Consider the following 57,671-nt stretch of genomic DNA (forward strand, 5'->3'; position numbering starts at 1 on the left):
AACGCCGCACTATGTCCAGCACGAATAGCCGGGTGACAGGTATCTAGGGTAGCTTCAATTTCCTGGGGATAACGATTTCTTCCCCACAAAATCATCATGTCCTTGATCCGTCCCGTAATATACAATTCCCCGTCCTGTAAAAATCCTAAATCTCCCGTGCGTAAATAGGGCCCCCGTCCCTCGACATAAACCCGAAAGGTGGTTTCCGTGTCTTCGGGTTTATCCCAATATCCCAAACCCACACCTTTCCCCGATACCAAGATTTCACCCACTTGATCCGCGTCCCGGGGCGTTAACTCTTGCGGATCAACAATCATCACCTCATCTGCCAACCAGGGGAAGCCACAACTGACTAGCGATCGAGTTTTTCTGGACTGTGGGTTATTAGCCAGTGATGTTTCCTGTGTTTGGATGACTTGATTGTGTTCTAGGGCGACGGGATCAACCCAGAGAATATTAGGGGTTTGGTGTTTGTGTCCACCGGAAATAAATAGGGTAGTTTCGGCCATTCCGTAGCAGGGATAAAACGCCTCCGGTTTGAACCCACAGGGGCCAAAAATTTCTGCAAACCGTTTAAGGGTGTCCCAGCGTACAGGTTCAGCCCCGGAAAAGGCCACATCCCAGGAACTTAAATCTAACTGTTCTAACTTTTCAGGCGTCGCTGTCCTACAGACTAAATCATAGGCAAAATTTGGCCCGCCACTGGTGGTAGCCTGATATTCAGAAATCGCTTCTAACCAACGAAAGGGTTTTTGGACTAAAGCAACTGGGGACATCAAAGTAACCGGAAATGATCCATATAAAGGTTGAACAACTCCCCCAATTAATCCCATATCGTGAAATAGGGGAAGCCAAATTAACCCCTTACTATTATTGTGATGGCCAAAAGCCTTATAAATAATTGCCGAATTATGCAAAACATTTCCATGGGTAACAATTACCCCTTTTGGGGTTCCGGTGGAACCGGAAGTATATTGTAAAAAAGCGACGGTATCCCCGTTAATTGGCGGTTCTTGCCAGTCTATAGCGAGGTTTTGAGCCAAAAGGTCATCGGTCGCCACCCACCGTAGAGACGTGCCACGGCGCGTCTCCTCCTCTTTCTCCACAGAAAATTGTATTTTTAACTGTTCAATTAATGCTTTTGTGCTTAAAATTGCCCGACATTGAGAAGATTCTAAACGGGTTTGTAGCTTAACAATTGCTTGGGGGGAGACTGGAGGGTTATCGGTAACGGCGATCGCACCCGCATATAAACAGCCAAAAAACGCCGCAATAAATTCTAATCCCGCACTATAGGGATAAACGACTAAAACCCGATCACCTGGGGATAAAAATGATTGTAAATAAGATGCAATTTGGACAGCTTGTTGATGTAACTGTAGATAGGTCAGGGTTTGCTGACTCGTTTCTCCGTCGGCTAAAAACCGATAGGCGAGTTGATCTGGTTTATGTTCAGCGCGATCGCGCAATAAATCGACTAAATTAGAAAAACTGCTCATACCTTAATATAGAGTCCTAAAGGACTCACTACATAGAGTCCTAAAGGACTCACTACGATCAAGGTACAGTTTAGTATGAAAATTGCCATTATTTCCTCTGGTTTTTTCCCCGTGATTGATGGGGTTACGGTTAGTGCGATGATGCGACTCCAGAAGTTAAGTCAATGGGGACATGAGGTTTTATTTTTTTGTCCCGACTATAGCACCATTGAAAGTGTTTATCCCAATTGGCGAGAATATAGCGGCAATATTTTACCAGGTGTGCGAGTTTATAATTTACCTAGTACGCCATTTTTAGGATTAGATTTTGAACGTAACCCTTCTATTAAATCCTATTCTATTTTATTAAAAGAATTAGAAAAATTTCAGCCCGATTTAGTTCATGTTGATGAACCAGAAAGGCTATTTTTTGGATTTTTTAGACGGGCTGGAATAGACTATGCTAAAAAAGCAAATATTCCCTGTATTGCGTTTTTTAGAACTTGGTTTTTATCCTACGCTGAAGATTATATTCCCTTACCTAAATTTGCGGTAGAAATCATTAGAGAAATTTTTAGAAGGATTTTTGCTTGGATTTATAATGGCTATGATGTCACCTTATTTACCAGTAAAATCACCTATCAACTCGCCCCCCAAATGTCAATTCATAATGCGGTTTATGAGAATTTAGCCGGATTTGATGCCCAACGCTTTAACCCTAATTTAAAAGAAGAAGATTTTTTTAAAAAATATTATAATTTACCCGAATTAGATCGTTTAACTAAATTGATTTTTGTCGGTCGTCTAACCCCCGATAAAGGTTGGAATTTTACTTTAAAAACCATGGCAAAAGTTGCAGAAAAAATTGATTTAGAAAAAGTCGGTTTTATTATTATTGGGGATGGACAAATGCAGGACGAAATCATCGCAGGTTTAACAAAATTTACCCGTCATGTCTATTTCCTGGGTCGGGTAGCCTATGACCAAGTTCCGGCGGTTTATGCTAATAGTGATATTCATATTACCACCTCGGAACGGGAATCGAGAGGATTAACCGTATTAGAGGCTTTTGCGTCCGGTATTCCCGTATTAGCTCCCCGGGCGGGAGGGTTAGTTGAAAATGTTATAGATGGGGAAAATGGATTTTTATATACTCCTCAAGATCCAGAAGATTTTACACACAAATTAAAGCAATTAATCGAAGATCCTCTATTAAGAAAAACCCTCGGAAATCAAGGAATGAAATCCGTCGGTAATTATAGTTGGGATGTAGTAATTAAAAATTTAGTTGATATTTGGGAACAAAAAATTTCAGAATAGTTAACTGTTTGAATCCGAATCATTGGGGGAATTAAGAATTAAGAATTAAGAATTACTAGAGTCAATCAACAAACTGATATAGCAGGGAACAGGCTGCGTCGTGAGCTTGTCGAACGAGAACAGGGAACACCGGAACAGGGGGAAACACTTTACCGTCTGGGTTCCAAGATCCGTCTGGTGTCTTAACTGCCTTGGCGGTTGCTATAACTGATGACTGATGACTGATGACTGATGACTGTTAACTGATACTAGAGCGATCTGTTAAAATTTCATAGCCGGTTTCGGTGACTAAAACCGTATGTTCAAATTGAGCAGATAGGGCATTATCAATGGTTACGGCTGTCCATTTATCAGATAAAATTTTAGTAAATCGAGAACCTGCATTCAGAATCGGTTCAATGGCTAAAGTCATTCCCGCTTTCAATTTAACATTGGGTAAAGAATGGGTACGAGCATTAAAAACCGAGGGTTCTTCGTGTAGATTTCTTCCCACTCCATGACCTGTAAATTCTTCTACGATTTTATAACCATTGGCTTCTGTATAGTCTTGAACCGCCCCAGCAATATCGAGTAAATAAGCTCCCGCTTTGACCTGTTCAATGCCTTTATATAAGGCTTCTTCAGCCACTTTAATTAATTTTTTTGCCTCTGGAGAAACTTCACCCACCCCAATTGTAATACAAGAATCCCCATGAAATTCTTGATAATAAGCCCCGGTATCAACTTTTAAAACATCCCCGGTACGAATCACCTTGCGACGGTTAGGAATACCATGAACCACTTCATTATTAATCGAAGCACAAATAGAAGCCGGAAATCCATGATATCCTTTAAAACTTGGGGTTGCTCCCATTTCCCGAATCCGTTTTTCTGCATAAGCATCTAAATCCGCCGTAGTCATCCCTGGTTGAACCCGTTGGGAAATTTCTTTTAATACCGTAGCCACAATTTTTGCAGCTTGTCGCATAGTTTCTATTTCTTGAGGTGATTTAATATAGATTCCTCTGCCACTTTTTTTAACTTGAGGGGAATTAGTTTGAGTCGGTTTAGATAGAAAATCAGCAAGAATATTCATCGTGTTCGGAGTTAAGTGTGTTCAGAGAAAATACCTTTAATAAATTACCCTAAAATTTCAAGTTTTGGGTTACAGTTCCAGACTAAAACTCCAACCCTGCTGTTTAAACCCTAAAGACTTATAGAATTGATGGGCGTTAGTCCGTTTTAAATTAGACGAAAGCATGGCTTTATAGCATCCCGCCTCGCGGCTGAGTTTGAGGGCTTCGTGCATCATGGCTTTACCTATTCCTTGATTTCTATAACCACAAGTGACAATCACGGCATCAATAACCGCAGATTTGCTGTGATGCAAAATCATGGGAATAAATAATAAGCTGAATGTACCGACTGGTTCATTGTTTAGCCATGCAATATAAATATTGTAGTTGGGAACTTGCTGAATTTGCTCAAAAATTTGTTCAACCTCCAATAGAGACATAGGCAATTCTCCATCCATTTCTGTATATAATTGGTTTAATAAACCTAAATCGGTGGATTTTACCCGTTTAATTTCTAATAGTATTGACATGATTCCCCTCGATTTTGAAAGATATAAAAATAGAAAAAGAGACGCGCCTTTGCACGTCTCTAGGGGTGGGAATGATATTTAGTTGGTAAACCCGTCTAAATTGAAGACCTTTTCTTCAGAACTATTGCCTAAATCTGTACTTCCATCCTCATTCAAATTAGGATTTTCTTCTGTTAAATGAGTGGGAGTTTCGGGAAGCGACGATTCACTATTTAAAGCTGTCCAAGTTGTTTGATTAACTTGATTACTGCTTTCTAAGCCTTGAGCAATTTGAAATTCATGCAGCGCCGAAAGAGTGCGAGAACCCAAAACCCCGTCAATTCGGCCAGGATTATATCCTTTCGCCTCCAAACGTTCCTGTAATACACGAACGTCCGTTCCCCGGGAACCTCTGGATAAAACAGTATCCTCTTTAACTGTAACCGAACTAGCAACTTGAGGCTCCGCCGATAAAGCTTGCCAGGTGTCGCGGTCTACAACCCCGGTCACTTCTAATCCTTTAGCCTGCTGAAACGCCTGCACCGATGCCGTTGTCCGAGGGCCAAAAACACTATCAATTTTACCTGGGGTGAACCCATGGGCTTTTAAGCGTTGTTGTAACCCCGTGACTTGGGAGCCTTCAGTGCCTTGGGATAATACCCGTTCCCGATGGCGAGGGGGTTGAGTTTCAGGTTGATAAAAGGGTTGAGAAAACAGTTCCCGTCTGGCTGTTTCTGCGTCTGTAACGCTTGAGTTTACCCCGGAATTACCGTTTTCCTGCCAGGATTCTGTGATTCCTGAACCAGAATTCGATGTTGCGAAAGCAACGGGAACAAATACAGGAAGAACTAAAGAAAACAAGCCGGCAATAATAGCAGTTTTAATCCCCATGGCTTTTACCCTATTTTTATAAAGTTTAACTTTACTAAATTCAAGTTTCTGAATTGAATCTTAGCATCAGGAGGCGATGAAGAAAAGAGTAAGTTGTTAAATTTTTACATAAAATTAGCCCTCTCGATCATCAAGGGGGGTAATAATATAGAAAAATCCGATCAAACTCAGATTAATGAAATCCAATTATAGATGCTACAGATTATCCCTCTACCCACGGTGTAGAGACGTTGCATTCAACGTCTCTACGGGAGGAATCTGTAGCCAACATTTCATGATGGAATATTAGACTGTTGCTAACTCAGGAGTAGGGCGTTTACTATGGCGAATTCCTTCAATAGCTTTAGCATAATCAGGAGCATTGAACACCGCAGAACCCGCAACAATGGCGTTAGCCCCGGCTTCCAACACTTGCCAAGTATTATCCCCTTTCAGACCGCCATCAACTTCAATCCAAGGATTTAAACCCCGTTCGTCGCACATTTGACGTAAGGCGCGAATTTTCGGCACAATTCCGGGGATAAACTTCTGTCCGCCAAAACCAGGGTTAACACTCATAATTAACACCAAGTCACAAAGCTCTAAGACATATTCAATTAATTCTAAGGGAGTAGAAGGATTCAAAACCACACCCGCTTGTTTACCCAGTTCTCGAATTTGGCCAAGGGTTCGATGTAAGTGGGGAGAAGCATTGTGTTCGGCGTGAACCGAAATAATATCAGCGCCAGCTTTAGCAAAACCTTCGACATATTTTTCCGGTTCCACAATCATTAGGTGGACATCCAGAGGTTTTTTTGTTACCGGACGAATAGCTTCCACAATTAATGGCCCAATGGTAATATTGGGAACGAAGCGACCATCCATCACATCAACATGAATCCAATCGGCGCCAGCTTCATCCACCGCCCGAATTTCTTCACCAAGACGACTAAAATCTGCTGATAATATAGAGGGGGAAATAACAATCGGTTTCTGGGTTGCGGTCATGGGTTAATCTGTTCTCCTGCATCTCAAGTTGTCACCATTGTATCAGAATCCTGGTATTGGGTTTACTGGTTTTAGAGGTTGAGAAAATATTTTCTGTTTTCGGTGCTTACTTTATTTTTTTCCTATGAAAACCAATCACATCTATGAGAATCCTGAACATGAACGGTTGCAGTTGTTTGTTTATTTAATTCCGATATTGGGTTTCTTCCCGGCATTGTGGACGTTATATCGACGGTCAGGCACAAAACAACAACAAGCCGCCAGTCGATTAGTGATTGTGTTAGCGTTCAGTTGGTTAACAGCACTGATATTGTTAGAAACTGGAGCCAATAGTGCGGAATCGATCGCCTTGCCGATGTTATTAACCAGTAGTCTATTGACAACCAGTTATTTTATTGTCAGTTTAGGCTTAATGATTAAAGTCTGGAAACGTCAACCTATATGGCTTCCTGGAATTAGCCAAATTGCTGAACAAGGATTAGGCAAACATCTGCCATAATAGGTTGGTTCTAAAACAATCCCCGGTTTTACCATCAGTGTATTATCTCTAAAAATTATTTATTAAGTGTGTGAGGAAGTCCGTGTCAGCACCAAGATATCAGAGTCAAAAACCATTGCCAAACCCGTCCAAACCCAATCTCAGGAAATTAGCTCAATCTAGTCCCGGACGATGGTTAGGACTGGGTTTAGGTTTAGCTGGAGTCGCCATGATTTCGGCCACCGCCGGAGCTTTATTAGCCGTGTCTCTATCGACAACACCCCTATTACAGCAAAAATTAACCCCCGAAGAAGCGGCGGTTTTTTCTCAAGGTCAAATGGCTACTACCAACATGAGACTGCCAGAATTAACCCGCCCGGTGAATATTCTGGTGATGGGGGTGAAGGTTTTAACCTCAGATTTAGAAGATGATTCCCACCCGGAAGTCGGATACCATGCTTTGGTGGATTCCTTTAAAGGGTTATCGGATACAATGCTATTAATCCGCTTTGATCCGGCTAATAAACAGTTAAAAGTATTATCAATTCCCCGTGACACTCGAACCTATGTAGAAGGTCGGGGAATGACTAAAATTAATGATGCCAATTATTATGGCGGCCCGGCCTTAAGTGCAAAAGCCACCAGTGAATTATTAGGCGGTGTGGGAATAGACCGTTATGTGCGAGTGAATGTCCAAGGGGTAGAAAAATTAATTGATGCCATGGGAGGCGTTAATATTTACGTCCCCAAAGATATGAAATATCAAGATGATAGTCAGCATCTCTATATTAATTTAAAACAAGGGGAACAACACCTAAATGGAGCGAAAGCCTTACAATTTTTACGGTTCCGTTATGATGCTTTAGGCGATATCGGACGGGTACAACGTCAACAAATGCTGATTCGGGCGTTCATGGAACAAGCATTAAATGTGAGTACCATTTCTAAATTGCCTCAAATTATGTCAATTGTTCAATCTCATATTGATACTAATTTAAGTTTAGAAGAATTAGTTGCCTTGGTTGATTTTGCCACTAATATTAAACGGGAAAATGTACAAATGTTGATGGTGCCGGGGGAATTTAGTGACCCGAAAGAATACCGAGCCAGCTATTGGTTACCCGATGCAGCCCGCTTAGAAAATGTAGTAGCTCAACATTTTGATTTTGGTCAGGATGTTTGGAAATTTGAGAATATTGATCCCAAAGATTTAAGAATTGCTATTCAAGATAGTAATGATAGTTCTGAGGCTATTGATAAATTAGTTGGTACTTTAAATGATGGGGGTTTTTGGAACGTAAAAATTTCTAAACCTTGGACAGAACCCTTAGAAGAAACTAAAATTGTCGCTCAGGATGGGGATATTAAGAGCGCTGAATTGCTACAAAAATCCCTGGGTTTTGGTAAGGTTGTCGTCGAAAGTACGGGATTTTTAGAATCTGACTTAACAATTCAAGTGGGGAAAGATTGGTTAAAAAAATACAATCAACCTAGTCCTGCTGCCTCTCCAGGGCTTGAATTAACTCCTAATTCAACAAAAAAATGATTCTAGGGGTTGGGTCTGCAAACCCTCTTAAGGGTTTCAAAATTACGCTCAAGAAACCGGGTTTCTAATTAAGATTGATTGGATTAAATCAATATTTGTTAAGAAACCAGGTTTCTGAAAGCGATCGCAGTTAACCAAATCTGAGTATTATACTCGAAATAACCAGTATTTCACAATCAAAATTAATAACAATTTCATACATAAAATTAATATTTCCGTTTGAGTTTATCAACAGAAATCAATCGATCTTCTAAAACATCTTCCTTGCCTTTTTCAAAAGATTCTTTAAACCCAGAAATTTTAAGTAATTCTTCTGTTGCTTCTTGACTTTCTCGTTCTGCTAAATACGATAAAAAATCCGCAGCTACCCTGAGTTTTTCAGGAGATAGCTGATCAACATATTGTTTAACTTGATTGCGAATATCAGTAACGTTCATAAAGTGCTTTTGAATTAGCTTATTATCTATTATATAATTTTTTTCAAGAATGCGATCGCACTAATTTTCATTATTCACCCAATTTGTCATATCTACAGAATCATGTTCATCATATTTTTCAGGCGAATAAAATTTTTTACTAATTTCTTTCATCTCTTGATCACTGACATCAGGAATTAAAACTTGCATTAACGAGAGACGTTCTTCTCTAAGAACTTCTCGAATGCTTTCTTTCATGAGTTGTTTTAAGGTTTCCATTTCCATAAATGTAGAAAATAGATAAGTAAACTAGGTCTGATTTTATTTTATCATAGATTCGCTATTTTTTTGGAATTGTCTTAAATGAAGCGATCGCATCCCCAATTCAACCAATCATTTTCATAACGAATCAATTAATTTTGTTAATCACGGCGAACTTTAATATATTCTCGCACCACAGGAGATAAACTAAATAAAACTTGATGCTTAACAGCTTATTGCAACAAAAATTAAAACCCGGCGCTACAATATGATTGTGGGTGTTAATTGTTTTGGTGCGTGCGCGGGGATAGCCGCACCCTACGGAGGTGAAAGGTGCGAAAGTCGAAATTGCTTTCTCTGGTTCTGATTTTTTCTGTGTTGAGTTACACACCTGTTGGTTTGGGGCAGAGTGTGGAGGAATTATTAAAGCAAGGGGTGGATGCTTTTGGACAACAAAACTACACCCAAGCGGAATCCATTTATCGTCAAATTATTAAAAATAATCCCCGTCATGCCGAATCTTATTTATGGTTAGGTGTTACGCTTTATAGACAAGGGAAATTAGACGAAGCAATTACTAATTACCAAAAAGCCATTCAACTCGACCCCAAATCTGCCAATGCTTACTACAATCTGGGTGTTGCGCTTAAAAACCAAGGGAAATTAGATGAAGCGATTACTAATTACCAAAAAGCGATTCAACTCGACCCCAAATTTGCCCTTGGTTACATTGGTCTGGGCAATGCGCTTAGAAACCAAGGGAAATTAGAAGAAGCGATTACTAATTACCAAAAAGCGATTCAACTCGACCCCAAATATGCCTCTGCTTACATTGGTCTGGGCAATGCGCTTAGAAACCAAGGGAAACTAGAAGAAGCGATTACTAATCACCGGATAGCTTTAAGTTTACCTGATGAAAAAGCAACTCCTGCCAGCAACCATACCTTAGCCCATAATTCTTTAGGCTATGCTCTACAACAACAAGGGAAACTGCCAGAAGCCATTGCGGAGTATCAAAAATCTATTGCCCTTGACGGCAATTTTGTCGCCGCCCAGAATAACTTAAAGGAAGCCCAACGACTCCTGGCCCAACAGTCTCCCCAATATGTCCCGGCGCCTGCGAGTGATTTAGCCTTTGTTCCCACTTTGCAACAGGAACCCCTGCGGGATGAGTTACGCGCTACGGTATTGATTATTGCTAATGATATTCCGGGGACACAGGGGCAGACAAGGGGGACGGGTTGGGTGGTGAAACGGGAGGGAAATACTATTTGGGTGATGACTAACCGCCATGTTATTGCCGACAATAGGGGTAAACCCAGTCCCAAGATTGAAATTGAGTTTTTCAGCGATATTGAAGAAAACCGACGCACCCGTTTTGCAGCGACAGTTGAACAAATTAGTAATGACCCAAATCTGGATTTAGCGGTTTTGAAAATTACGGGAATTCCTGATGATATTCGACCGTTGAAAATGGGTACAGGTCGAATCAGTCGCAATACTAAAATTATTGTGATTGGTCATCCGATTAATGCTGACCCTTGGAATTCCTCTGGGGGAGAAGTGACGAATTATAGTATTAATAAAGTGACTGTTAGTGCGGTGGTTGCTACGGGTAATTCCGGTGGCCCTGTGATTAACGAAACCACAAAAGAGGTGATTGCGATTATGGTTCAGGTTGCAGGTGAGAATATTTCCACTAATCCTAACATCCCTACCCCGCCCCCTCCTGATCAAGTTTTCACCACCGGAGAGTTTGGTATTGCTTATCCGATTGATTTAGTCCAACAACAGTTAATTAAATGGGGGATAAATCCGTAGGAGGACGGCATTTTATGTGTTAAATTCAGTCTAAAATACCTGATTATATCCTAGATTAGATCCCCCTAAATCCCCCTTATTATGATCACCAGATTTGCCACTAAAAAAATTATGCGTAAAATTGCTTTTTTAACCTTAACTATTCTGAGTATAACGCCTTTGAGTGCGATCGCTTGTCAAAATAGCTTAAAAGAAGCGCAACGACTCATCATCGCCCAACAATCTCCCCAATATGTCCCCCCGCCAGCAAGTGATTTACCCTTTGTTCCCACTTTACAACAGGAACCCCTGCGGGACGAGTTACGCGCTACAGTATTGATTATTGCTAATGATATTCCGGGGACACTGGGGCAGACAAGGGGGACGGGTTGGGTGGTGAAACGGGAGGGGAATAGTATTTGGGTGGTGACTACCCGCCATGTCATTGCTAACCAAAGCGGTAAACCCAGTCCCAAGATTGAAATTGAGTTTTTCAGCAATATTGAAGCAACTCGACGCACCCGTTTTCCAGCGACGGTTGAACAAATTAGTAATGACACAAATCTGGATTTAGCGGTTTTGAAAATTACCGGAATTCCTGATGATATTCGACCGTTGAAAATGGGTACAGGTCGAGTCAGTCGCACTACTAAAGTTATTGTGATTGGTCATCCGATTAATGCTGGCCCTTGGACTTCTTCTGGGGGAGAAGTGACGAATTATAGTATTAATAAAGTGACTGTTAGTGCGGTGGTTGCTCCAGGTACTTCCGGCAGCCCTGTGATTAACGAAACCACAAAAGAGGTGATTGGGATTATGGTTGGGATTGCAGATCAGGATATTGCTACTGATCCTAACATTCCTATTCCTCCTGTTCCTGATCAAATTTTCACCACTGGCGGGTTTGGTATTGCTTATCCGATTGATTTAGTCCAACAACAGTTAATCAAATGGGGGATAAATCCGTAGGGGCGAGGCGCGCCTCGCCCCTACAGAAAGGACGGTAAAAGCGAGTAAAAACCTGTTATTATTATTCCAAATTGCCACTAAAAAAATTATGCGTAGAATTGCCTTTCTAACCTTAACTATTCTGAGTATAACTCCTTTGAGTGCGATCGCTTGCCAAAACGGACATCCTGACTCCCTCGCCTATATTCGCCGGGATAATAACCGTTGTGAAGGTCTAAAAGATGGTCAGGATGTTTCATTATCATTTCGACTGACCTCTTTAGTTTCTCGGAGTCTGAATAGTTATCCCAACAACTTAACAGTAAAAATTCCCGCTCCTAATAATAGCACTCCTAATCTGGTGATTCAATCCTATTTTAGAAATTATCGCTTAGATGAAATTAATTTAAAACCAAGTGCGTCTAACTTTATTTTTAATTTACCTACGGCTATTCTACAAAAGGCTAAAATTCCCCTGAATAAACTTAGGGCTTTAGCCTATATTACTCAAAAATCAGAAAGGGTTTATTATCCGGTGATTTTAGGAACTCCTTCCCCTCAATATGAATTTGTGATTTATTCCCCAGAAAGGGTTATATTTACTAACTTGGAAGTGCGACAAAATGGAAAGGTGATTCCAGGTAGCCAAAGTCCTCGCCCTAACCCAATTCAAGGGGAAGTTATTTATACTTGGAATCCGGCAAATGCCCCTGCAAATGGACGTTATGAGTTATACGTTCAGGCGAAAGGAGAAAATCAAACCCGGGCTTATAGTTATTATTTTGAACATCAGAATAATTGGTTAAAATAATGAGAAAATTGGCTAGTTTTGGTCGGAGATTTAAAAAATTCTTTAAAAAGATAGGATCAGATATTATTGATTTTTTAGGAAAAGCTGTTAAGATTTTAGGGGAAATTACTCTATTTGGTTTTACAGCTATTTCTCGAATGATTGGTTTTATTATTAAGATTTTAGGGAAAATATTATTAAGTCTATGGAAATTATCAAAAATATTATGGTCGAAATTTGATAAAAATATTCTCAGAAAACCGGATAAATTAGCGGCTTTGATTTTCCTATTGTTTGCTCTTGGGATTTTGGGTTCAATTTTTTATCCGTATGGGGAATATATCTTTGAAGGAAATTTTCTAGTTGAGGAATTGAGTTTTATTGTTAATTCCTCAGATAATCAACGATTAATTACCCCGATTTCAGGATTAAAAACCTTTGATTTAACCGGACAACAAACCCTAACCTTACGCGGTAAATTTACCAGCAAAACTGAACCTAAATTCAACCAAAAATCAGAAATTACGTTAAATTTAGATCGTCCCAATAGTCGGTTATTAATTTCTTCTGTTAACGAAAATCAACCGAGTGATATTGAATTAACTCAATTACAACTAATTCCTTTTAAAACCGAAAAAAATCAAAATATTCTTCCGGTAAAAGTCCAATCTTTGAAATATGATTCTCAAGTCAATCAACTCTCTTTTTGTTTAAAATTGGTTCCAAACACACCTGATGATCTTAAATATATTCTCAAAAATGATGCTTATAATAACAAAAAACCTTCTGATTCATTTAATCAGGGTAAGTTGTCGATAGATATTTGTCAAGATCCCGATGTATCAATAACCAATCAACCCTTAGCAAATCTGGGACTAAAATTAGGTGAAAATCCGATTAACATTAGTTTAGAACAAGTTAGTATTCCTGAGTTGGGAATCAAGTCTTCTCCTGATAATCCCAATTTCATTGATTTTACCTTAATTCCCGAATCTGATCAACGAGAATTAACCCTAAATTCTCCCTCACGTTTAACCATTAACCTTCCTCCTCCCGAAAATTTTTCTCGCTGGATACAAGGGAATTTAGACGTTAAACAGGTGAAATTTACCCAAAGTGAAACTATGGGAGATAATAAAGATCAGTTTCCCAGTTCCACGATAGTTTCTGGAGAAATTTTAATGACGGATAAATCCTTAGAAATTCAGCAGAATCAGTTTTTCTTGATTTCAGGACAACCCGGAATTGAACGCTTAAGATCTATTGAAATCCAACCCGAATCTCCTTCCGGGTTACAGGTGCGTTTTGTCGGAAAAACTAATCAAGTCGAAGTGGGTATAGATCCACAATTCCCCGTTAGGAAAATTAAACCGCTTTGGATTTCTAGCTTGGGTTTTTCCTCTGATTCTATTATAGCATTATTATCATTTTGTGCCACAATTATCGGGTTTTTATTGCCCTATTTATTTATTTCTGCTTCTTCCTCTAATTCTGATATAAGAGGGAATGGGGAATAGGGAATGAGCAATGGGCAATAATGGGGAATGGGGAATGGGGAATGGGGCAATTTGCAACCCCATATCAAAATTACGGGTGTCCCCACTACACATTGAGCCCAATAACGTTACATTAGATTGTAGTATCTCAATAAAAATTTACATCGGGACATAAAAACCTATCATCGTCCCCCCACCAGGGATGACAACTCCATAAAAATAAACGTCATAAGGGAGTGAGCAGAAAAAATGTTTGAATACTTCTCGGATAAGGCAATTAAGGCGGTGATGTTAGCTCAGGAAGAAGCTCGACGCCTGGGACATAACTTTGTAGGAACAGAACAAATTCTTGTGGGCTTGATGAGCGAGGGAACCAGTGTCGCCGCCAAAACCTTGAAGGCGCAAGGGTTGAGCCTGCGGGAAGTCCAAAAAGAAGTTGAGGCAATTATTGGCCGTGGGTCGGGTTTCCTCCCCGTGGAAATTCCCTTTACCCCCAGGGCCAAACGCATCTTTGAAACCGCGATGAAAGAAGCGCGTCAAATGGGCAATAACTATATCGGCCCCGAACATATCTTACTCGGATTACTCCAAGATAACGAAGGAGTAGCATCAAAAGTCCTAGAAAATCTGGGGGTTGATCGTTCTCAAGTGCGGACTGAAGTAATTAGAGCTTTAGGGGAAGAAGCCACCGTCGCCCCGGGAGGAGGAGGTCGCAGCAAGTCCACCAAAACCGCCACCCTGGACGAATTTGGCACAAACCTCACCCAACTGGCCGCCGAAGGCAAACTTGACCCGATGATCGGTCGCCAACGGGAAATTGAGCGGGTAATTCAAATTCTGGGACGACGCACGAAAAATAACCCCGTGTTGGTGGGTGAACCTGGCGTCGGAAAAACTGCCATTGCCGAAGGCTTGGCCCAACGCATTGTTAATAACGATGTTCCCGATGTCCTGGAAAACAAACAAGTGATCAGCTTGAGCATGGGAACTTTAATTGCTGGAACTCGTTTTCGGGGGGAATTTGAAGAACGCCTAAAAACCATTGTCGAAGAAATTCGTACCGCCGGAAATATCATTTTAGTGATTGATGAAATTCATACCATTGTGGGTGCGGGTTCCATTGAAGGGACTATGGACGCCTCCAATATGCTCAAACCCGCCCTCGCCCGGGGTGAGTTGCAATGCTTAGGGGCGACGACCCTGGATGAATACCGCAAATATATTGAACGGGATGCGGCCCTGGAACGGCGGTTCCAACCCGTGATGGTCGGTGAACCCACAGTGGAAGAAACCGTGGAAATTCTGTTCGGGCTGCGTCGAGCTTATGAACAACACCATCAATTAACGATTTCCGATCAGGCATTATACGCGGCGGCGACCCTATCCGATCGTTATATTAGCGATCGCTTTTTACCCGATAAAGCCATTGATTTAATTGATGAAGCAGGTTCCCGAGTTCGGGTAATGAATTCTAAAGTTCCCCCCGAATTACGCGAATTAAAACGGGAATTAACTAAAGTTATTGCCGAAAAAGAAACGGCGGTCAAACTTCAAGATTTCGATCAAGCTAGTGAACTGCGCGATCGCGAATTGGAAATCAAAGATAGACTGGAAACCCCCACTGAAAAAACCAATATAGCGGGTACGGGTTTAGTTGTAACTGAAGACGATATTGCCGAAATTTTAGCGGCTTGGACAGGTATTAATGTCAATAAATTAACCGAATCGGAATCGGTAAAATTATTGAAATTGGAAGATATCTTACATGAACGTTTAATTGGTCAAAATGAAGCGGTTGGGGCCGTTTCTCGTGCTATTCGTCGCGCCCGGGTGGGATTAAAAAATCCCGATCGCCCCATTGCCAGTTTCATTTTTTCTGGCCCCACGGGAGTCGGAAAAACCGAATTAACTAAAGCCCTAGCCACCTATTTCTTTGGGGCAGAAGAAGCGATGATTCGCTTAGATATGTCGGAATATATGGAACGACATACGGTGTCTAAATTAATCGGTTCTCCCCCAGGATTTGTTGGCTATGAAGAAGGAGGGCAATTAACTGAAGCCGTCCGTCGTCGTCCCTATACGGTGGTGCTATTTGACGAAATTGAAAAAGCCCATCCCGATGTCTTCAATTTGTTATTACAAATCTTAGAAGATGGTCGTTTAACCGATGCCAAAGGTCGCACGGTTAGTTTCAAAAATACCTTAATTATTATGACCTCAAACGTGGGTTCTAAGGTGATTGAAAAAGGCGGCGGCGGTTTAGGATTTGAATGGGGTGCTGCTTCTGAAGCAGATCAGCAATATAACCGGATTAAAAATTTAGTCCATGAGGAACTCAAGCAATATTTCCGGCCGGAATTTCTTAACCGTTTGGATGAAATTATTGTCTTCCGTCAATTGCTGAAATCTGAAGTTAAACAAATTGCCGAAATCTTACTCCGAGATCTGCTAGCCAGGTTAATGGAAAGGGATATTACTTTAACGGTGAGTGAAGGGTTTAAAGATCATTTAGTCAATGTGGGTTTTGATCCTAAATATGGGGCGAGACCGTTACGTCGGGCTTTAATGAATCTGTTAGAAGATGCCTTAGCTGAAGCCTTATTAGCTGGAACAATTAAGGATGGCGATCGGGCATTTATTGATGTGGATCAAGAGGGGAAAGTCACAATTTCACCCGGAGATCATGCCCCGAATTCTATTAATGAATACGCCGTTACCAATTCCTAATTCACTTTAATTCTCATCTAACCCGTCTTACTCCGGTAGGGCGGGTTTTGTATATCAAGTTCACTGTCTTAGTTGAAGATCAATAATTAAGCCCTGAAGGGCTCACTACGGTGTTAAGATACAATACAAATCAATTAACAAGAATTATTCAGGATACTGTTGTGACAGAAGCCAAATCCTATAAAGATAGCGTCAACTTGCCCCAAACCAAATTTGATATGCGGGCAAATGCCGTGAAGCGAGAACCGGAAATCCAAGCATTTTGGGCCGAACAGGAAATTTATCAACGCCTATCACAAAATAACCCCGGTGAACTGTTTATTTTACATGATGGCCCCCCCTATGCGAACGGGACGCTGCATATTGGTCATGCTCTGAATAAAATTCTTAAAGATATTATTAATCGCTATCAAATTTTGCAGGGTCGTAAAGTTCGTTATGTTCCGGGGTGGGACTGTCATGGTTTACCCATTGAATTGAAAGTATTACAAAACATGAAAGCCGGGGAAAGGGAACAATTAACCCCCTTAACTTTGCGTCACAAAGCCAGAGATTTCGCCTTACAAACCGTTGAACAACAAAAAATCAGTTTTCAACGCTATGGAGTTTGGGGCGACTGGGAACACCCCTATTTAACCCTAAAACCCGAATATGAAGCCGCCCAAATTGGCGTATTTGGAAAGATGTTTTTAGAGGGATATATTTACCGAGGACATAAACCTGTTCACTGGAGTCCGAGTTCTAAAACCGCCTTAGCTGAAGCGGAATTAGAATATCCTGAAGGTCATGTTTCTCGAAGTTTATTTGCCGCTTTTAAACTGTTAACGGTATCTGAACCTTTGCGGGAATTATTAACCCCATTTTTATCGGAATTAGGGGTAGCAATTTGGACTACAACCCCCTGGACAATTCCCGGTAATTTGGCGGTTGCAGTTAACCCCATGTTAAATTATTCCGTTGTGGAAGTCGGGGAAAGTGAGAAACCTGTGGGTTTTAAATATTTAATTGTGGCAGAAGATCTAGCTGAACAATTATCAGTAACTTTGGGTTATTCCTTAACCATTAAAGCCACATTTAAAGGTAAGGATTTAGAAAATTCTACCTATAAACATCCCCTATTTAATCGCAAAAGTCCGGTAGTTATTGGTGGAGACTATATTACCACAGAATCCGGTACGGGATTGGTTCATACTGCCCCCGGTCATGGTCAAGAAGACTATATTGTGGGTCAAAAATATGGCTTACCAATTTTATCCCCCGTGGATGATCAAGGAAACTTTACCGATGAAGCCGGAAAATTTGAAGGATTAAATGTTTTAGGTGAGGGAAATGGGGCAATTATTGATGCTTTAACAGAAGTTAATTCTTTGTTAAAAGAAGAACCTTATCAACATAAATATCCCTACGATTGGCGCACGAAAAAACCCACAATTTTTCGGGCTACAGAACAATGGTTTGCCTCCGTTGAAGGGTTCCGAGATGCGGCATTAAAAGCAATTTCTGAAGTAAAATGGATTCCAGCCCAAGGGGAAAATCGGATTACTTCCATGGTAGCCGATCGCAGTGATTGGTGTATTTCTCGACAACGGAGTTGGGGGGTTCCGATTCCGGTTTTTTATGATGAAGAAACCAACGAAGCCCTATTAAATGAAACCACAATTAATCACGTTCAAACTATTATTTCTGAAAAAGGTTCTGATGCGTGGTGGGAGTTATCAATTGAGGAATTATTACCCACAGAATATCATAATAATGGCAAGACGTATCGGAAGGGAACCGATACCATGGATGTGTGGTTTGATTCCGGTTCTTCTTGGGCGGCTGTTGCTAATCAACGACCCGAATTACGCTATCCTGCGGATATGTATTTAGAAGGTTCTGATCAGCATCGGGGATGGTTTCAATCGAGTTTATTAACCAGTGTTGCTAACTATGGTCACGCACCCTATAAAACCGTATTAACCCATGGATTTGTCCTCGATGAAAAGGGGATGAAAATGAGTAAATCCATAGGAAATGTGGTCGATCCTGCTATTGTAATTGAAGGGGGGAAAAACCCCCAACAAGAACCGCCCTATGGCGCTGATATTCTGCGGTTGTGGGTGTCCTCGGTGGATTATTCTTCCGATGTTCCTTTGGGTAAAAATATCCTGAAACAGATGGGGGATGTTTACCGTAAAATTAGAAATACCGCCCGATTTTTATTAGGAAATTTGCATGATTTTGATCCAGTTAAAGATACGGTGAAATACGAAGAATTACCGGAATTAGATCAATATATGTTACACCGGATTTCGGAGGTTTTTACTGAAGTAACAGAATCCTTTGAAAGTTATCAATTCTTCCGATTCTTCCAGGTAATTCAGAATTTCTGTGTGGTAGATTTGTCTAATTTCTATTTAGATATTGCCAAAGATCGGTTATATATTAGTCGAGTTGATGGGTCTCGGCGTCGCAGTTGTCAAACGGTGTTAGCGGTAGCGTTAGAGAATTTAGCGAAAGCGATCGCTCCCGTATTATGTCATACGGCTGAAGATATTTGGCAAAATATTCCCTATTCTCCGCCCCAGACTTCTGTATTTGAAGCGGGTTGGGTGACATTAGAAAAACAGTGGGAAAAGCCAGAATTAGGGACGTTATGGCAACAGTTACGACAAATTAGAAGTGATGTTAATGTTGTCATGGAAAAAGCCCGTCAGGACAAAATGATTGGTGCATCCTTAGAAGCCAAAGTCTTGTTATATATTGCGGATGAGGATTTGCGTCAACAGATGCAACAAATGAACCCCAAAACCACCGAATTAAAAGCAAATAATGGGGTTGATGAATTGCGTTATCTGTTAATTTGTTCCCAGGTTGAACTATTAGATACTCCTGAACCTTTAAACGGTTTACAATATAACCAACAGTTTGAAGATTTGGGAATTGGTGTTGTCAAAGCCGATGGGGAAAAATGCGATCGCTGTTGGAATTATTCCGTCCATATTGGGGAATCAAAAGAAGATCCTACAATTTGTGAACGGTGTATTGAGGCGTTAGCAGGAACCTTTTAAAACTATTTCTAAAAGTAGTAAGCCCTTTAGGGCTTTCTTCCCCAGAAGACTAAGCCCTAAAGGGCTTACTACAAAGCGGTTTATAAATCTTGTTTTCTGATAAAAGATGCGATTCTCAAAAATATTAATTGCCAATCGAGGGGAAATAGCTTTACGGATTCTTCGCACCTGCGAGGAGATGGGTATTGCGACGGTTGCTGTTCATTCAACGGTTGATCGCCACGCCCTTCATGTCCAACTGGCCGATGAAGCCGTTTGTATCGGGGAACCCAGCAGCAGTAAAAGCTATTTGAATATTCCCAATATTATCGCCGCCGCCCTGACCCGCAACGCCACGGCCATTCATCCGGGCTATGGATTTTTAGCCGAAAACGCCCGATTTGCCGAAATTTGTGCCGATCATGATATTGCCTTTATTGGCCCCACACCCCACGCCATGCGGTCAATGGGAGACAAATCAACGGCCAAGGAAACCATGCAACGGGTCGGAGTTCCCACCGTCCCGGGCAGTGATGGACTCCTGAGTGATGATAAAGAAGCCCTACAACTGGCCCGCAAAATCGGTTATCCGGTGATTATTAAGGCCACCGCAGGGGGGGGAGGTCGGGGAATGCGGTTAGTTAGGGAAGATTCGGAACTCCCCAAACTCTTTGCCGCCGCCCAAGGGGAAGCGGAAGCCGCCTTTGGTAACCCGGGGGTTTATTTGGAGAAGTTTATTGAACGTCCTCGCCATATTGAAATTCAGATTTTAGCTGATAATTATGGCAATGTAATTTACTTAGGAGAACGGGATTGTTCGATTCAAAGACGTCACCAAAAACTATTAGAAGAAGCACCCAGTCTGTTCCTAACTCCTAAACTGCGTCAAAAGATGGGAATGGCGGCGGTAAAAGCTGCTAAATCTATTAATTATACCGGGGCGGGAACAGTTGAATTTCTAGTTGATCAGTCGGGAAATTTCTATTTTATGGAAATGAATACCCGGATTCAAGTTGAACATCCGGTAACGGAAATGATCACCGGATTAGATTTAATTGCTGAACAAATTCGCATCGCCCAAGGGGAAAAGTTATTATTAACTCAAAATCAAGTAATTTTGCGCGGTCATTCCATCGAATGTCGGATTAATGCCGAAGATCCTGAACATAATTTCCGCCCCCACCCCGGACGAATTAGTGGTTATTTACCTCCTGGGGGAAATGGGGTGAGAATTGATTCCCATGTCTATACGGATTATGAAATTCCTCCCTATTATGATTCTTTAATTGGGAAATTAATTGTTTGGGGGCCAGATCGTCCGACGGCGATTTTAAGAATGAAACGGGCGTTACGAGAATTTGCAATTACGGGTGTTCCGACAACGATCGGATTTCATCAAAAAATATTAGAAAATCCCGAATTTCTCCGAGGGGAAATTTATACTAATTTTGTGGAAAAAATGATGAAAAAAGGGGAATAAAAAACCCGGCAATTATGGGATAATGGAAGCAAGGGCAACTCGCCCCCATAACCTAAAATCTAACTCAGACCCTAGGTATCGGGAGTAAGTGAGGTGAAAACAATCAATATCTAACCCTTATAATTATTCAACTTTTTGTAAAGATTTATGAATAAAGTTTAGATTTTGCAAAGGTTTCAGGTTCAAATTTAAAGATTGAGTGAAATTAAGACTGATCAGATGCTGAATTGATACTTCATGAGGGTGATTAGAGTATATTAGAGAATATTAAGGGTATTATAAGCACGTTCTCTGATGCGGAAGCGGGTTTTTAGCCAAGATTAGTCAGAAATCGGACTAACAATTAGCTCTGCATTCGAGGAGTAAACCAATACCCCACAAACCATAGGGGGTAGACTATGACAGGATTAGAATTAGCAATTTTTATTGTAGGGCCGTTAGTGTCATTTTTATTTGCGATCGCGCTAACACCCAACAAAGCTGAAATTATTTCCGATCAAGAACATTCTCATATTTAGTCAAGATTTACGGGACTTAGGGGGAAAGTCTCGTAGTCTATAGTCAGATTATCTTGACGCTTAAAATTAATGATAGGTTCCCGAAATATTAAACGGTTTTCACAGATTCTACTTGGTGGTATCAGTGGAATATTTATGGTGAGTTTTAATCACGGAGAAGTGGCTGTTTCCCTGCCTATTGTTGGACTGCAAGCTGAAAATTCGGTGATCACACAACCGATTTATTCTGCTGAAAATGGGATGGAAGATCCGATAATTCCCCCATTAGGAAAACCAGACTCTTTTATTCCTAGAAAACCTTTTCCACCACCAAATTTAAAGAAACCAGAAAAACCCTATTATTCTTTAATTCCAGAACGCTATAAAGGCAAAACTGTTCATAATGTTTCCCCTCGAAATCAAGAAAAAGTTATTGCCTTAACATTTGATGATGGCCCCTGGCCGGAAACACCCAAGGTCTTAACTATTTTAAGACAGTTTAATGTTAAAGCTACCTTCTTTATTTTAGGTCAAAACTTACTGTTATATCCTGACATTATCGAACAAGTAGTTCAAGAAGGTCATGGGGTTGGGAATCATACTTGGACGCATTCTTATCCAAAAATGGAACCGCAAAAAGCTAAAGCTGAAATTGAAAATACATCGGCAAAATTAGAGTTAATGACGGGGTTAAAAACCCGGTTATTTCGGCCTCCTGGGGGAATTTTAGATAATGGTGTTGCCGACTATGCCCGCAGTAAAAATTATGCGGTTATTATGTGGTCTATTGATACGAAAGACTTCCAAAAACCAACGGCGACCGTATTAGCAAATCGGGTTTTAAATCAAGCCCGTCCAGGGGATATTGTGTTAATGCACGATGGTGGCGGAAATCGTTCTGAAACCATAGCAGCGTTAAAAATTATAATTCCTGAATTACAAAAACGTGGCTATCGGTTTGTAACAGTTTCCGAATTATTATCATTATCAGAATAATCGTAGGGTGCTTGTACTACAACACATAATATTTATATTCTACAAACATCCAAGGGAACAATAATTTTATCTAAACTCATTTTCAATCATAAATTGTAGTGAAACCGTAGTAAGCCCTTTAGGGCTGAGTCCTAAAGGACTTACTACGAGGAGGGGAAAAAGCGATCGCTAAAATCCCAATAAAACATATAGTTTATAATATCAGGGTTTAATATATTAGAACAAGTTATAAAAATTTTGCTAGAATAAATGAGGGACTAAATTAGAGGCTAAGAACTCATGATGGTGCAAACCGTTACTAAAACCTATAGCTTTGAAGACTATCTCAATTATAAAGATGATACCGATCTCAAGTCTGAACTATTTAATGGAGAATTAATTCAGATGACTCCTGCAAGTGGATGGCATTCGGATATTGTTGATTTTATACAAGAACAATTCAAAATAGAGATCCGTCGCTTAACATTAGATTGGGTGGTGCGACCTGGAACTGTGGGAGTCAGAACAGGAATCAGAAAATCACGCATTCCTGATGTATTAGTGATGACAGAAACTCAACGTCAATTTCTCAGCACATTATCCTCAGCTATTCTGGAAGAACCTCCTTTATTAGTCGTTGAAATTGTTAGTCCGAATAACCCCGATGATGACTACCGTTATAAACGTTCAGAATATGCCGCATTAGGTATTCCTGAATATTGGATTATTGACCCACAAGCATTAAAAATATCAATTTTAACCTTAGTTTCGGGTTTATATGAAGGGGTAGAATTTAGAGAAAAAGATATTCTAAATTCTATAACTTTTCCTGAATTAAAATTAACCGCCGAACAAATTTTAAATCCTTTTTAGTCTCCCATCGTCCCCCTCGTCCCCCTCGTTTCTAGGTTCTACCTAGAAATGCCAAAAGGAGGCAGAGCCTCCTGTTATAATATTTGAGGCAGAGCCTCAGAATTGGCATTCCCATGCAGAGCATGGGAACGAGGAATTCAAAATTAGCATTCCCATGCAGAGCATTGGAACGAGGAATTAATCAATTAAACGGATAAATTTCTTCTTCCCAACTTGCAGAACTTTACCCTTTAATTCATCAATAGAATTAAATATTATATCAACTTCAGAAATGCGATCGCCATCTAACTTAACCGCACCCCCTTGAATTTCTCGCCGCGCTTCACTGCTGGTTTTACATAACTTACTCGCACTGAGAATATAAAATAACTTAGCCGGAAATTGAATCTCAGCTAGGGAAAACTCCGGGACAGCTTCTGCTGTTTTAGCATCCCCTTGAACTAAGGTTAAAGACGCTTTTTGTGCCTCTAACGCGGCTTCTTTTCCATGAAATTGAGAAGCGATTTCTAACCCTAATAACTTTTGTTTTTCCCTGGGATTTTCTGGTAATTTATCTAGGGGAAGATTAGTTAATAGTTCAAAATATTGGTTTAAAAGATTATCTTGAACCTTCTCCAATTTAGAATACATGGCTAACGGATCTTCCGATAACGCCACATAATTTCCCAGGGATTTCGACATTTTTTGTACCCCATCCGTCCCAATTAAAATCGGCATTAATAACCCAAATTGAGGTTTTTGTCCAAAATGTCTTTGTAAATCCCGTCCCACGGCTAAATTAAACTTTTGATCTGTGCCACCGATTTCAATATCCGCTTCCACCGCGACGGAATCATAACCCTGCATTAATGGATAGAGAAATTCATGCAAATAGATCGGATTTTCCTGTTCAAACCGCAGGGAAAAACCCTCTTTGGCTAACATTTGTCCGACGGTCATGGTTGCCAATAATTCTAATATTTTAGGTAAATCTAATTTTGATAACCATTCCGAATTGTAGCGAATTTCCAACCGTCCGGGGGTATCAAAATCCAAAATCGGACGCAGTTGTTCTAAATAGGTTTGAGCATTTTTCTGTACATCTTCCGAGGTTAATTGACGCCGGACTTCCGATTTTCCCGTGGGGTCGCCAATTCTAGCAGTAAAATCCCCAATAATTAAAACAGCGATATGGCCCGCATCTTGAAAAGCGCGTAACTTGCGAATCGGGATACTATGACCCAAATGAATATCCGACGCCGTGGGGTCAATGCCAAATTTAACTCTTAGGGGTCGATTGGTTGTCAATAATCGTTGACCTAAATTCTCATCAGGGTTCTCAGAGTTGATAATTTCAGGGAAAATCTCAGTAATCCCTCGGCGAAGGGTAGGAAAATTTTGTAGAGACGCCGCCAATTCTATTGGTACAGACGAGGGACTAATAGCCATGATCTTAAAATTCTTTTGCCAATTTAGGGTAAAATCCGTTAACCTTGATCCCGGATAGGAAATTTTTTTGATTTATTATGTAGGTACTTCACCTGCACAATGTCAATCTTATATGCTATCACTCGAAGCTAAAAAAAGTTATCGAGAATTTGGGTCTAAAACCCCGTGCTTCTAGCACGGCTTTGGATTAAGATAGAGATGGTTGAAATCCCCAAGGTGGGCGGTTGTGAAGCGGCTTTTAGTCGGCACCCTCGAACCTGAAAACTCCTTGAGAGTAACAAGAAGGGTAGCGAAAACCTTGTAAAACAGAGCTAGAGAATCAACCCATTCTCATTACCAGAAAACACATAATTTGGTTTGATCAATTAAGGTAGGGCGGGGCACGCCCGAACTCTAGGTCGTATCCTAGTAAGATGAGCGGAGATAGACCCTCTGGGGTTGCCGTAAGTCAGGCTCGTCAATTGGTGACTTTTCACGATTGAAAGGTTTGAATATTGCTCGAAAGAGATACTGTGCTTAAAGGTCAGTCGCTGAATTAAGAATCTCTAGCGTTTATGCTAGAGAGTGTCAAGTAGCCCTGTTTTCATTGAGGGAGTAAATTAAACGTGTCATCAACTAATGCAATCCCACGCGATATTAGGGTCAACAACCCCTCAACGTTGTTTGACTTTGTGCAGTCGGTCAGCAAAGTAACGGCCGGAACCTTACTCGGCGTTACGATGTTAACCAGTTCGGTCGTGGCTGGAGGGTTAGTCGGTTTGGCGGTCAGTTTCCGCAATCTTCCTGATGTGCGGGTCTTACAGAACTATGTGCCCACGGAAACCACCCATATCTATGATATTAAGGGGGTTCCTCTGGCCAGCCTCCATGATGAAGCCAACCGTGAAGTAGTCTCCCTCAACGAGATATCTCCCCATCTAAAACGGGCTGTAATCGCGATTGAAGATAGCAATTTTTTCGATCACAAAGGCATTAACCCGACGGGGATTGTGCGGGCGTTAGTCGCTAACTTAGAGCGGGGTTCCACGGTGGAAGGGGGTTCTACCCTGACTATGCAGTTGGTGAAAAACCTATTTTTATCCCCGAATCGTACCATGAGCCGTAAAGCCGCAGAAGCGGTGATGGCGATTCGTTTAGAACAGATTTTATCAAAAGACGAAATTTTAGAACTGTATCTGAATCAGGTCTATTGGGGTCATAACCTCTATGGGGTAGAAACCGCATCGCGCAGTTATTTTAATAAATCGGCGAAGGATTTGACTTTGGCGGAATCGGCAATGATGGCGGGTCTGATTCCTGCACCGGAGGATTATAGTCCCTTTGCGAATTACAAAAAAGCCAAACAAAGACAGTTAACGGTTTTGAAGCGGATGCGGGAACTTCAGTGGATTACCCCCCAAGAAGAAGCCGCGGCCAAAAAACAAACCTTACTGGTGGGCAAAATCACCTCCTTTAGCAGTAGCCGTCTTCCCTATGTGACGGAAGCAGTTGTCCAAGAGCTTTCTGAACGTTTTGGTCGGGAAGCGGTGATCAAGGGCGGAATGCGGATTCAAACCACCATTGATATGAATTTTCAACGGATGGCGGAGAAAACCGTCAGTGAGTGGCATCAGAACTTATACTATCAAGGGGTTTATAACAATTTACAAAATGGTCAAATTGCCCTGGTAGCCATTGACCCCCGCACCCATTTTGTTAAGGCTATGGTGGGGGGGGCTGATTATAAAACCAGTCAGTATAATCGGGCGATTCAAGCCCTGCGTCAACCCGGCTCTGCCTTCAAACCCTTTGTTTATTATGCTGCCTTTGCCAGTGGCAAATATGGCCCGGATTCCACGGTTTATGATAATCCGGTCAGTTATCCCGATGGCTATGGCTATTATTCTCCCCAAAACTACGGGGGTGGTTTCTCCGGGGCCGTGAGTGTGCGCTCGGCTTTAGAAAATTCCTTGAATATTCCGGCGGTCAAACTGGGTCAGGAGGTGGGACTAAATCAGGTAATTGAGGTTTGTCGAGTCCTGGGAATTAAGAGTCCCATTGAGCCTGTCGTTTCCCTACCTTTGGGGTCGGTGGATTTAACCCCGATGGAAATGGCCGGAGCTTATGCCACTTTTGCCAATGATGGCTGGCACTCTGAACCCACGTTTATTGTCCAAGTTACCGATAGTCAGGGCAATATTTTACTGGATAATACCCCGAAACCTCGATTAGTCTTGGATCAATGGGCCGTGGCATCCCTGAATAGTGTGTTACAAGGAGTGATTAATCGGGGGACAGCGACTCGCGCCCAAATTGGACGTCCGGCGGCGGGAAAAACTGGAACGACGTCTTCTGAACGGGATATCTGGTTTGCCGGATATACTCCTGATTTAGCAACGGCTGTTTGGGTGGGAAATGATGATTATACTCCCCTAACCTATGGATCAACCGGAGGAACCACTGTGGCCCCGATCTGGCGTGACTTTATGTTACAAGCCTTAGATGGAAAACCTGAAACTTCTTTTAAACCATCTTCTGCCTATACCAAACCTTAATTATGAATGGGGTTCTGACCCGGGTGAACAATTTTTCCCTAGAGGAGAGTAGAATGAGAGTAGAACCACTTGCGAAGTATGCCTGTGTCTGGCTCCATGAGAATCGGCTGAAAAGTTATTCTTTGAGTTTTTGATATATGGGAATTTGCTGTAGTCGCTATTCCTTATTTGTTGGAAATTTTTTTTATACGTTAGGATCTAACTTGTTATGGAAAAAAATACATTTTCTTCGCCAAATGTGACTCAGAAAGTAGAAGTTTCAATTCACATTGATTCTGAGTTACTCGATCAAATTAAACATCTCACTAATGACCCCAGCAAGGTGATTGAGACAGCCCTACGCCAATGGCTTAGAGGAGAGCGTCCAGAGGATGAACTGGCTTTGACACTGCAACGAAACCCTCCGGTTCCGCCTCGAGGGGAATGGAACGATTAAATCAGTGATGACTGGTAGAGACGTGCCATGGCGCATCTCTACCAGTTATAAGTAAAGAAGTGAATAGTTAGTTGATTAACTGTTCGCTGTTCACTATTTAGTCGCTAATCCGAATGAACTTAGACGAGAACTCTCAGTTTGCAAGTTCGACTTCGGCTGACCCGATCTGGCAGAACTTGGGTGCTGATCTGATTTTTATTCAAAATGCCGCAGGTGAGTATTTATCATTTCATTGGCAACGAGATGATCGCTATTCTTTACCTGTGGATACCATTGTCGGATCATCAATGGGAGAATACTTTAAACCGGTTATCCTTTCTCCCTATCAAGATCGAATTACCCGGGTTTTAACCAGTTTAATTCCTGAGAGATTTGTTTATTCATTTGCTTATGAAGATCAATATATTCCATTAGAACTGACGATGACTCCTGTTTTAGTCTCTAATGGAAAACCGGATCGGGTATTGGTTATGGGCTGTGTTCTGGAACAACCAGAAGAAAATTTAGACATGAGTATGTCGGAGATTGTTGCCTATCGTTCCCTGCCTTCCAATTTGGAAATTCCGCAAAAAATGCTGATCCAAATTGCTGGAACCATTTGTCGTGCGGTTTCTCCCAGTTCCCATATTTATCAAAGGTTATTAAGTCAAATTGCCCAAAAAATTCGCCGAACTTTAGATTTAAAGCAAATTTGGCAACAAACGGTTAATAGTTTAGGGCAGGTTTTAGGAGTAAGTCGTTGTATTTTATGTCCCTATCAAGTTGAAAAAGGGGATAGTTGGAGTTTACAACAAACCCAGGTAGTGGCGGAGTATCGCCGATCAGAATTTCCGATGATGTTGGGTTTGGATTTAGCCATTGCGAATGAGTTGGGCTGGACGCAGGCTTTAGCGACCCTAGAACCGGTGGTGGTCGAGCGCACCTCGCCAGATCAAGATCCCTATAATCGCTATTCTATTTTAGTTGTCGCCACATCCTATCAAGATCAGCCCAATGGGATTATTAGTTTGCAGCAGTGCGATCGCTTTCGACAATGGACATCGGCTGAAGTGGAATTTATCCGAGAATTAGCCACCCATGTCGGAACGGCTATTGCCCATGCTATCCTCTATCAAGAATTAGAAGAAGCCCGGATGGAAGCGGTGGCTCTTTCTCGATTAAAAAGTGAATTTCTGGCGAATACGTCCCATGAATTACGCACGCCTTTAAATGGAATTATTGGGTTTTTAAAGTTAGTTTTAGATGGGATGGTGGATGATCCCGAAGAAGAAGCAGAATTTATTCAAGAAGCCCATCGAGCCGCTTTACACTTATTAAACTTAATTAATGATGTTTTAGATATTGCTAAAATTGAAGCCGGGAGAATGGATATTGACTTGGCTTTAATTAAGGTAAATGAACTTTTAGATGAAGTTGAACATTTTACCCGGGCGCAAATTCAAGAAAAAGGATTAACCTTTACGATTCAAAAGGCAGCTTATGAAGATGACGTGATTGTTTATGGGAATTATCAACGGTTACTCCAGGTGATGTTGAATTTAGTCGGAAATGCAATTAAATTTACCCATGAAGGGGGAATTAATATTAGTTTGGGAATCTTCAAACAAACTTTTGTATTTCAAAATCAAGAGTTTCCAGGAGTATTGGAATTTCGGGTGGCGGATACCGGAATTGGGGTTCCGATTGAAAAACAAGATCGACTATTTAAGGCCTTTTCTCAGGTTTCTGGGGGCTATACCAAAAAATATGGGGGAACGGGTTTAGGATTAGTCATTTCACAAAAATTAGTCCAAACTATGGGAGGAACGGTGAAGTTTTATAGTCTCGGGGAAGGATTAGGATCAACGGTGACATTTACGCTTCCTTTGTATCAGGAACCCCATAGTATGAAAAATTGATTTTGGAAAAAGGTTGATACCAATAGGGTATTACTCACCCTACATAATCTCTTAAAATCACATTGCTATAAAATTGCTAAACGGGTTTCTGGCTATTATCCAGGGAATCCCTGGATAATAGGTTCTACCTTATTCTGGTAAAATTCCGAGTTGTAAATTCACGCCAATTTGATAAATGTAAGCATCTTCAACCAACATTCGATTAACCCTACTATTGGTCATGCGTCTTCCTGATAAGTCGATATTCCAATGTTGTTGATCTTGACTTAAACCCTGAATTAATTCACCGTTAGGACTAACAGCGACAATTGCTGTCCAATCAATTTTTAATTCTGGTTTAACTTCGCGAAAAACGGATAATATCTGCTCATAAGTTTTAAGTGAACCTATATCATCATACACAGGTAAAGCAAGTGTCAAGTGCCATATTTCCGGTTCTGACGCATACAGCCACAAAGCAGAATGAACTGATAAACCTGCGGTATTGAGAGCATCTATTAATCTTTGACCTTCTTCTATCTCTTGATTTACCAATGTTGCTGTAGCCATTGTAAAACTCCGTGATTAGGATCGGTAATTGCTGAGTAAATATTGTGGGCTTCTTCTTGGTTATATTTTTTATAACGGCTTTCTTCTGACCAGTCTCTAACTTCTGACCATTTAGGTGAAAAATCTGGATCATTTTTGAGAGACTTTAATTGTTTATTAAGGTCAGCACCTGTCACCAGCTTTTCTAAATTATGGGTATAACTGTCCATAACAGTGTTCTTGTCAGGAAAATCATATTGCTGAGTTTTTTTAGCGATGCAAGCCTTTAAAGCACATTCAATCACATAACCACTGAGATAGTAAGCACCGGAATATTGGTGATTGTCTAAAAGCACTTTTGCGTCTTGAAGTCGAGTAAGTGCTAATTCCTGGAAATTCTGTCTATTCAAAAAATTAGTATACCTCCAAAAAACTCGCCATATTGATTATAAGTACCTAAACAAAATTAATTACACATCATCTACCCTGTTCCCTCCCCCCCAAACCCCCCGTGCACGGGGGGTTTGGGGGGGCTGTTCCCTCTCTCAACTAGGTAATTTATTTTGTGCAACTACTTAGAATCCATTTTAATATCTTTTAAACTTGTTTTTTTCAATCAGCAAGCGAACAGAGACAGATTCAGATTAACCCGACCTCCCCAGAATGACGGATTTCCGAACTAGCACTCGAAACCCTTGAGTGCTAAAGTGACTTATTGGTGATTAATGATATTGTAAGATGGCTAAAATTGTTTCGTTTGGTGAAGAATCCCGTAGAGCCTTAGAAAAAGGTGTAAATGCCCTAGCCGATGCGGTGCGAGTCACCCTTGGCCCCAAAGGTCGGAATGTCTTATTAGAGAAGAAATTTGGCGCTCCCGAAATCGTCAATGATGGTATTACCGTCGCTAAAGAAATTCAACTGTCCGACCCCCTGGAAAATACTGGCGCCCGACTGATGCAGGAAGTCGCCTCCAAAACCAATGAAGTCGCCGGAGATGGGACAACCACCGCCGCCATTTTAGCCCAAGCCATGATTCGTGAAGGGTTAAAAAATGTCGCAGCCGGGGCTAATCCTGTGGCCCTGAGACGGGGAATGGACAAAATTACTCAGATTTTGGTCGAAGAAATTCAAGCCATTGCTAAACCCGTGGAAGGGGATGCAATTGCTCAAGTCGCAACGATTTCGGCGGGAAATGACCCAGAAATTGGTCGGATGATCTCCCTGGCGATGGACAAGGTAACGAAAGACGGGGTAATTACCGTTGAAGAATCCAAATCCATCACTACAGAATTAGATGTAGTCGAAGGAATGCAACTCGACCGGGGATATATTTCTCCCTATTTTATCACCGATAATGAACGGATGGTGGTGGAATTTTCTAACGCTAGAATTCTAATTACCGATAAAAAAATTAGTTCCATTCAAGACTTAGTTGCGGTCTTAGAAAAAATTGCCCGTTCGGGTCAACCTCTGTTAATTATTGCTGAAGATATTGATGGGGAAGCCTTAGCAACTTTGGTGGTGAATAAAGCCAGAGGCGTGTTAAATGTGGCGGCAATTAAAGCCCCTAGTTTTGGTGAACGTCGTAAAGCTTTATTACAGGATATTGCGGTTTTGACAGGCGGACAATTAATTTCTGAAGAAGTGGGATTAAGTTTAGATACCGTTTCTTTGGATATGTTAGGAACTGCCAACACAATCACCATTGAAAAAGACAATACAATTATTGTTACGGATAGCAAAACTCAAGCCGATGTGAAAAAACGGGTTGAACAAATTCGTCGTCAACTGGAAGAAACCGACTCTGAATATGATGCGGAAAAACTCCAAGAGCGAATTGCAAAATTAGCCGGAGGGGTGGCTGTAATCAAAGTGGGGGCTGCCACCGAAACGGAAATGAAATCTCGGAAACTGCGGATTGAAGATGCCTTAAATGCCACTAAAGCCGCCGTAGAAGAAGGGATTGTTCCTGGGGGCGGGACTACTTTAATTCATCTGGCGAAAAAAGTTGATGAACTGAAAGCTCAACTGAGTGATGAGGAAAAAATTGGGGCGGGAATTATTGCCAAAGCCCTAGAAGCTCCTTTATTTTATATTGCCAGTAATGCTGGGGCTGAAGGCGCTGTGGTGGTGGAAAATGTCCGCAATACCGAGTTTAATATTGGTTATAATGCCTTAACTGGAACCTATGAAGATTTAATTGCTTCTGGGATTATTGACCCGGCAAAAGTGGTACGTTCGGCGTTGCAAAATGCCTCCTCAATTTCAGGATTAGTATTAACAACTGAAGCCTTAGTTGTGGAAAAACCTGAGAAGAAATCCGCCGATATGGATGCCATGGGCGGCATGGGTGGCATGGGCGGTATGGGCGGTATGGGCGGCATGGGCGGCATGGGTGGCATGGGCATGATGTAACCTATCCCTGGCGATTGGAAATCGCGGCTAAACAGATAAAACCCACCTTTGTGGGTTTAAAAACCTGAATTTTCTCTTAGTCCACGCAGGTGGACTTCGTTTGTGTAGTAGCGAATTATATTCGCCGAATACTATCTGGAGATTGCAAATCGCGGCTACACAGACAAAACCCACCTGGGTGGGTTAAATTTTGGATTAGTAATAGATGATTAATTCTGCCTATCAAATTGGGGGAAGTTTAGCTCAAGATGCTCCGACTTATGTAGTCAGAAAAGCGGATTTCGATCTGTATTCTCAATTACAACAGGGGCATTTTTGTTATGTTTTAAATTCTCGGCAAATGGGGAAATCTTCTCTGTTAGTTAAAACTCGTTATCGTTTACAACAAGAAGGTTTTCAGTGTGCGACCTTGGATATGACTCGCATTGGTAGCGAAATGGTGACGGAACAACAATGGTATAAAGGAATAGTTACTGAATTATGGCGCGGATTTAATCTTTTAGGTAAATTTAATTTAAAAAATTGGTGGAAAGAACAATCGGAAGTTTCTGTGATTCAACGTATTAGTAATTTTATAGAAGATATTTTATTGGTTGAATTTCCTGGTCAAAAATTAATTATTTTTGTTGATGAAATTGATAGTATTTTAAGTTTAAATTTTAAAGTAGATGATTTTTTTGCTTTAATTCGTTTTTGTTATAATCAACGGGCAATTAATCCTGAATATAACCGGATTAGCTTTGCCTTATTTGGAGTTGCTACCCCTTCAGCTTTAATTTCCGATCGCACTCGTACCCCCTTTAATATCGGAAAAGCCATTGAATTATCGGGTTTTACCCTGAATGAAGTTCAACCTTTAATTGAAGGTTTGGAGCCAAAAATTACTAATGCTAAAGCCATTATGCAAGAAATTATCGCTTGGACAGGAGGACAACCTTTTTTAACACAAAAAATATGTCAATTGGTGATAAATTTTACCGAAAAAACAATTAATCAAATATTAATTATTCCCCCCGGAACCGAAGGATTTTGGGTAGAATCATTGGTGCGATCGCAGATTATTTATAAATGGGAATCTCAAGATGAACCCGAACATTTAAAAACCATTCGTAACCGAATTCAAAATAACCCCGATCATATCGGCAGAATTTTAGGAATCTATCAAGATATTCTGCGAAATTTAGAAGTTTTAACCGATGATAGTAACGAACAATCAGAACTAATATTATCCGGTTTAGTGATCAAATATACCGGGTTTCTGCGGGTAAAAAATCGGATTTATCAAGAAGTCTTTGATTTAGATTGGGTTAACCAACAATTGAGGAACCTGCGGCCCTATTCTCAAGGCTTTGGTGCTTGGATAGAATCTCAACAACAAGATAGTTCTCGACTATTACGGGGACAGGCCTTAAAAGAATCCCAAAATTGGTCAAGTGGTCGCAGTATTAGTGATTTAGATTATCAATTTTTAGCTAAAAGTGAAGAATTAGATCGGCAAGAAGTTCAAAAATCCTTAGAAGCTGCCAGAATGCTGGAAGTAGAAGCCCGACTAACCGAAGAAAAAAAGACCGCAAAACTGCAAAGATTTTTACTTATATCTGTTAGTAGTGCCCTAGTTATTACCATTATATTAGGTCTAATCTCAGGGTTTCAATATCATCAAGCTAGGGTGAATGAACACCAGGCAAAAATCAACGAAGTTAAAGCTATAAATCAATCATCTGAGTCCTTATTTGCTTTAAATCAAAGGTTTGAAGCCTTAATTCAATCCATGATAGCCTATCGAAAATTGCAAACCCTATCGGATGTGGATACAAAAATTCACCAGAATGTACAATTGACATTGCAAAAAGCGGTTTATGGGATTCAAGAATATAACCAACTGTTGGGGCATACCAGTATTATTCATGCGGTAGAATTTAGCCCCAAAGGAGATTTAATTGCTTCTGGGAGTCAGGATAAAACCATTAAACTTTGGAAACCAGATGGCACACTATTGAAAACTCTGATTGGACATCAGGATGGAGTTCTTAACGTTGCCTTCAGTCCCCGTCAACCCCTTCTCGCCTCAGCTAGTAACGACAAAACTATTAAACTCTGGAACACCGATGGCACCTACTTAAGAACCCTGACCGGACATCGGGAAGCGGTGATGGCTGTGAGTTTCAGCCCGACTGAGGATAAACTGATTTCTTCGAGTTTTGATCAAACCATTAAATTATGGACAACAGAGGGAAAACTCTTAAAAACCATCGCCGCCCATCCCGACAAAATTAAAACCGTTGTCTTTAGTCCCGATGGTCAGAGATTCGCCTCTGGAAGTGCTGATCATACGGTTAAAATCTGGAATGCCGATGGCACACTATTGAAAACCCTGACCGGACATCAGGCTGAAATTATGGCTGTGGCTTGGAGTCCCGATGGTCAAAGGTTAGCGTCCGCCAGTCGAGATCAAACCCTGAAACTGTGGAGTCGGGAAGGGGAGTTAATCCAGACTTTCGGCTCCTTTGAGGATGAAGTTTGGGATGTAGCCTTTAGTACCAATAGCAAATTTTTGGCGGGGGCGATTCGGAATAAACAAATCCAAATCTGGCGTAAAGACCTAACAAATTTCTCGTATAACCCCTATGAAACATTCTGGCAACATCAGGCAGAAGTGAGTTCCGTTGCCTTCAGTCCCGATAGTCAAACCATTGCTTCCGCCAGTTGGGATAAAAGCGTTAAACTCTCGAAAACCGAATATTCTTTGGTCATGCCCTTGATAGGACATCAAGATACGGTTTGGGGAATCGCCTTTAGTCCCGATGGTCAAACTATTGCTTCATCTTCCTTAGATAAGACAATTAAACTGTGGACAAACAAAGGGCGATTATTACAAACCCTGACCGGACATCAGTGGCGGGTGAATCAGGTTGAGTTTAGTTCCGATGGTCGTTGGTTGGTCTCAACCTCCGATGATAATACCATTAAATTGTGGCAGAAAAATGAGAATGGACTGTTTAAAACCCATCCCGATCAAACCTTATTGGGAAATAAATGGGGGGTTTGGGGGGTGAAGTTTACTCCCGACAATCAATCAATTGTTTCTGGAAGTTGGGATAAAACTGTTAAAATTTGGGGTATTGATGGCAGACTTCGCCAAACCTTTAGCGGTCATACTGGTCAGGTTTGGGGAATTGCAATTCAGCCAGAGGGTAAATGGATTGCTTCGAGTTCTTATGATAATACAATTAAACTCTGGGGATTTAATGGTCAACTTCTACAAACATTAATTGGTCATAAAGATGGTATCTGGGGACTAGATTTGAGTCCCGATGGACAAGTTATAGCTTCCGCTAGTCGAGATCAAACGGTAAAATTATGGCGCTGGAATCCTCAGCTTAAATCCTTTATTGATCAAAATACCTTAAAGGGACACACAGCCAACGTGATGGCGGTGGCGTTTAGTCCTGACCAAAAGTTATTAGCATCAGCCAGTCAGGATAAAACCATTAAACTTTGGAAACTCGATGGTACTTTGGTTAAAACCCTGAATGGTCATAATGATGAAGTTTATAATCTTAAATTTAGTCCTGATGGTAAAACTTTGGCTTCCGTTAGTGAAGATAAAACGGTGATATTATGGAATTTAGATCGAATTTTAAACTTGAATGAATTCGCCTATGCTTGTAACTGGATAAAGGATTATTTAAAAACTAATTCCCAACTAAGTCCCGAAGATCGAATATTATGTCAGTAGTCAGGGAATAGGGAATGGGTAAAGGTATAATGGGTAATGGGAATAAGCACTTAACCGTCAACAAACAATAACAAGGTAAAAATAATGATCAAATTATTAGGATTTTTGGCTATTGCAGGAACGTTTCTGAATGTTGCACCTCAGATAAATTCTTTAGCCTCCTTTGTACCCAATTCTTCCATACAATTAGCTCAAAATTCTAGCCCCGCTTCCTCCATTCAAGGCTATTGTTTTTCTATTGCTGATGATAATATGGACTCCATCGCCCGAATTTATCTTGATGGAAATAAAGTCACGGGTCGGGTTGAAGCTACGATTCATAATCAAAAAGCATCCTACTATACGTCCTATACCCAAATATTACAAGGAACGAAAAATGGCAATAAATTAAACTTGAATATTACCACAAAAATTGAGTTAGATACTCAAAAAACTAAGGAAACTTGGACGTTAAATGCAGACTCTTTAAATACGGGACGAATAGTTTATAAAAAACAACCCTGTTTAGTCTCTCAAATTCGTTTTGCACCTGGGAAAAATTCAGCAACTATGAGTCAGTCGGTGGTGCGAGGAACTCGCAATATCTATTTATTAAAAGCCAACCAAGGTCAAAGAATGGATCTTAAAATTACCGCTTTAGAAAATAACGCTGTTTTTGATGTAATTGCCCCCAATGGGCAGGTTTTGAAAACCGAAGCTACCCAGTCTAGTTTGAAATTACCCGCCACCGGAAATTATGAGATTATCGTCGGTGGAACCCGAGGGAATGCTAGTTATCAATTAACTGTTAAAATTCAATAATTCCAGGAAAAAAAACGGGTTTTTGCCGTAGGTAGGGGGTAATTCATGAATTACCCCTACTACCATAAATCATTTAGGATACAAACCCGGTTTCTGGTTTATAGTTAATCAACGGTTTTGTCAGCTTTCCAACCTGATTGATAATAGACTTTTGACCCGTTATCAGGAACAAAATGACAAGACCAGTAGGATTGAATAAAACTTTTCCAAATCGGTTCATCAGAACAATGATAATAGTCACCCAGTAGGGGTTTAATTGCTTCCGTTGCTGTTTTTAAATGATAGTGGGGCATATTCAAGAAAATGTGATGAGCAACGTGAGTTCCGATATTATGATGAATGGGATTAATAAAGCCATAATCTCGGTCAATCGTTGATAAAGCCCCTTTCAGGAAATACCAATCTTCCCCCCGATACCAGGGAATATCAGCCTCAGTATGATGTAAGTAAGTAACTAAATCTAGCCACATCACAAACACGAAATAGGGCATGAAATAGTATTGCAGGAAAAATAACCAGCCAAACTGATAGGTGAGCAACCCTAAAAAGCTTACCATCACGATCATCAAAGATGTACTGGTAATAATATCCCATTTTTCTGACTCCTTAAACATAGGACTACTCGGTAAAAAGTGAGAGCCTTTACGCAGGGGAGAAGAACTACGGAACAGATAAATCGGATAGGCGACTAAGGGGATATAAAAGGGCAACAGCTTTTCATACCAAACCATCTTATTGAACGTACTTTCCGTCACCGGATGCCAACTTTCATCGGTATCAATATTTCCGGTATTGGCGTGATGGGTTCTGTGGCTGATGCGCCAACCGTGATAGGGAACTAGAATTGGAATATGGGACAAATGGCCAATTAAGTTATTCAGCCATTTAATTTTGGAGAAAGACCCATGACCGCAATCGTGGCCCACAACAAATAACGCCCAAAACATCGTTCCTTGCATCACCCAAAAAATGGGGAAAAACAGCCAAGAATCGAGTTTATAGGCGATAAAATACAGACCTGCGATGATCGAAATATCAATAAAGAAGTAACTCAGAGATTTCCAGACCGAGGGTTCAAAACACTGGGCAGGAATTGCCGCCCTGATATCTTGGAGAGTAAAGGGTAACTCTGATTTCCTGGTTTCTGAGGCACTAAGGGTGGCCTGGTTAGACTTATTATTGGATGATTGCACAGATATTTTGATTGAATCTGAGTGAGTAGTCCCCAGTTGTGTTTTTACCCCAAACTGAATCGTAAACATCAGGGTTTGGGATGCTAACCTAAACTGCGGTTCTGAACGGCTTTTATTTTACCTTGATTAGATGTTAATTTTCGCAACAAATCTTAAATGATCGAAATTATTTGGCCAATCTCGGCCCGGGGTGAGGCTTCCATACCTCCAGATTTGTTGTTGGGCTTTAGCCCTCTCCGGAGGGCTAAAGCCCAACAACGTTTTATATTTGGGAATTATTATGACCAATTAGGGTAACTCCCCAAATTGTTCTCGATATTTTGCTAATAGTGTTTCTGCTGCTATTGCTGCTTCTTCGGGAGTGGGGAGAAGTTGACCATCTGAGGTAAAAAAACGCAATTGGGAGTTATAAACACCCAAAAATAATTCTAATTGTTGACTCCATAACCATCCTTGAGAATTAGATTCAAGGGGTTGATATTTACCCTCAACTAAATGAAATCCGGCTAATTCTAAGGTATCAGGATCAAACCAAAAATAATCAAAGGTGCGAAAGTTATCTTGATAGAGTTGTTTTTTTAATCCTTTATCAATTTCTGCCGTGGATGGAGATAAAAGTTCAATAATAATATTAGGATATTTTCCTTCTTCCCAAATCATCCAACTGCGTCTGGGTTTGCGTTCTGTGTCTAAAACCACAAAGAAATCTGGCCCTCTAAAATCCTGTGATTTTTTTTGATTCGGGTTAAAATAAATAGTTAAATTTCCAGAAACATAAAAATCTTGACGGTTTCGCCACCACCACTCTAAAAGATGAATCAGGAGATCAATTTGTCTGCGGTGTAAATCACTTTCCACGGGAGGTTCCTCACTCCATAAATCACTAGGTGGAAATATAATATCATCAAATTCTTCCGGTTGTTCTAATCTTTGAAGGTTAGCGGGTTCGTGATCAACAATAAACATAAACAGGTTAACCCAATTAGGATAAATATAGTTTAGCGTAACTTTGAATCATTTGTCGAATAGATTGATATTAAATCGACAAAGATTGTTTTTATTGAGGAGGAGTTATTTTTGATAAGGGTTGAATTGCATTTTTTAAAGTTTCCTTCTTGTTTAACTCAAGTTTGGGCTTAGGAACAGAACTTATATTAGTTAGAGGTAAACGAGCTAATGCTAATTCTGAAGTTGATGTTTTTTCAGAATCGTTATTAATTAAAATATAACTATTCAGAATTTCTAACTGAGCATCAACAATATCATCATAGTTTTCATACCAACTAGCGATCGCAATTGACAATGTTTCAATATCATCGGGTAAGGGTTCAATTAACTCGATTAATTCTTGACGGTGTGAGTCAATAAATAATTGAGGCTGTTCTTCTAGTAATTTCAAAAAAGCCTCTAGGTTTTGATGGTAAAAAGACATAGACTAATCCTCCAACTTAATATAAAATTGATTATATCAAATTCAAGGTTAATTTTGTAACCCGACCTCAAAAAAACCGTTTTTTTCAGAAACTGGGTTTATGTACTGTTATACTAAGAGAACATCCTAAACCGCAGGATATAATAATTGAGGTAAAATCACCGATGACATACCTAGAAGAAATTACAATTAAAGTTCCTGTTGATATTGCTGAAAGTTACCGCCAGGCTAACGAACAAGAAAAACAACAGATAGAAACTAGAATTGCCTTTTTATTGAAAAGTCAAACGATATCTCGAAAAATGGCTATTAATAAATTGCGACAAACGATGAGTGAAATCGGTCAAAAAGCCGTTGCGAAAGGATTAAGTCCTGAGATTTTAGAAGATATATTAAAAGATCATGAAGGATAAACTGTTTGTTTTTGATGCGAATATTATTATCAGTGCAGTTTTAATCCCTCAAAGTAAGCCAGATTTAGCTATCCGTAAAGCTCAAGATTCAGGAAGTATTTTAATGTCTCCTGAAATTTGGGCGGAATTAGAACAAGTTTTAGCACGACCAAAATTTGATCGATATATTTCTTCGGAAGATCGAAGCAAGTTTTTAGGAGATTTTTTAGATACAGTTATTCTGGTTATGGAAATAACAGAAAAAATTCAAGAATGCCGTGATCCCAAGGATAATAAATATTTGGAATTAGCTGTTAATGGTCAAGCTGATTGTCTTATAACTGGAGATGCCGATTTATTGATTTTAAACCCATTTCGAGAAAAACCTGTGATCACTGTATCTGATTTTTTAAATTTAAAATCAGTTTAATTAAAAGTTTTCATTAACTTCAGAAACACAGTCCTAACTGTCGTGACCTCTCCCCCTTACCTTATGGTTTTGGGGGTTAGGTCATACATTTACAAGGGGTAATTAAATAGCCCTGAAGGGCTTAAAAAGACGGATTTAAGAATATTAGATCTAATGACCCCCAACACTAAAAACAGCCCGTTTGTAGGCTTCATCAAGCACTTCTGAAAGGGTAGGATGGGTATGAACCGAGAAGACTAAATCATGGACAGATTGACGGTGATACATAGCATTTGCCGCTTCTTGAATTAAATCAGAAGCATGGAGTCCAAAGATATGAACCCCTAAAATTTCCCCCGTATCTTTACGATAAATCACTTTAGCCATTCCTTCAGTTTCTCCCTCCGCAATGGCTTTAGAATTACCCTTAAAATAGGTTTTTACCGTCGCAATTTCAAACCCTTCTGTTTGTCCCAATTCCTTCGCAGCAGGTTCATTTAAACCCACATAACTAATTTCAGGATGGGTAAAAGCAGCCGCCGGAATACTGCGATAATCCACCGCGCGAGGACGTCCGCAAATAGTCTCTACAACGGCGACTCCCTGGGCGGATGCGGTATGGGCTAACATCATTTTACCCGTAACATCTCCAATCGCCCATAAATGGGGAACAGGTTCACCTCCAGATAATACCTCTAAATGATCATTCGTAGGAATAAAACCGCCCCGAATAGGTTCAACATTCACCGATTCTAAACCTAAATTTTTACTCACCGGAATCCGTCCAGTGGCGACCAAACAAGCATCCACTTCTAGGACTTCTTCTACTTCTTTAGTTTTAGTATCGGCTAACTCAATAATAACCGGAGAACCCGGAGTTACTTTTAAGGCTAATTTCCCGACTTTAGTTTCAATATCCCTGGGATTAATTAAAACCCGTTGAGCTAATTTAGCAATATCAGGATCAAAAGTTGGCATTAATTGATCTAAGGCTTCAATCATGGTAACTTCACAACCTAAAGCCGTATAAATATCAGAAAATTCTAATCCGATATAACCACTTCCAATAATCGCAATCCATTGGGGTAGGGATGCTAATTTAACCGCATCATCACTGGTAAAAACTGTTTGATGATCAATCGTAATTCCTGGGGGAACAAAAGGCACAGAACCCGGTGCTAAAATAATATCTTTAGCGGTAATTGTTTTTTCTCCGTTAGTAGTTTCAACGGTAACTTTATTCGCCCCGGCAATTTTACCCCAACCTTGAATTACATCAACCCCTAACCGCTTCAAACTATTAGTCAAGTCACCCCGAAGTTTAGTGACAATATTATCAGCATGGTTAGCAATTTGTTCACGATCAAAACTGACTTGTCCTAACTGAATCCCTAAATTTTTTAAGTGATGGGTATTATGTAATTCTCTGACCCGTCCCGACGCCGCTAATAACGCTTTAGAGGGAATACAGCCTCGGTTAACACAAGTTCCCCCCATGTCCGCCGCCTCAATAATTGCGGTTTTCAAGCCACAACCGACGGCGTGGATAGCAGCACCATGTCCGCCCACTCCCGCACCAATAATCACTAAATCGTAATCCATAATTCTGTTACTACTCTATTGGGATTAAAAAATATTACCGTTTTCCCTGTCCCTTGCCAACTCAATAACCTTTACAAACCTAAAATTAGTTTGGTCTGCCCCCGGCTTTTTGCGGTAAGCTAGACTCGATTACTGTGTTTGTCATCCTGATTATAACATGAAAACCAAACTCGCAACTATTACATTAAGTCTGATTTTATCGGTACTTTTTCCTTTACAAAGTTTTGCTGGAACAGTTTTAGAAGATATCAAAAAAACCGGAGTTTTAAAAGCAGGAGTTCGACAAGATGCACCCCCATTAGGATTTGTTACATCCGATGGAAAGTGGGAAGGATATTGTATTGAATTAATGGATTTATTAGGAGAAAGATTGCAAAAACAGTTAAAACTAAGTAAACCCATAGAGGTACAATTAATTCCTTCAAATTTACAAAATCGCGAACAATTAGTCAGGGAAGGAAAAGTTCATTTAGAATGTGGCCCTAATACAATTTTGAGGAATCCAGAACCAGGTATTACTTATTCTGATCGGTTTTTAGCCACGGGAGTTCACTTATTAGTTAGACCGGATAATCAATCTTATATTCAACCATCGGGAGCTTTAGAAGCTATTTCCATTGGGGTTTTACCTGCATCCTTAACCCAACAGTTTATTAGCAGTCGCTATTCCTTAGCAAAAGTTGTAGAATACCCAGGAGTTGACGGTCGAAAAAATGCCGTTGAAGATGTAGTTCAAGGTCGTTTAAATGCCTTCGCCAGCGACGGATTATTATTAATTGGAGAAGTGCTCAGAAATCCAGAAATAAAACCTCAAGATTATGCTTTAATTCCCAAAGAACCCTTAACCTGTGAATTTTATGGAATGATTCTCCCCGCCGGAGATATGTCTTGGATTAATACGGTAAATTCCTTGATCTTAGTCGAAGAAACAGTTAATATTTTAACGGGATTATACGGAAAAGATTCAGACTATGTAAAAACCCTCGAAGCGGCTCATAATAAATGTTTACAATAAACCGGGAAAATTGCTAAGTCAGCCAACCACAAGGTTTAATCTTTAAACGGGTATCCTTGAAAATATCCAGGGATACCTCGATATATCCCCGATGATCGATATCAACTTACCCATGATTATTTAGTCGCTTTGATTCGTGAACAAAAAGGAGAACGATTAATTGCTAAATTAGAACTAGAACGAGATCAAGCTCAACGCAAAATTATTGAGGAGAAACCCAATAGTTTTGTCAACTGGGCGATCGCTTCTGTGTTTCGTTGGATTAATGCTGATTAGTATGGACAATAAACCTCAAACAGAACAGGAAAAAATGCTGGCGGGAGAATTATATCTCGGCAACGATCCAGAGTTAGTTTTAGGACGGAAACGTGCTTCTAAACTGACTCGTTTATATAATAGTACCACAGAAGATGAGTTAGAAACTCGTCAATTAATTCTCTTGGAATTATTCGATAAAATCGGAAATAATCTGTTCATCACTCCCCCATTTTATTGTGATTATGGCTGTTATATTAAACTGGGGAATAATGTTTACATGAACTTTAACTGTATTATCTTAGACTGCAATTATGTTGAAATTGGGGATAATGTTTTATTAGCGCCTAACGTTCAAATTTATGCCGCCTATCATCCAATTGATCCCGCATTACGCCTAACCGGAAAAGAATTAGCAGCACCGATTAAAATAGGTGATAATGTTTGGATTGGCGGCGGTGCAATTATCTGTCCAGGCGTAGAAATTGGTGATAATACCACCATTGGCGCAGGTAGCGTAGTGGTTGATAATATTCCTCCTAGAGTTCTAGCAGCCGGGAATCCTTGTCGGGTGATTCGGAATTTATAGGGAACGCCGGATCTGGGAACAGCCCCCCAAACCTCCGTGCACGGGGGGCTAGGGCGGGAGGGAACGCCGGATCTGGGGGAAAGAGTTTATCCCTCGATTCCTTGGATTAATCGGCTAATTTCTGGATAGGTTCCCAGTGTTGAATGTCCTGTAACAACGCCTCATATCCAGCAACATTGGGGTGTAAACCATCAGAACATAACCGAGATTTCCACCAATGTTCCCCTCGATCTGTCCAAATTTCTAATAAATCTAAATAGGGAATATTGCGATCTAAACAGGCGAGACGAGTGGCATCTTTGTAGCGAAATTGATCGGCTAAAGTATAATATAAACAGCCATGAAAGGGCATTTTACTTTCATCAACTGGAACCATTCCCACAAACACAACCTGACACATTTTTTCAGCTTGATCTAATAAATGATTTAGGGTAGTTTCAAAATGATCAAATTCCGTGTAATTGCGACCTTGAAACGATTGTACCCGCGCCGAATCATTTAATCCCACAGAAAAAATACTCACATCCGGTAAACGGTTGCGTAATTCTCCCCGATGGCGCAATTCTTGGTCAAGGCGATCGCAAACTTGAATCACCCGATTTCCCCGTACCCCCAAATTGTAGAGAATCGGGCCAACGCTCTCCGGTGACATCCATTGACGCCGCAGTCGTTCCACCCAGCCGCCCCCTTCAGGATCACCAAATCCATAGACGAGACTATCTCCTAACACCACGACTTTCAGAGGCTGACGTTGGGGCACAATGGACAAATTAGCTAGGGTGGGATTGATCGCTGCTTGCATTTTGCTGGAAAATCCTGATGGATGGACAGTTTACCCGGTCAGAATCGCAATTGGTTTCTACAGGGGGTTTATAAAAGTTAACATCTCAAGGGGCTTTTCACTAGATTCCCTACCTAAATATTTCGCAAATTTTTGCACTGATTGACCATAAGTTACTTGCAACTGGTATGCTCAATGTGAGTTCTGTCTTCTGACAGCCCATCGGCTTTACGACAGCACCGGGAGCATCTTCGCTCTATGACTTCAACCGAAAGATAACTAGCCGTGGAATCTTGGCTAAAAGCTGTTTGGATGTCCCAGGGGAATATTCCCTGCTATATATAAACTGAAACTGATTTGCAGGAGGCAACTTGCTAAATGCAAGGCTCTTTAAACGAAATTGATATTCGTAGTATTTTACAACTGATTGAGCTTGGCCAGAGGACAGGGGAACTCATGGTAGAAGCTTACAGTTCATCCCAGACGACGATGGAAATGGAACGCCATCCCATTCGTCTCACGGGACAGTGTTGGCTGGTTTTTTCTTGGAATGGTCGAATTATCTATGCCGGCCAAAGCGAAGGCAGTCTCCAGAGATTACGGGATTATTTACGGCGCTATCAAGCTGAAACCGTCCTTTCGGAGTTGGAAATTCCTTCGATCACATCGGTCAATGCACCGGAATACGGATATTTATGGGCGTTGTTAGAAAATCAAGTGATTACCCCAGAAATTGCCCGTAATATTATTCATTGTATGGTTCAAGAAACCCTATTTGATTTGCTAAGTTTACATCAAGGTGCTTTTATTTTTGAAATGGGATCGGGATTAGCACCCCAGTTAACCACCTTAGAAATTAGTCCCTTATTAGCCAATACTTTCAAACAAGTTCAAGAATGGAAAAAATTCCATCCCCATATTACTTCCCCAAACCAATGTCCTTTGATTACCGATCAGTCAAAATTACAAAAAACAGTCCGACCTAAAGTGTTTGAAAGCCTGAATCATTGGGCGGATGGTCAAACCTCAATTCGTCAAATATCCCGTTACTTACACCGAGATATTGTCACGGTGGCAAAGGCTATTTATCCCTTTGTACAACAGGGACTTGTACAATTGTTGGCTCTCCATCCTGAAAACGTTTTTAACGAGCCAGAACCTTTTACTGATAGGACTAGAACTCCGAGAATTGTTTGTATTGATGATGATCTAGTAATTCGAGAAAGCGTTGAAATTATTTTAAGAGAACAAGGCTATGAAGCCACAGCAATTGGCAACCCTTTAAAAGCATTGAGTTTAGTTTTTCAGCTTAAACCCGATTTAATTCTTTGTGATATTGCCATGCCCGAATTAAATGGGTATGAAATCTGTGCCATGTTAAGAAATTCTACCGCTTTCCGTCAAACTCCGATTGTTATGTTAACAGGAATTGATGGATTTATTGATCGACTCAAAGCTCGTATGGTCAGGGCAACAAATTATTTAACAAAACCCTTTGGAGATGCCGAATTATTAACATTAGTCGAAACCTATATTGGGCCAGGAAAAACAATAGATGCTTCTATTAATACAGATTTAGAAGATGAATTTATGACAGAGTTAGAAACCCTTTGACCTAATATAGCAATCCTAAATAGGTTGTAACATTTTAATGCTGATATGAAACAGCCAGAAGTATTATCTGGTGTTCCCTGTTACCTGTTACCTATTCCCTGTTACCTATTCGGCTATCAAGCTCCCGTACTATTGACGTATAATCGAAATAGAATCACATCTTTTGAGATACTTAGGTTTTCTTACACTCTACGATTAATTTGTAATGCAGCATAAACCTCGTTCCACTTGGACTCAAACCGCCAACCTGACTACAGGTAATTTGGGAGTTTCTAATGGAGAAGAAAAATGAATACAGTTATGGTTGTCGAAGATAGTGTCACTCAACGGGAGATGATTTGTGGTCTTCTCAAGGAAAATGGGTTACAAGTCAGTATCGCCACCGACGGTGTGGAAGCACTTGAAGAAGTGCAAAAAAACCCCCCCGATTTAATGGTGCTAGATATTGTTATGCCCAGGATGAACGGCTATGAACTCTGTCGTCGCCTAAAATCCGATCCCAAAACCCGAGATATTGCCATTGTCATGTGTTCTTCTAAGGGGGAAGAATTTGACCGCTATTGGGGGATGAAACAGGGGGCAGATGCTTATATTGCTAAACCCTTTCAACCCAGTGAACTCATCGGAACCGTTAAACAGTTACTTAGATAATAGGTGAAAAATAACCATGGTTGGGAATTCTGATTTTTTAACCGGGCAAGGAACAGACAGTCCAGAATTTCAAGAACTGGCAACCCCCGAAGGCGAACCCCATCTTCGCTTTTTCGTCCCTTCACGGAATGAATTTGCCATTCCCGCCATCGGGATTCGGGAGGTACTCTTTCAATCGCCAGATCGGATGACCCCGATTCCTAATGTTTCCCCCCTGTTGCTGGGAACCTTCAATCTCAGGGGTCGAGTGATTTGGGTCGCTGATTTAGGGCAATTTTTAGGGGATGCAACCCCCTTAAATACGGATCGAACAGAGATCCATGTTATTGCCGTTGAAGATCAAGACATTATATTAGGATTAGCTGTTGATGAAGTCAATGACATGGCATGGCTTGACCCTGATAAAATGCAAATGCCCACCCAAGTCAGTGATAGTATGACTCCTTTTATCAAAGGAGAGTGGCAAGTTGGAACTGAAGGCAGCGTCCTGCGACTTTTAGACCAAATTGCAATTCTGCGATCGGCTCGTTGGGCAACGTGACCAGCTATCAATCGGGTTTATCCCATAACCATTGAGGAAACCGACTATCAATTGATTATAAAACTGTTTAAGCTAAAGCTTTTAACCTGGGAAACCCAAAAACTCCACCAGAGGTTTTGTCATCCTAATGTTAAATCTCCAATCCTCACTCACCCAGCCCAGGGTAGGGATTATTAGAAAATCTACTACAGACCGGATTACATCCTTATAATCCGTGTTTCTACATCGAAATCTTAACTATTAAGCACGAGCAAAACTAAACTTGAAAGTCAAAAGGGGAATCGCTCATGGCAACAAGCACAGACTTCCTACAAGAGTATCAGCAAACCGAGGAAGCATACTGTCAAGGGAATTATGAACAAGCGGCGGCGCTGGTTTATCAACTGGTAGAAGATTATCCAGAAGATCCATCTGCCCGTCTTCTCTGTGGTCATATCTATGGCTACGGGTTGCAACAGTATGATGTAGCCCGTGAGCAGTATGTCGCCGTCATCAACTTAACCCATGACTCCGAATTACTCGAACAAGCCCATCAAGCCTTAGCCGATACTGACCAATACTTAATAGAATCTCCTCCGGGTAGTTTCGAGGATAGCATTGATTCCCCAGAAATTTTTAATGCCTTGGTAAACGAAGAAATCGAGGGCGAGGAAATGGATTTAACCCAGGATTTAGATTGGCTCCCAGAAGAAACCAATGGTTCATCCAATGGCACATCCTCCATACCTAATTTAGATTTGGAATCCGCCGATACTCATGGACTGAATGGGTCATCCACCGAAGAAACCCTGATGGATTTTAATGATTTGCAGGATGATAACTTTGATTTCCAAGACTTAGACGATGCTGACTTGGATTTATCCACTTCTGATCTGGATGCTTCCATCGGTTTGGGGTTCAATAATTTAGAGGATGAACCCGATTATGTAAAATCCAATGGTAGTCAATCTCCCCTAAGTTTCACCGGAGATAATCCTTTTGCTTCGGGGGGCGACTTAGAGGAAGGCACAGAAATTTTAAACCCCCTAGACCCGGAAAATTCTTTCACTGAATTAGAAGCCGATCCGTTTACACTGGAAGAAGATGAATCCCTGTCGGTGCCAAACTTTGCCACCGATGAATCTAGCACCAGTGATATTGAACAGTTAAGTGGGGATTTATTCTCTCCCGAGGATGAGTTAGATTGGCTCGATTTCCCAACCGAAAACCCCGAAGACGAATCGGATTCAGTCCACTCACCGGAAACTCTGAATGGGTCATCCCCGGATTATTTATCTCAACCGACTCAATTCCTCGAATTCGATAGCTTCGATGACGATGAATTGGGGGGCTTAAACAATCCAGAGGCCTATGAATCTCATCCGGCAGATCAAAGAGAACTCAACGGTGCTAATCATGAGTCCTCTAGCCCATCCCGTGCCGTGGGTACAGCTTCCTCAAGTTTTGAGGCAGAACTTGACGATATTTTTGCCCCTTTAGAAGATGCAGCCGATTCAGATGGATCGTTGTCACCAGATGAACACCCACCCCAAAATGGTTTCGTCTCGGTCAAGGAAACTTCACCCTTTCAGGAAGATGAATTTGACCCTGATTTAGATTCAGCTTTTAGTTTTTCAGATGAACTCTTCGTTAATGATGCCGATGATTCTGTTTCTCTACCCCCGAACACTCCTAATATGAAGGCTAACTATAAGGTTTTGGATGCTGAAGAAAGCAACGAAGAAGAAACACTATTAACCAATAATAATGCGGTCAATGATTCCTACTTGTCTGATCCCGACGACTCTGGCCCCTCAAGGAGTGTGAATGGTGCTTTCAGTTCCAATTATGCTGATGCGGAAGAAGATGAAGAACCAGATGATCTGGTTTTTGATTCGGCAGATATTCCCAATAGTTTTGATCTCGATCCCGATGAAGATACCTTTGGAAATTCCTTTGATGTCACGGTTGAGGCCAATGATACCAATGGCCGTTCCCAAAATGGCAAGGTGGTGGCTCAGACCCCCAATGATTTCTTAGAGGATTTTGAAGAATTTGATGATATTGGGGATTTTGGCATCACCGACAGTGGAGATAATGACCTGTACGTTGATTCAGATTTTAGTAGCGTCGATAGTAAATTTGGTAATACCGCCAGCAATAGCACCCTCGATAGTGATAGTTCAGCGATTCAGGATGATGAGATTTTTAATACTGCCTACGCTGCATCGGCTGTAACCACCCTAAGCCCGGATTTGGGGGAAGGGATAGATACGATGGTCACCACAGAGCAGGGGGTATTCTCTTTCTTGGAAAATGCTTCCTTGAAACGTAAACCCTTATATATGGCACTGGGGACGGGACTGGCTACCCTGGTTTTAGTGGCAACGGCTACCAATATTTCGACTCGTACCGCCTCCTTAAATAATAAGTCCGAAGTCGTAGACTATCTACGAGGTACAGGATGGCTGTTGACCGCCGTAGCTGGGGGAACCAGTTTTCTGGCGACCTGGGGATTGGGTCGGATCAGTGCCCAACAAATTGCTAAGGCTACAGATGACTTACAAGCTCAATTTGATGCGATTAGTAAGGGGAACTTAGATGCCCGCGCCACGGTTTTTGCTGAGGATGACTTTGGCAAAATGTCCTCTAAATTTAACCATGCAGCCCAATTTATTCAAAGTATTACCCGAGAAGCCCAACGCAAAGCTAAGGAACAAGAAGACGCTAGAGATGATTTACACCGTCAGGTGATTCGGCTTTTGGATGACGTGGAAGGGGCAGCCCGGGGAGATTTAACTGTAACCGCAGAAGTGACGGCAAACGTTTTGGGAGCGGTGGCGGACTCCTTTAACTTAACCATTCAAAACCTGCGGGAAATTGTGGTACAGGTGAAACAAGCCGCCCGTCAGGTCAGTAAGGGAGCTACCGATAGTGCTACCTTTGCCAAGGATGTCGCCGGGGATGCTTTCCGTCAGGCGGAGGAACTCGCTGCTACCCTCAACTCAGTACAGGTACTGACCGATGCCATTCAACGGGTGGCTGAAAGTGCTCGGGAAGCCGAAGAAGTGGCTCGGTCGGCGGCAGCCTTGGCCACTAAAGGCGGGGAAGCGGTACAAATGACCGTGGCGGGGATTCTGAAAATTCGGGAAACCGTAGCAGAAACTAGCCGAGAAGTCAAGCGTTTGGGGGAATCTTCTCAGGAAATTTCTAAAATTGTCGGGCTTATTTCTCAAATTGCCTCCCGAACTAACTTACTGGCTTTAAACGCTAGTATTGAGGCAGCTAGGGCAGGAGAAGCGGGTAAGGGATTTGCGATTGTTGCGGATGAAGTCCGACAGTTGGCAGATAAGTCGGCTAAATCCTTAAAGGATATCGAACAAATCGTGATGCAAATTCAAAGCCAAACCAATACGGTGATGATGGCGATGTCCCAAGGTCATCAACAAGTGATTGAGGGGACTCGCCTCGCGGAACAAGCTAAACGAGCACTCGATGACATTATTCAAGTGACCAACCGGATTGATGTTCTCGTCCGTTCGATTACGGCGGATACCGTTGAACAGAATGAAACTGCCCGCGCCGTCGCCCAGGTGATGCGAGCGGTGGAACATAGTGCCCAAGAAACTTCCACTGAAGCCCAAAAGGTATCCAGTGCCTTAACTAAACTCGTGGGTGTGGCACGAGACTTGCTGACATCGGTAGAACGCTTCCGTGTCGATTCCTCGGAGAAAGCTTAGGGAGCAGGGGAAGCGGTTTTGATAACTAATGACTAATAACTAACTGATGACTGATGACTGATAACTGATAACTGATAACTGATTACTGATTACTGATATGCAACTCGAACAGCAACAACGGATTATGGGCTATTTTATTGAGGAGGCGAAAGACCACCTCAATACGATTGAACAGGGATTGCTCAATCTGCAAGCGACGATTGAAGATCCAGAATTGCTCAATGAAGTTTTCCGAGCGGCTCACTCGGTCAAGGGTGGGGCGGCGATGTTGGGACTTAATAGCATTCAACAAACGGCTCACCGTTTAGAAGATAGTTTTAAAATTCTTAAAGAAAACCGTCTTCCGACTCAATTTATTGATCAACAATTAGAATCATTATTTTTACAGGTTTTTGATACATTACAAGCCTTAATTGATCAGTTATCAGGGCCCTATGGCTTAACGGAAGAAGCAGCCAGTGCTATTTTGAAGGATGTCGAGCCTGTTTTTGAAGCTTTAAATTATCATATAAAAGTGGTTCAACAACAGGGGACAAAGCGATCGCCCGAAGTGGAAACCGGAGCCCCGTCCTCTGTATCTAATCGCCCTATTCCTACGACCGTTATATCTAAAGAATCTCCTAGTAGTGCGAAGGATTTGGTATTTCGTAGTGATATTCCCGAACGTCTGAGGGAAATGTTGCAACAGTTCAAACAGTCAGAAACCCAAAAAACTCGTCAAGGGTTAATCGAAACCTGTCGGAGTTTAGCTCGGGCTGGGGAACTCTTTGAGTTGCCCAATTGGGTTAAGTTTATCGAGATCCTAGAAAAAGTGATTGCCAATCCTGATAATCACTATCGGAGTCTAGCACCGATAGTGATTAAATCAATTAAAGAAGCCCAAGAACTGGTTTTAGTGAATCGAGAGGGAGAAATTGTTGTAACAGAAGGAATTACAAAACTTTTGCCTAAGACGGTTATCTCTGCAAAAACAGATAAAAAAACTAAATCGTCGCCTCCATCCACGTCCGCCTCTAAAACATTTCCAAGTCAATCTAAACCCCCTAAAACTACGACGGAGACAGCCACAAAACCGGGTCAATCGAAACCGGAGAATGGTAAGAAGAAACCCCCTAAATCCGCAACACCGAATAACTCTTTCTCCGATGTGAACTGGTCAGATTCAGCAACAAACCCTAGTAATACCCCACCCCGTTTACAGAATGGCCCAGAAATTACTACCGAAGAATATAACAGTCTCAGAGACTTATTTGAAGGTTTAGATCAATGGGAAAATGAGGTGAATGAAGAAGTCCCCACGTCAACGTCCCCATCCTTGGCAACCGAAACAGAATCAATGTCAGGGGACTTTTTTGATTTGTTGGGAGACGAAAAACCTGAGTTCAATCAGCCAGAAACGTCGAGCCATATACCCCAAATTCAACCCGGGAAAACCCAACAAAATCCAGGTTTAGTGACTTCTGGAGCCGATGATGATCTGGCAAGTTTCTTTGATCACCTTAGTGATGGGGACTCCGCCATCTCAGAAACGGGAACCACAACCAAGCCGACATCGGTAGAAACCAAACAGCATGACCTTGTAGATGGTTTTGGGGATTTATTCGATGAGTTGTTAATTAATCCCCAAGAGGGGATGCCATCTGCCCGTTCTGCCGACCTTTCCCCGACTCAAATTACGGAGTTATTGGAAGATGCAGAAAATTTAGATGATCTATTCGATCAGTTTGACCCCCAAATTCAAACCAGTCAGGAAAGCGACAGCAGCACATCGGGTCAGATCAATGCCCAGGAAGATTGGTTTGAAGAACTTTTACAAGGGGAACTCGAAGAAGCCCCAGATATGGTCTGGGATCAGCCAAGTACCCATGAACTCCCCAAAACGTCCCCAAAATTAGAACCAGTAGCCACGGTGCAGACCACCCTAGAACTGCCGGAGGATGATTTTGCCAGTTTGGATGCCTTACTCAATTTAGGAGGGGTAGAGAGTCAACCAACGGCTGCTGAAACGACGGTTGCAGATGAGGATTTCTTGGATTTAGATCAACTGCTCCATACCCCTGTGGCTGAACCCCTAACACCTAATCCTCCTAAAAATATTAAGTCTCAGACCGCCCGCAAAGCCGTAAATACAGAATCACAACTTTCGGAGGAGGATTCCGAATTTAATGATTTAATCCGATTAATTGAAGATGCTCCTCCTCGATCTCGTTCCACAACTCCTCCTAGGGGGACGTTTGCCAAACCCATTACTGAACAAATTGTTAAGGTTCCGGTCAAACAACTTGATGGTCTTAGTAACTTGATGGGGGAACTGGTAGTTAACCGGAATAGTTTGGAACAAGACCAAGAACGGATGCGACAGTTTTTAGATAACTTGCTGCATCAGGTTTCTTTGTTAGGAGATGTGGGTCAACGGATGCAGGATTTCTATGAGCGATCGCTCTTGGAAATTTCCTTACTGTCCCATCGTCGCAAACCCTTCTGGTTTTCTGACAGTGCCTCGATTCATGATGATGATCCCAATAATGATTTGGACTCAACAGAACTGGATCGGTTTACGCCCTTCCATACCCTGTCCCAAGAGATTATTGAGTTAATTGTGCGGGTACGGGAGTCGAGTGCAGATATTGGATTTTTAGTCGAAGAAGCCGACCAAGTAACTCGGGAGTTGCGACGGATTACAACAGCCTTGCAAGAAGGCCTAAATCGCGCCCGGATGGAACCCTTTGGCAGTGAGGCGGATGCCCTGAAACGTCCCGTGCGGGATATTTCAATTAAGTGTGGGAAACAGGCGGAGTTATTTGTTGAGGGTCGAGATACCTTAATTGACAAAATGTTACTGGGTAAACTCCATGACCCCTTAATTCATTTGGTTAATAATGCCATTACCCACGGGATTGAACCGGCGGATGTGCGGACGGCGGCGGGGAAATCTGCCGTGGGTCGGATCTCGATTCGGGTATTTCACCAAGGAAACCAAACGATTATTGCGATTTCCGATGATGGGGGCGGCATTGACGTGAATCGGGTTAAAGATAAAGCTATTCAGAAAGGCATCATTACCGCCGAGGATGCTGAAAGTATGAGTAACCCAGAAATTTATGATCTGTTATTCCTACCCAACTTTAGTACCAAGGATGTGGCGGATGAATTCGCGGGTCGAGGGGTGGGGATGGATGTGGTGCGAACCAGTTTAACCGATATTCGGGGCGTGATTACAACGGATTCTAACTTGGGACGCGGGACGACGTTCACGATTCGTTTGCCCTTGAATATGAGTATTTCCAGGGCGTTGTGCTGTGTGAGCGATCGGGTTCGGATTGCTTTCCCGATGGACGGGGTAGAAGATATGATTGACGTTCCTCGGGAACAAATCCGCGTCGAGTCCGATGGAAGTAAGATGTTGGAATGGCGGGGTACAATTTTGCCCCTACGTCATTTGCGGGAACTGTTGACCTATCATCGTCATTTGGGTCGGGGGAATGTCTATGGTGCCAGCACTGAAGAAGACATGATTTCGGTGATTATCCTGCGGTCTTCTAATAGTTATTTGGCGGTACAGGTGGATCAAGTGTTGATTGAACAGGAAATCGTGATCAAACCCTTGGAAGGGCCAGTGCCGAAACCGATTGGGATTGCTGGGGCGACGGTGTTAGGGGATGGTCAAATTGTAGCGATCGCCGATGTCCTAGAACTGATTGATTTGGCCATGGGTCGGATTCGTCGGGATGCTTCGGGCAAAATTTGGCAAATGGGCAGTGCCACGGCTGAACCTGTGGTTCAGAAGTCGGAACCGACGGTATTAATTGTGGATGATTCGATTACGGTGCGATCGCTGCTCTCGCTTACTTTTGAAAAATCCGGTTATCGAGTCGAAGAAGCCCGGGATGGTAAGGAAGCTTGGGAAAAACTAAAATCGGGTTTACCCTGCGATATTGTCTTCTGCGATATTGAAATGCCCCGGATGGATGGGCTGGAATTATTATCTCGGATGCAAAAAGATCCGGCACTAACGAATTTACCTATTGCGATGTTAACGTCTCGCGGTGCGGATCGTCACCGTCAAATGGCTTTTAATTTGGGAGCGAGAGGTTACTTTACGAAGCCTTATTTGGAGGAACAATTATTGGAAGCAGCCGGACGAATGTTACAGGGTGAAGTGGTGGGAAATACCGTCGTTGCTGCGGGGTAAAACCTTGTCGCATGGGTAATAATTTATTACAAAATATTAAGCTGTATTGCAAAGCGTCACAACTACCGAGGGAAAAATGGTTTCCAGGTGGGGGTTTGTGATACCATCACTCATGAATAAAAAGACAAGATAGATTGGGGGAAGACCGTTGACACTACGGGTTGCTGTTGTTGGTTCTGGCCCTGCGGGTGCTTCCGCGGCCGAGACGCTAGTTAAAGCAGGTATTGAAACCTACCTGTTTGAACGCAAGCTGGATAACGCCAAACCCTGTGGTGGGGCGATCCCGCTTTGTATGATCAGTGAGTTTGACTTACCGGCTTACGTCATTGATCGGCGGGTGAGAAAGATGAAAATGATCTCTCCCTCAAACCGTGAGGTTGATATCTTCATTCAAAAAGAAGACGAATATATTGGAATGTGCCGTCGGGAAATTCTCGATGGTTTTATGCGTGATCGCGCTGTCTCTCTGGGGGCGATTTTAATAAATGGTACTGTTCATCAATTAAAAATTCCTCAAACCAATTCCGCACCTTATGTGCTCCATTACCATGATCACAGCACGGCTGAGGGTGGCGTGGGTACACCGAAAACCCTAGAGGTGGATGTAGTCATTGGGGCGGATGGGGCTAACTCCCGCATTGCTAAAGCCATTGATGCTGGGGATTATAATTATGCGATCGCTTTCCAAGAGCGCATTCGGATTCCCGAAGATAAAATGGCCTATTACGAAGATCTGGCGGAAATGTACGTCGGTAACGATGTTTCCCCCGACTTCTACGCTTGGGTATTCCCCAAACATGATCACGTTGCTGTGGGCACTGGGACAATGAAACCCAACCAAGCCATGATCAAACAATTGCAAGCGGGAATTCGCGCCCGGGCTGCTCACCGGATTGAAGGCGGTAAGATTATTAAAGTCGAAGCTCACCCCATTCCCGAACATCCCCGTCCCCGTCGGGTTGTGGGACGAGTGGCTTTGGTGGGAGATGCCGCCGGGACAGTTACCAAGTCCTCTGGAGAAGGCATCTATTTCGCCGCTAAGTCAGGCCGGATGTGTGCGGAAACTATTGTGGAACGCAGCAATAGCGGTCAACGCATTCCGACGGAAGCGGATCTGAAGGACTATATTAGACTCTGGGATAAGAAATATGGGATTACTTATCTGGTGTTAGATATTCTGCAACGGGTCTTTTATCGGACGGATGCGACCCGTGAAGCCTTTGTGGAGATGTGTTCGGATAAGGATGTGCAGAAGTTAACTTTTGATAGCTATTTGTACAAAACCGTTGTTCCGGCTAACCCTTTAACACAGATGAAAATTACCGCCAAAACCCTAGCGAGTTTGTTACGCGGCAATGCGTTAGCACCCTAATTAGTTATCATTGATCATTGTAGAGGCGTGCCATGGCACGTCTCTACTGATTATAAGGAGAAATTAAGTATGAGTCCAACAAATCCGTCTGAAAACCAACTAAATGCCACGGAGATTTTACAATTAGTACAACAGGAAAAAACAGCAACCTTGAGTCATTTAGTTTCAAGTGTTGTTCATGAAATTAATAATCCCTTGGGGTGTATTGCTGGGAATATTACTTATATTAAAGATTATGTTAAGGATTTATTGAATTTAATTGAATTATATCAAGAACATTATCCTAATCCGGTGGATGAAATTACCGATGAAATTGATTCTATTGATTTAGAATATTTAATCGAAGATGTGCCGAAATTGTTATCTGCCATGGAAAATGGCGCAGAACGGTTACATCAAATTAGTAATTCTTTACGGACATTTGGGCGGTTTGAGGGCGATCGCCAAGTGTTATTTAATATTTATGATGGCATTAATAGTGTGTTATTAATGTTAAAAAGTCGCTTCAAAGGCACTAAAATCAGGTCTCCGATTGAAGTTGTTAAAAATTATGGGAATATTCCTGAAATTAATTGT

At 41.5% G+C, this 57,671-nt stretch carries 45 protein-coding genes (2 of these 45 cut by a window edge); 30 read left to right on the forward strand and 15 right to left on the reverse strand.

The genetic code is table 11. The annotated features are described in order from the left end of the window. A protein-coding gene (locus NMG86_RS24100) for a fatty acyl-AMP ligase (RefSeq protein ID WP_026796672.1) crosses the window boundary here: on the reverse strand, positions 1–1,499 show its 5' portion. Its footprint begins 304 nt before the window's first position; the window shows 1,499 of its 1,803 coding nt (coding positions 1–1,499); its start codon is at positions 1,497–1,499; its stop codon lies beyond the left edge, outside the window. A gap of 75 nt (positions 1,500–1,574) precedes the next feature. On the opposite strand from NMG86_RS24100, the gene NMG86_RS24105 reads away from it, so the two are divergent. After that, entirely contained in the window at positions 1,575–2,798 is a 1,224-nt protein-coding gene (locus NMG86_RS24105; protein WP_026788033.1) for a glycosyltransferase, read from the forward strand. A 238-nt stretch (positions 2,799–3,036) separates the two neighbouring features. Here NMG86_RS24105 and map read toward each other — a convergent pair whose 3' ends face one another. From map to rpe, 4 genes are all read right to left on the reverse strand, one after another. Further along, positions 3,037–3,873, reverse strand: a complete 837-nt coding sequence (map, locus tag NMG86_RS24110) for a type I methionyl aminopeptidase (protein ID WP_026796673.1) — start codon at positions 3,871–3,873, stop codon at positions 3,037–3,039. A 69-nt stretch (positions 3,874–3,942) separates the two neighbouring features. Then, on the reverse strand, positions 3,943–4,383 hold the full coding sequence (locus tag NMG86_RS24115; RefSeq protein WP_043938966.1) for a GNAT family N-acetyltransferase: 441 nt from the start codon (positions 4,381–4,383) through the stop codon (positions 3,943–3,945). 78 nt (positions 4,384–4,461) lie between these two features. Continuing rightward, the gene (locus NMG86_RS24120; RefSeq protein ID WP_052338581.1) at positions 4,462–5,253 is read right to left on the reverse strand and encodes a peptidoglycan-binding domain-containing protein; all 792 of its coding nucleotides are present in this window, start codon (positions 5,251–5,253) and stop codon (positions 4,462–4,464) included. A 285-nt stretch (positions 5,254–5,538) separates the two neighbouring features. Continuing rightward, positions 5,539–6,240, reverse strand: a complete 702-nt coding sequence (gene rpe, locus NMG86_RS24125) for a ribulose-phosphate 3-epimerase (RefSeq protein WP_026788036.1) — start codon at positions 6,238–6,240, stop codon at positions 5,539–5,541. 124 nt (positions 6,241–6,364) lie between these two features. Here rpe and NMG86_RS24130 point away from each other — a divergent pair, with 124 nt between their 5' ends. Continuing rightward, positions 6,365–6,739: a hypothetical protein gene (locus tag NMG86_RS24130; RefSeq protein WP_026788037.1), complete on the forward strand. Its 375-nt coding sequence runs from the start codon at positions 6,365–6,367 to the stop codon at positions 6,737–6,739. A gap of 82 nt (positions 6,740–6,821) precedes the next feature. After that, positions 6,822–8,264: an LCP family protein gene (locus NMG86_RS24135; RefSeq protein ID WP_026798761.1), complete on the forward strand. Its 1,443-nt coding sequence runs from the start codon at positions 6,822–6,824 to the stop codon at positions 8,262–8,264. A 206-nt stretch (positions 8,265–8,470) separates the two neighbouring features. On the opposite strand, the gene NMG86_RS24140 is transcribed toward NMG86_RS24135, so the two are convergent. Together NMG86_RS24140 and NMG86_RS24145 are read right to left on the reverse strand one after the other, a co-directional pair. Next, positions 8,471–8,701, reverse strand: coding sequence for a hypothetical protein (locus NMG86_RS24140; protein WP_026796674.1), 231 nt, complete (start codon positions 8,699–8,701; stop codon positions 8,471–8,473). Positions 8,702–8,761: 60 nt separating this feature from the next. Continuing rightward, positions 8,762–8,965 (reverse strand): hypothetical protein, encoded by a 204-nt coding sequence (locus tag NMG86_RS24145; protein WP_026796675.1) that lies wholly within the window; start codon positions 8,963–8,965, stop codon positions 8,762–8,764. A gap of 309 nt (positions 8,966–9,274) precedes the next feature. On the opposite strand from NMG86_RS24145, the gene NMG86_RS24150 reads away from it, so the two are divergent. The 9 genes from NMG86_RS24150 (at position 9,275) to NMG86_RS24190 (ending at position 23,559) form a co-directional block, all read left to right on the forward strand. After that, a complete protein-coding gene (locus tag NMG86_RS24150) occupies positions 9,275–10,762 on the forward strand; it encodes a tetratricopeptide repeat protein (RefSeq protein ID WP_081694418.1) in 1,488 nt (495 codons plus the stop codon). 111 nt (positions 10,763–10,873) lie between these two features. Continuing rightward, the gene (locus NMG86_RS24155; protein WP_158442134.1) at positions 10,874–11,710 is read left to right on the forward strand and encodes a S1 family peptidase; all 837 of its coding nucleotides are present in this window, start codon (positions 10,874–10,876) and stop codon (positions 11,708–11,710) included. A gap of 88 nt (positions 11,711–11,798) precedes the next feature. Next, positions 11,799–12,500 carry a hypothetical protein gene (locus NMG86_RS24160; RefSeq protein ID WP_026796678.1) on the forward strand — a complete coding sequence of 234 codons (702 nt, stop codon included), beginning with the start codon at positions 11,799–11,801 and terminating at the stop codon, positions 12,498–12,500. Beyond that, positions 12,500–13,996 carry a hypothetical protein gene (locus tag NMG86_RS24165; RefSeq protein WP_026796679.1) on the forward strand — a complete coding sequence of 499 codons (1,497 nt, stop codon included), beginning with the start codon at positions 12,500–12,502 and terminating at the stop codon, positions 13,994–13,996. The genes NMG86_RS24160 and NMG86_RS24165 overlap by 1 nt, the downstream gene beginning before the upstream one ends. 228 nt (positions 13,997–14,224) lie before the next feature. Then, on the forward strand, positions 14,225–16,702 hold the full coding sequence (locus NMG86_RS24170) for an ATP-dependent Clp protease ATP-binding subunit (RefSeq protein ID WP_026796680.1): 2,478 nt from the start codon (positions 14,225–14,227) through the stop codon (positions 16,700–16,702). 161 nt (positions 16,703–16,863) lie between these two features. After that, positions 16,864–19,755, forward strand: a complete 2,892-nt coding sequence (gene ileS / locus NMG86_RS24175; protein ID WP_026796681.1) for an isoleucine--tRNA ligase — start codon at positions 16,864–16,866, stop codon at positions 19,753–19,755. A 106-nt stretch (positions 19,756–19,861) separates the two neighbouring features. Further along, entirely contained in the window at positions 19,862–21,214 is a 1,353-nt protein-coding gene (accC, locus tag NMG86_RS24180) for an acetyl-CoA carboxylase biotin carboxylase subunit (RefSeq protein ID WP_026796682.1), read from the forward strand. Positions 21,215–21,867: 653 nt separating this feature from the next. Next, positions 21,868–22,707 (forward strand): polysaccharide deacetylase family protein, encoded by an 840-nt coding sequence (locus tag NMG86_RS24185; RefSeq protein ID WP_087882236.1) that lies wholly within the window; start codon positions 21,868–21,870, stop codon positions 22,705–22,707. A 279-nt stretch (positions 22,708–22,986) separates the two neighbouring features. Beyond that, positions 22,987–23,559, forward strand: a complete 573-nt coding sequence (locus NMG86_RS24190; RefSeq protein WP_233423093.1) for a Uma2 family endonuclease — start codon at positions 22,987–22,989, stop codon at positions 23,557–23,559. A gap of 177 nt (positions 23,560–23,736) precedes the next feature. On the opposite strand, the gene tyrS is transcribed toward NMG86_RS24190, so the two are convergent. Continuing rightward, entirely contained in the window at positions 23,737–24,987 is a 1,251-nt protein-coding gene (gene tyrS, locus NMG86_RS24195) for a tyrosine--tRNA ligase (protein ID WP_026788048.1), read from the reverse strand. 605 nt (positions 24,988–25,592) lie between these two features. On the opposite strand from tyrS, the gene NMG86_RS24200 reads away from it, so the two are divergent. The 3 genes from NMG86_RS24200 to NMG86_RS24210 all read left to right on the forward strand — a co-directional run bounded on the left by NMG86_RS24200 (position 25,593) and on the right by NMG86_RS24210 (position 29,855). Further along, positions 25,593–27,521: a transglycosylase domain-containing protein gene (locus NMG86_RS24200; RefSeq protein ID WP_043938964.1), complete on the forward strand. Its 1,929-nt coding sequence runs from the start codon at positions 25,593–25,595 to the stop codon at positions 27,519–27,521. A 208-nt stretch (positions 27,522–27,729) separates the two neighbouring features. Further along, positions 27,730–27,957, forward strand: coding sequence for a type II toxin-antitoxin system CcdA family antitoxin (locus tag NMG86_RS24205; RefSeq protein ID WP_026788050.1), 228 nt, complete (start codon positions 27,730–27,732; stop codon positions 27,955–27,957). A gap of 113 nt (positions 27,958–28,070) precedes the next feature. Then, positions 28,071–29,855 carry a sensor histidine kinase gene (locus tag NMG86_RS24210; RefSeq protein WP_026796685.1) on the forward strand — a complete coding sequence of 595 codons (1,785 nt, stop codon included), beginning with the start codon at positions 28,071–28,073 and terminating at the stop codon, positions 29,853–29,855. 129 nt (positions 29,856–29,984) lie between these two features. Here NMG86_RS24210 and NMG86_RS24215 read toward each other — a convergent pair whose 3' ends face one another. Next, the gene (locus NMG86_RS24215; protein WP_043938963.1) at positions 29,985–30,404 is read right to left on the reverse strand and encodes a hypothetical protein; all 420 of its coding nucleotides are present in this window, start codon (positions 30,402–30,404) and stop codon (positions 29,985–29,987) included. Then, the gene (locus NMG86_RS24220) at positions 30,383–30,793 is read right to left on the reverse strand and encodes a HEPN domain-containing protein (RefSeq protein ID WP_026788052.1); all 411 of its coding nucleotides are present in this window, start codon (positions 30,791–30,793) and stop codon (positions 30,383–30,385) included. The genes NMG86_RS24215 and NMG86_RS24220 overlap by 22 nt, the downstream gene beginning before the upstream one ends. A 328-nt stretch (positions 30,794–31,121) precedes the next feature. Between NMG86_RS24220 and groL the strand changes: the two genes are divergently transcribed. The 3 genes from groL to NMG86_RS24235 all read left to right on the forward strand — a co-directional run bounded on the left by groL (position 31,122) and on the right by NMG86_RS24235 (position 37,338). After that, a complete protein-coding gene (gene groL, locus NMG86_RS24225; protein WP_026796686.1) occupies positions 31,122–32,798 on the forward strand; it encodes a chaperonin GroEL in 1,677 nt (558 codons plus the stop codon). A gap of 205 nt (positions 32,799–33,003) precedes the next feature. Beyond that, positions 33,004–36,537: an AAA-like domain-containing protein gene (locus tag NMG86_RS24230; protein ID WP_026796687.1), complete on the forward strand. Its 3,534-nt coding sequence runs from the start codon at positions 33,004–33,006 to the stop codon at positions 36,535–36,537. A gap of 84 nt (positions 36,538–36,621) precedes the next feature. Next, the gene (locus NMG86_RS24235) at positions 36,622–37,338 is read left to right on the forward strand and encodes a hypothetical protein (protein ID WP_174235992.1); all 717 of its coding nucleotides are present in this window, start codon (positions 36,622–36,624) and stop codon (positions 37,336–37,338) included. 104 nt (positions 37,339–37,442) lie between these two features. Here the strand turns inward: NMG86_RS24235 and NMG86_RS24240 are convergent, their stop codons facing one another. The 3 genes from NMG86_RS24240 to NMG86_RS24250 form a co-directional block, all read right to left on the reverse strand. Beyond that, positions 37,443–38,531, reverse strand: a complete 1,089-nt coding sequence (locus NMG86_RS24240; RefSeq protein WP_026798760.1) for a DUF3474 domain-containing protein — start codon at positions 38,529–38,531, stop codon at positions 37,443–37,445. Positions 38,532–38,819: 288 nt separating this feature from the next. After that, positions 38,820–39,497: a Uma2 family endonuclease gene (locus tag NMG86_RS24245; protein WP_036843449.1), complete on the reverse strand. Its 678-nt coding sequence runs from the start codon at positions 39,495–39,497 to the stop codon at positions 38,820–38,822. A 91-nt stretch (positions 39,498–39,588) separates the two neighbouring features. Then, positions 39,589–39,963, reverse strand: a complete 375-nt coding sequence (locus NMG86_RS24250; protein WP_026788056.1) for a hypothetical protein — start codon at positions 39,961–39,963, stop codon at positions 39,589–39,591. A 164-nt stretch (positions 39,964–40,127) separates the two neighbouring features. Between NMG86_RS24250 and NMG86_RS24255 the strand changes: the two genes are divergently transcribed. Both NMG86_RS24255 and NMG86_RS24260 read left to right on the forward strand, forming a co-directional pair. Next, a complete protein-coding gene (locus NMG86_RS24255) occupies positions 40,128–40,376 on the forward strand; it encodes a hypothetical protein (RefSeq protein ID WP_026795299.1) in 249 nt (82 codons plus the stop codon). Then, positions 40,366–40,785, forward strand: coding sequence for a putative toxin-antitoxin system toxin component, PIN family (locus NMG86_RS24260; RefSeq protein ID WP_026796689.1), 420 nt, complete (start codon positions 40,366–40,368; stop codon positions 40,783–40,785). The genes NMG86_RS24255 and NMG86_RS24260 overlap by 11 nt, the downstream gene beginning before the upstream one ends. 150 nt (positions 40,786–40,935) lie before the next feature. Here the strand turns inward: NMG86_RS24260 and lpdA are convergent, their stop codons facing one another. Beyond that, the gene (lpdA, locus tag NMG86_RS24265) at positions 40,936–42,366 is read right to left on the reverse strand and encodes a dihydrolipoyl dehydrogenase (RefSeq protein WP_026795300.1); all 1,431 of its coding nucleotides are present in this window, start codon (positions 42,364–42,366) and stop codon (positions 40,936–40,938) included. Between the two features lie 157 nt (positions 42,367–42,523). On the opposite strand from lpdA, the gene NMG86_RS24270 reads away from it, so the two are divergent. The 3 genes from NMG86_RS24270 to NMG86_RS24280 all read left to right on the forward strand — a co-directional run bounded on the left by NMG86_RS24270 (position 42,524) and on the right by NMG86_RS24280 (position 44,225). Next, a complete protein-coding gene (locus NMG86_RS24270) occupies positions 42,524–43,381 on the forward strand; it encodes an amino acid ABC transporter substrate-binding protein (protein WP_026788059.1) in 858 nt (285 codons plus the stop codon). A 129-nt stretch (positions 43,382–43,510) separates the two neighbouring features. Next, complete coding sequence (locus NMG86_RS24275) at positions 43,511–43,657, forward strand: hypothetical protein (protein WP_158295764.1); 147 nt, start codon at positions 43,511–43,513, stop codon at positions 43,655–43,657. Between the two features lies 1 nt (position 43,658). Beyond that, positions 43,659–44,225 (forward strand): sugar O-acetyltransferase, encoded by a 567-nt coding sequence (locus tag NMG86_RS24280; RefSeq protein WP_026788060.1) that lies wholly within the window; start codon positions 43,659–43,661, stop codon positions 44,223–44,225. 106 nt (positions 44,226–44,331) lie between these two features. On the opposite strand, the gene NMG86_RS24285 is transcribed toward NMG86_RS24280, so the two are convergent. Then, positions 44,332–45,027: a GDSL-type esterase/lipase family protein gene (locus NMG86_RS24285; protein ID WP_026788061.1), complete on the reverse strand. Its 696-nt coding sequence runs from the start codon at positions 45,025–45,027 to the stop codon at positions 44,332–44,334. A 357-nt stretch (positions 45,028–45,384) separates the two neighbouring features. Between NMG86_RS24285 and NMG86_RS24290 the strand changes: the two genes are divergently transcribed. The 7 genes from NMG86_RS24290 to NMG86_RS24320 form a co-directional block, all read left to right on the forward strand. After that, the gene (locus NMG86_RS24290; RefSeq protein ID WP_026796691.1) at positions 45,385–46,620 is read left to right on the forward strand and encodes a response regulator; all 1,236 of its coding nucleotides are present in this window, start codon (positions 45,385–45,387) and stop codon (positions 46,618–46,620) included. Between the two features lie 288 nt (positions 46,621–46,908). Next, positions 46,909–47,271: a response regulator transcription factor gene (locus NMG86_RS24295; protein WP_026795306.1), complete on the forward strand. Its 363-nt coding sequence runs from the start codon at positions 46,909–46,911 to the stop codon at positions 47,269–47,271. Between the two features lie 16 nt (positions 47,272–47,287). Beyond that, on the forward strand, positions 47,288–47,812 hold the full coding sequence (locus tag NMG86_RS24300) for a chemotaxis protein CheW (RefSeq protein ID WP_026788064.1): 525 nt from the start codon (positions 47,288–47,290) through the stop codon (positions 47,810–47,812). A gap of 287 nt (positions 47,813–48,099) precedes the next feature. After that, positions 48,100–51,531 carry a methyl-accepting chemotaxis protein gene (locus NMG86_RS24305; protein WP_026796692.1) on the forward strand — a complete coding sequence of 1,144 codons (3,432 nt, stop codon included), beginning with the start codon at positions 48,100–48,102 and terminating at the stop codon, positions 51,529–51,531. Positions 51,532–51,628: 97 nt separating this feature from the next. Further along, the gene (locus tag NMG86_RS24310) at positions 51,629–55,723 is read left to right on the forward strand and encodes a hybrid sensor histidine kinase/response regulator (RefSeq protein ID WP_026788066.1); all 4,095 of its coding nucleotides are present in this window, start codon (positions 51,629–51,631) and stop codon (positions 55,721–55,723) included. A gap of 148 nt (positions 55,724–55,871) precedes the next feature. Next, a complete protein-coding gene (gene chlP, locus NMG86_RS24315; protein ID WP_026796693.1) occupies positions 55,872–57,095 on the forward strand; it encodes a geranylgeranyl reductase in 1,224 nt (407 codons plus the stop codon). A 69-nt stretch (positions 57,096–57,164) separates the two neighbouring features. Further along, on the forward strand, positions 57,165–57,671 hold the 5' portion of the coding sequence (locus NMG86_RS24320) for a sensor histidine kinase (RefSeq protein WP_052338582.1). 363 nt of this gene lie beyond the right edge of the window; the window shows 507 of its 870 coding nt (coding positions 1–507); the start codon lies at positions 57,165–57,167; its stop codon lies beyond the right edge, outside the window.

It is taken from the genome of Planktothrix rubescens CCAP 1459/22 (genome assembly GCA_904830895.1).
GTDB lineage: Bacteria > Cyanobacteriota > Cyanobacteriia > Cyanobacteriales > Microcoleaceae > Planktothrix > Planktothrix agardhii.

What these genes read in the sequence shown, in the direction of transcription:
- NMG86_RS24105 (WP_026788033.1), top strand. Translation starts at nt 1,575, where the DNA reads ATGAAAATTGCCATTATTTCCTCTGGTTTTTTCCCCGTGATTGATGGG.
- map (WP_026796673.1), bottom strand. Translation starts at nt 3,873, where the DNA reads ATGAATATTCTTGCTGATTTTCTATCTAAACCGACTCAAACTAATTCC.
- NMG86_RS24115 (WP_043938966.1), bottom strand. Translation starts at nt 4,383, where the DNA reads ATGTCAATACTATTAGAAATTAAACGGGTAAAATCCACCGATTTAGGT.
- NMG86_RS24120 (WP_052338581.1), bottom strand. Translation starts at nt 5,253, where the DNA reads ATGGGGATTAAAACTGCTATTATTGCCGGCTTGTTTTCTTTAGTTCTT.
- rpe (WP_026788036.1), bottom strand. Translation starts at nt 6,240, where the DNA reads ATGACCGCAACCCAGAAACCGATTGTTATTTCCCCCTCTATATTATCA.
- NMG86_RS24130 (WP_026788037.1), top strand. Translation starts at nt 6,365, where the DNA reads ATGAAAACCAATCACATCTATGAGAATCCTGAACATGAACGGTTGCAG.
- NMG86_RS24140 (WP_026796674.1), bottom strand. Translation starts at nt 8,701, where the DNA reads ATGAACGTTACTGATATTCGCAATCAAGTTAAACAATATGTTGATCAG.
- NMG86_RS24145 (WP_026796675.1), bottom strand. Translation starts at nt 8,965, where the DNA reads ATGGAAATGGAAACCTTAAAACAACTCATGAAAGAAAGCATTCGAGAA.
- NMG86_RS24155 (WP_158442134.1), top strand. Translation starts at nt 10,874, where the DNA reads ATGCGTAAAATTGCTTTTTTAACCTTAACTATTCTGAGTATAACGCCT.
- NMG86_RS24160 (WP_026796678.1), top strand. Translation starts at nt 11,799, where the DNA reads ATGCGTAGAATTGCCTTTCTAACCTTAACTATTCTGAGTATAACTCCT.
- NMG86_RS24165 (WP_026796679.1), top strand. Translation starts at nt 12,500, where the DNA reads ATGAGAAAATTGGCTAGTTTTGGTCGGAGATTTAAAAAATTCTTTAAA.
- NMG86_RS24170 (WP_026796680.1), top strand. Translation starts at nt 14,225, where the DNA reads ATGTTTGAATACTTCTCGGATAAGGCAATTAAGGCGGTGATGTTAGCT.
- accC (WP_026796682.1), top strand. Translation starts at nt 19,862, where the DNA reads ATGCGATTCTCAAAAATATTAATTGCCAATCGAGGGGAAATAGCTTTA.
- NMG86_RS24185 (WP_087882236.1), top strand. Translation starts at nt 21,868, where the DNA reads ATGGTGAGTTTTAATCACGGAGAAGTGGCTGTTTCCCTGCCTATTGTT.
- NMG86_RS24190 (WP_233423093.1), top strand. Translation starts at nt 22,987, where the DNA reads ATGATGGTGCAAACCGTTACTAAAACCTATAGCTTTGAAGACTATCTC.
- tyrS (WP_026788048.1), bottom strand. Translation starts at nt 24,987, where the DNA reads ATGGCTATTAGTCCCTCGTCTGTACCAATAGAATTGGCGGCGTCTCTA.
- NMG86_RS24205 (WP_026788050.1), top strand. Translation starts at nt 27,730, where the DNA reads ATGGAAAAAAATACATTTTCTTCGCCAAATGTGACTCAGAAAGTAGAA.
- NMG86_RS24210 (WP_026796685.1), top strand. Translation starts at nt 28,071, where the DNA reads ATGAACTTAGACGAGAACTCTCAGTTTGCAAGTTCGACTTCGGCTGAC.
- NMG86_RS24215 (WP_043938963.1), bottom strand. Translation starts at nt 30,404, where the DNA reads ATGGCTACAGCAACATTGGTAAATCAAGAGATAGAAGAAGGTCAAAGA.
- groL (WP_026796686.1), top strand. Translation starts at nt 31,122, where the DNA reads ATGGCTAAAATTGTTTCGTTTGGTGAAGAATCCCGTAGAGCCTTAGAA.
- NMG86_RS24230 (WP_026796687.1), top strand. Translation starts at nt 33,004, where the DNA reads ATGATTAATTCTGCCTATCAAATTGGGGGAAGTTTAGCTCAAGATGCT.
- NMG86_RS24235 (WP_174235992.1), top strand. Translation starts at nt 36,622, where the DNA reads ATGATCAAATTATTAGGATTTTTGGCTATTGCAGGAACGTTTCTGAAT.
- NMG86_RS24245 (WP_036843449.1), bottom strand. Translation starts at nt 39,497, where the DNA reads ATGTTTATTGTTGATCACGAACCCGCTAACCTTCAAAGATTAGAACAA.
- NMG86_RS24250 (WP_026788056.1), bottom strand. Translation starts at nt 39,963, where the DNA reads ATGTCTTTTTACCATCAAAACCTAGAGGCTTTTTTGAAATTACTAGAA.
- NMG86_RS24255 (WP_026795299.1), top strand. Translation starts at nt 40,128, where the DNA reads ATGACATACCTAGAAGAAATTACAATTAAAGTTCCTGTTGATATTGCT.
- NMG86_RS24260 (WP_026796689.1), top strand. Translation starts at nt 40,366, where the DNA reads ATGAAGGATAAACTGTTTGTTTTTGATGCGAATATTATTATCAGTGCA.
- lpdA (WP_026795300.1), bottom strand. Translation starts at nt 42,366, where the DNA reads ATGGATTACGATTTAGTGATTATTGGTGCGGGAGTGGGCGGACATGGT.
- NMG86_RS24270 (WP_026788059.1), top strand. Translation starts at nt 42,524, where the DNA reads ATGAAAACCAAACTCGCAACTATTACATTAAGTCTGATTTTATCGGTA.
- NMG86_RS24280 (WP_026788060.1), top strand. Translation starts at nt 43,659, where the DNA reads ATGGACAATAAACCTCAAACAGAACAGGAAAAAATGCTGGCGGGAGAA.
- NMG86_RS24285 (WP_026788061.1), bottom strand. Translation starts at nt 45,027, where the DNA reads ATGCAAGCAGCGATCAATCCCACCCTAGCTAATTTGTCCATTGTGCCC.
- NMG86_RS24290 (WP_026796691.1), top strand. Translation starts at nt 45,385, where the DNA reads ATGCAAGGCTCTTTAAACGAAATTGATATTCGTAGTATTTTACAACTG.
- NMG86_RS24295 (WP_026795306.1), top strand. Translation starts at nt 46,909, where the DNA reads ATGAATACAGTTATGGTTGTCGAAGATAGTGTCACTCAACGGGAGATG.
- NMG86_RS24300 (WP_026788064.1), top strand. Translation starts at nt 47,288, where the DNA reads ATGGTTGGGAATTCTGATTTTTTAACCGGGCAAGGAACAGACAGTCCA.
- NMG86_RS24305 (WP_026796692.1), top strand. Translation starts at nt 48,100, where the DNA reads ATGGCAACAAGCACAGACTTCCTACAAGAGTATCAGCAAACCGAGGAA.
- NMG86_RS24310 (WP_026788066.1), top strand. Translation starts at nt 51,629, where the DNA reads ATGCAACTCGAACAGCAACAACGGATTATGGGCTATTTTATTGAGGAG.